General features: G+C 67.9%; 48 protein-coding genes and 2 pseudogenes. 23 read left to right on the plus strand and 27 right to left on the minus strand.

The annotated features are described in order from the left end of the window. Positions 1–20: 20 nt before the first annotated feature. The 3 genes from B073_RS0127740 to B073_RS41310 all read right to left on the minus strand — a co-directional run bounded on the left by B073_RS0127740 (position 21) and on the right by B073_RS41310 (position 2,184). Complete coding sequence (locus B073_RS0127740) at positions 21–1,226, minus strand: IS110 family transposase (protein ID WP_018541351.1); 1,206 nt, start codon at positions 1,224–1,226, stop codon at positions 21–23. A gap of 347 nt (positions 1,227–1,573) precedes the next feature. Beyond that, complete coding sequence (locus tag B073_RS41305; RefSeq protein ID WP_018541353.1) at positions 1,574–1,801, minus strand: hypothetical protein; 228 nt, start codon at positions 1,799–1,801, stop codon at positions 1,574–1,576. Further along, positions 1,798–2,184 carry a hypothetical protein gene (locus tag B073_RS41310; RefSeq protein ID WP_018541354.1) on the minus strand — a complete coding sequence of 129 codons (387 nt, stop codon included), beginning with the start codon at positions 2,182–2,184 and terminating at the stop codon, positions 1,798–1,800. The genes B073_RS41305 and B073_RS41310 overlap by 4 nt, the downstream gene beginning before the upstream one ends. A gap of 278 nt (positions 2,185–2,462) precedes the next feature. Between B073_RS41310 and B073_RS41315 the strand changes: the two genes are divergently transcribed. Together B073_RS41315 and B073_RS41320 are read left to right on the plus strand one after the other, a co-directional pair. Further along, entirely contained in the window at positions 2,463–3,329 is an 867-nt protein-coding gene (locus B073_RS41315; protein WP_051094228.1) for a terpene synthase family protein, read from the plus strand. Positions 3,330–3,533: 204 nt separating this feature from the next. Continuing rightward, positions 3,534–4,115, plus strand: a complete 582-nt coding sequence (locus tag B073_RS41320) for a helix-turn-helix domain-containing protein (protein ID WP_234025179.1) — start codon at positions 3,534–3,536, stop codon at positions 4,113–4,115. 262 nt (positions 4,116–4,377) lie between these two features. Here the strand turns inward: B073_RS41320 and B073_RS0127770 are convergent, their stop codons facing one another. The 5 genes from B073_RS0127770 to B073_RS0127790 form a co-directional block, all read right to left on the minus strand. After that, on the minus strand, positions 4,378–6,528 hold the full coding sequence (locus B073_RS0127770; RefSeq protein ID WP_018541355.1) for a hypothetical protein: 2,151 nt from the start codon (positions 6,526–6,528) through the stop codon (positions 4,378–4,380). 85 nt (positions 6,529–6,613) lie between these two features. Further along, complete coding sequence (locus B073_RS0127775; protein WP_018541356.1) at positions 6,614–6,988, minus strand: hypothetical protein; 375 nt, start codon at positions 6,986–6,988, stop codon at positions 6,614–6,616. After that, positions 6,985–8,511 carry a PrsW family glutamic-type intramembrane protease gene (locus B073_RS0127780; RefSeq protein WP_158690235.1) on the minus strand — a complete coding sequence of 509 codons (1,527 nt, stop codon included), beginning with the start codon at positions 8,509–8,511 and terminating at the stop codon, positions 6,985–6,987. The genes B073_RS0127775 and B073_RS0127780 overlap by 4 nt, the downstream gene beginning before the upstream one ends. Before the next feature lie 14 nt (positions 8,512–8,525). Continuing rightward, positions 8,526–8,933 carry a PT domain-containing protein gene (locus tag B073_RS48235; protein ID WP_086023844.1) on the minus strand — a complete coding sequence of 136 codons (408 nt, stop codon included), beginning with the start codon at positions 8,931–8,933 and terminating at the stop codon, positions 8,526–8,528. A 54-nt stretch (positions 8,934–8,987) separates the two neighbouring features. Continuing rightward, complete coding sequence (locus B073_RS0127790) at positions 8,988–9,974, minus strand: alpha/beta hydrolase (RefSeq protein ID WP_078508211.1); 987 nt, start codon at positions 9,972–9,974, stop codon at positions 8,988–8,990. 876 nt (positions 9,975–10,850) lie between these two features. Between B073_RS0127790 and B073_RS44510 the strand changes: the two genes are divergently transcribed. Then, positions 10,851–11,651 carry a DnaB-like helicase N-terminal domain-containing protein gene (locus tag B073_RS44510; RefSeq protein WP_234025180.1) on the plus strand — a complete coding sequence of 267 codons (801 nt, stop codon included), beginning with the start codon at positions 10,851–10,853 and terminating at the stop codon, positions 11,649–11,651. A gap of 63 nt (positions 11,652–11,714) precedes the next feature. On the opposite strand, the gene B073_RS41325 is transcribed toward B073_RS44510, so the two are convergent. Together B073_RS41325 and B073_RS0127810 are read right to left on the minus strand one after the other, a co-directional pair. Further along, on the minus strand, positions 11,715–11,897 hold the full coding sequence (locus tag B073_RS41325; protein WP_018541360.1) for a hypothetical protein: 183 nt from the start codon (positions 11,895–11,897) through the stop codon (positions 11,715–11,717). A gap of 357 nt (positions 11,898–12,254) precedes the next feature. Further along, a complete protein-coding gene (locus tag B073_RS0127810) occupies positions 12,255–12,839 on the minus strand; it encodes a CGNR zinc finger domain-containing protein (protein WP_026247789.1) in 585 nt (194 codons plus the stop codon). A 51-nt stretch (positions 12,840–12,890) separates the two neighbouring features. Here B073_RS0127810 and B073_RS0127815 point away from each other — a divergent pair, with 51 nt between their 5' ends. The 4 genes from B073_RS0127815 to B073_RS0127830 all read left to right on the plus strand — a co-directional run bounded on the left by B073_RS0127815 (position 12,891) and on the right by B073_RS0127830 (position 19,610). Further along, a complete protein-coding gene (locus B073_RS0127815; protein ID WP_026247790.1) occupies positions 12,891–14,336 on the plus strand; it encodes an MFS transporter in 1,446 nt (481 codons plus the stop codon). 52 nt (positions 14,337–14,388) lie between these two features. Then, positions 14,389–15,510: an epoxide hydrolase family protein gene (locus B073_RS0127820; RefSeq protein WP_018541363.1), complete on the plus strand. Its 1,122-nt coding sequence runs from the start codon at positions 14,389–14,391 to the stop codon at positions 15,508–15,510. A 1,290-nt stretch (positions 15,511–16,800) separates the two neighbouring features. After that, a complete protein-coding gene (gene ltrA, locus B073_RS0127825; protein ID WP_018541364.1) occupies positions 16,801–18,564 on the plus strand; it encodes a group II intron reverse transcriptase/maturase in 1,764 nt (587 codons plus the stop codon). A 551-nt stretch (positions 18,565–19,115) separates the two neighbouring features. Next, complete coding sequence (locus tag B073_RS0127830) at positions 19,116–19,610, plus strand: hypothetical protein (RefSeq protein ID WP_018541365.1); 495 nt, start codon at positions 19,116–19,118, stop codon at positions 19,608–19,610. Positions 19,611–19,963: 353 nt separating this feature from the next. Here B073_RS0127830 and B073_RS0127835 read toward each other — a convergent pair. Beyond that, positions 19,964–20,278: pseudogene (locus B073_RS0127835) on the minus strand (elongation factor Tu); the annotation flags it as partial. Between the two features lie 163 nt (positions 20,279–20,441). Further along, positions 20,442–21,101, minus strand: coding sequence for a WbqC family protein (locus tag B073_RS0127840; RefSeq protein WP_158690236.1), 660 nt, complete (start codon positions 21,099–21,101; stop codon positions 20,442–20,444). A gap of 530 nt (positions 21,102–21,631) precedes the next feature. Between B073_RS0127840 and B073_RS41330 the strand changes: the two genes are divergently transcribed. The 4 genes from B073_RS41330 (at position 21,632) to B073_RS0127860 (ending at position 26,411) form a co-directional block, all read left to right on the plus strand. Continuing rightward, a complete protein-coding gene (locus B073_RS41330; protein WP_018541368.1) occupies positions 21,632–22,780 on the plus strand; it encodes a glycosyltransferase family 4 protein in 1,149 nt (382 codons plus the stop codon). 682 nt (positions 22,781–23,462) lie between these two features. Next, a complete protein-coding gene (gene tgmA, locus B073_RS48240) occupies positions 23,463–23,714 on the plus strand; it encodes a putative ATP-grasp-modified RiPP (RefSeq protein ID WP_018541369.1) in 252 nt (83 codons plus the stop codon). A 1-nt stretch (position 23,715) separates the two neighbouring features. After that, positions 23,716–24,690, plus strand: a complete 975-nt coding sequence (tgmB, locus tag B073_RS0127855; protein ID WP_018541370.1) for an ATP-grasp ribosomal peptide maturase — start codon at positions 23,716–23,718, stop codon at positions 24,688–24,690. A gap of 518 nt (positions 24,691–25,208) precedes the next feature. Next, on the plus strand, positions 25,209–26,411 hold the full coding sequence (locus B073_RS0127860; RefSeq protein ID WP_018541371.1) for a hypothetical protein: 1,203 nt from the start codon (positions 25,209–25,211) through the stop codon (positions 26,409–26,411). A gap of 656 nt (positions 26,412–27,067) precedes the next feature. Here the strand turns inward: B073_RS0127860 and B073_RS0127870 are convergent. Next, entirely contained in the window at positions 27,068–28,165 is a 1,098-nt protein-coding gene (locus B073_RS0127870) for an RICIN domain-containing protein (RefSeq protein WP_018541373.1), read from the minus strand. Positions 28,166–28,533: 368 nt separating this feature from the next. On the opposite strand from B073_RS0127870, the gene B073_RS0127875 reads away from it, so the two are divergent. Then, positions 28,534–29,049 carry a secondary thiamine-phosphate synthase enzyme YjbQ gene (locus B073_RS0127875; protein ID WP_018541374.1) on the plus strand — a complete coding sequence of 172 codons (516 nt, stop codon included), beginning with the start codon at positions 28,534–28,536 and terminating at the stop codon, positions 29,047–29,049. Positions 29,050–29,295: 246 nt separating this feature from the next. Here the strand turns inward: B073_RS0127875 and B073_RS0127880 are convergent, their stop codons facing one another. After that, entirely contained in the window at positions 29,296–30,510 is a 1,215-nt protein-coding gene (locus B073_RS0127880; protein WP_234025181.1) for a phosphatidylserine decarboxylase, read from the minus strand. A gap of 432 nt (positions 30,511–30,942) precedes the next feature. Continuing rightward, entirely contained in the window at positions 30,943–31,482 is a 540-nt protein-coding gene (locus tag B073_RS0127885) for a GNAT family N-acetyltransferase (RefSeq protein ID WP_018541376.1), read from the minus strand. A gap of 199 nt (positions 31,483–31,681) precedes the next feature. On the opposite strand from B073_RS0127885, the gene B073_RS41340 reads away from it, so the two are divergent. Then, complete coding sequence (locus B073_RS41340; RefSeq protein WP_234025182.1) at positions 31,682–31,972, plus strand: DUF6247 family protein; 291 nt, start codon at positions 31,682–31,684, stop codon at positions 31,970–31,972. A 16-nt stretch (positions 31,973–31,988) separates the two neighbouring features. Then, positions 31,989–32,228, plus strand: coding sequence for a hypothetical protein (locus B073_RS0127895; RefSeq protein WP_018541377.1), 240 nt, complete (start codon positions 31,989–31,991; stop codon positions 32,226–32,228). A gap of 361 nt (positions 32,229–32,589) precedes the next feature. Here B073_RS0127895 and B073_RS0127900 read toward each other — a convergent pair whose 3' ends face one another. From B073_RS0127900 to B073_RS0127920, 5 genes are all read right to left on the minus strand, one after another. Continuing rightward, complete coding sequence (locus B073_RS0127900; RefSeq protein WP_018541378.1) at positions 32,590–33,297, minus strand: NADPH-dependent F420 reductase; 708 nt, start codon at positions 33,295–33,297, stop codon at positions 32,590–32,592. A 55-nt stretch (positions 33,298–33,352) separates the two neighbouring features. Beyond that, on the minus strand, positions 33,353–33,736 hold the full coding sequence (locus tag B073_RS0127905; RefSeq protein ID WP_018541379.1) for a VOC family protein: 384 nt from the start codon (positions 33,734–33,736) through the stop codon (positions 33,353–33,355). Positions 33,737–33,764: 28 nt separating this feature from the next. Beyond that, a complete protein-coding gene (locus tag B073_RS0127910; RefSeq protein WP_018541380.1) occupies positions 33,765–34,175 on the minus strand; it encodes a VOC family protein in 411 nt (136 codons plus the stop codon). A gap of 91 nt (positions 34,176–34,266) precedes the next feature. Next, a complete protein-coding gene (locus B073_RS0127915) occupies positions 34,267–34,674 on the minus strand; it encodes a VOC family protein (RefSeq protein ID WP_018541381.1) in 408 nt (135 codons plus the stop codon). Between the two features lie 47 nt (positions 34,675–34,721). Then, entirely contained in the window at positions 34,722–35,123 is a 402-nt protein-coding gene (locus B073_RS0127920) for a VOC family protein (RefSeq protein ID WP_037812963.1), read from the minus strand. A gap of 493 nt (positions 35,124–35,616) precedes the next feature. On the opposite strand from B073_RS0127920, the gene B073_RS0127925 reads away from it, so the two are divergent. The 3 genes from B073_RS0127925 (at position 35,617) to B073_RS0127935 (ending at position 38,787) form a co-directional block, all read left to right on the plus strand. Beyond that, positions 35,617–36,246 carry a TetR/AcrR family transcriptional regulator gene (locus B073_RS0127925; protein WP_018541383.1) on the plus strand — a complete coding sequence of 210 codons (630 nt, stop codon included), beginning with the start codon at positions 35,617–35,619 and terminating at the stop codon, positions 36,244–36,246. A 9-nt stretch (positions 36,247–36,255) separates the two neighbouring features. Further along, positions 36,256–37,437 (plus strand): winged helix DNA-binding domain-containing protein, encoded by a 1,182-nt coding sequence (locus B073_RS0127930; protein ID WP_018541384.1) that lies wholly within the window; start codon positions 36,256–36,258, stop codon positions 37,435–37,437. A gap of 120 nt (positions 37,438–37,557) precedes the next feature. Next, positions 37,558–38,787, plus strand: a complete 1,230-nt coding sequence (locus B073_RS0127935; protein WP_018541385.1) for a cytochrome P450 — start codon at positions 37,558–37,560, stop codon at positions 38,785–38,787. 37 nt (positions 38,788–38,824) lie between these two features. Here the strand turns inward: B073_RS0127935 and B073_RS46710 are convergent, their stop codons facing one another. Beyond that, positions 38,825–39,307 carry a VOC family protein gene (locus B073_RS46710; protein WP_018541386.1) on the minus strand — a complete coding sequence of 161 codons (483 nt, stop codon included), beginning with the start codon at positions 39,305–39,307 and terminating at the stop codon, positions 38,825–38,827. A 212-nt stretch (positions 39,308–39,519) separates the two neighbouring features. Here B073_RS46710 and B073_RS0127945 point away from each other — a divergent pair, with 212 nt between their 5' ends. After that, a complete protein-coding gene (locus B073_RS0127945) occupies positions 39,520–40,725 on the plus strand; it encodes an IS110 family transposase (protein WP_018541387.1) in 1,206 nt (401 codons plus the stop codon). A 139-nt stretch (positions 40,726–40,864) separates the two neighbouring features. Continuing rightward, the gene (locus B073_RS0127950; RefSeq protein WP_018541388.1) at positions 40,865–41,872 is read left to right on the plus strand and encodes a helix-turn-helix transcriptional regulator; all 1,008 of its coding nucleotides are present in this window, start codon (positions 40,865–40,867) and stop codon (positions 41,870–41,872) included. 14 nt (positions 41,873–41,886) lie between these two features. On the opposite strand, the gene B073_RS0127955 is transcribed toward B073_RS0127950, so the two are convergent. The 5 genes from B073_RS0127955 to B073_RS0127975 form a co-directional block, all read right to left on the minus strand. Further along, a complete protein-coding gene (locus B073_RS0127955; protein WP_018541389.1) occupies positions 41,887–42,837 on the minus strand; it encodes a Gfo/Idh/MocA family protein in 951 nt (316 codons plus the stop codon). A gap of 81 nt (positions 42,838–42,918) precedes the next feature. Beyond that, entirely contained in the window at positions 42,919–43,743 is an 825-nt protein-coding gene (locus B073_RS0127960) for a VOC family protein (protein WP_018541390.1), read from the minus strand. A 231-nt stretch (positions 43,744–43,974) separates the two neighbouring features. Next, entirely contained in the window at positions 43,975–46,236 is a 2,262-nt protein-coding gene (locus tag B073_RS0127965) for an excinuclease ABC subunit UvrA (protein ID WP_018541391.1), read from the minus strand. 8 nt (positions 46,237–46,244) lie between these two features. Continuing rightward, on the minus strand, positions 46,245–47,054 hold the full coding sequence (locus B073_RS41350) for an aldo/keto reductase (RefSeq protein ID WP_018541392.1): 810 nt from the start codon (positions 47,052–47,054) through the stop codon (positions 46,245–46,247). 419 nt (positions 47,055–47,473) lie between these two features. Beyond that, complete coding sequence (locus B073_RS0127975) at positions 47,474–49,048, minus strand: MFS transporter (protein WP_051094232.1); 1,575 nt, start codon at positions 49,046–49,048, stop codon at positions 47,474–47,476. 63 nt (positions 49,049–49,111) lie between these two features. Here B073_RS0127975 and B073_RS41355 point away from each other — a divergent pair, with 63 nt between their 5' ends. The 3 genes and pseudogenes from B073_RS41355 to B073_RS44515 all read left to right on the plus strand — a co-directional run. Beyond that, positions 49,112–50,116: a helix-turn-helix transcriptional regulator gene (locus B073_RS41355; protein ID WP_018541394.1), complete on the plus strand. Its 1,005-nt coding sequence runs from the start codon at positions 49,112–49,114 to the stop codon at positions 50,114–50,116. After that, complete coding sequence (locus B073_RS46715; RefSeq protein WP_018541395.1) at positions 50,113–51,114, plus strand: radical SAM protein; 1,002 nt, start codon at positions 50,113–50,115, stop codon at positions 51,112–51,114. The genes B073_RS41355 and B073_RS46715 overlap by 4 nt, the downstream gene beginning before the upstream one ends. A gap of 64 nt (positions 51,115–51,178) precedes the next feature. After that, positions 51,179–51,993, plus strand: a pseudogene (locus tag B073_RS44515) (IS256 family transposase); the annotation flags it as partial. A 279-nt stretch (positions 51,994–52,272) separates the two neighbouring features. Here the strand turns inward: B073_RS44515 and B073_RS0128005 are convergent. Continuing rightward, positions 52,273–54,594: an ATP-dependent RecD-like DNA helicase gene (locus B073_RS0128005; RefSeq protein ID WP_018541398.1), complete on the minus strand. Its 2,322-nt coding sequence runs from the start codon at positions 54,592–54,594 to the stop codon at positions 52,273–52,275. 969 nt (positions 54,595–55,563) lie between these two features. Between B073_RS0128005 and B073_RS0128010 the strand changes: the two genes are divergently transcribed. Further along, positions 55,564–57,018: a UvrD-helicase domain-containing protein gene (locus B073_RS0128010; RefSeq protein WP_026247795.1), complete on the plus strand. Its 1,455-nt coding sequence runs from the start codon at positions 55,564–55,566 to the stop codon at positions 57,016–57,018. The last annotated feature ends 653 nt before the right edge of the window (positions 57,019–57,671 follow it).

The raw sequence follows: 57,671 nt of genomic DNA on the forward strand, positions 1-57,671 counted from the left end.
GAGGAATCTCAATGATTGTGTCAAGCCGCCTGCGTGACCGGTGGGGCGGAGGTGAAGAGCCTCTTGTCGCGCAGCATCGCCCAGAGGACGTCGACCCTGCGGCGGGCGAGTGCGAGCAGGGCCTGGGTGTGCAGCAGTCCTTCGGATCGTTTCTTGAGGTAGTAGTCGCGGGAGGGGCCTGGTCGCATCATTGCCGTCTGGGCGGCCATGTAGAAGATGTGCCGCAGGCGCCGGTTGTATCGCTTGGGCCGGTGGTAGTTGCCGGTGCGGCGGCCGGAGTCCCGGGCGACCGGGGCCAGGCCGGCGTGCGAGGCGAGGCGGCCCACGTCGCGGTAGCCGGAGAGGTCGCCGACGATGGCGACGAACTCGGCACCGAGGATGGGGCCCATACCGGGCATGGATTCGATGATCTCGGCGCGGTCATCGGCGCGGAAGGTCTCGCGGATCTCCCGGTCGTTGTCCTTGATCCTCGCGTCCAGGTCCAGGAGCTGGTGGGCGAGATCGCAGACCAGCTTCGCCGCCCGCTTCTCGCCGGGCAGGGCGATCTGCTGGGACTGAGCCGCCTCCACCGCCTTCGCGGCGACCGTGTCGGCGCCACGAACCTTGCGTCGTTCCAGCCAGGTCGTCAGCCGTTTCACACCGATTCGGCGCAGGGCGGCGGGCGTCTGGTACTCGGTCAGCATGACGACGGGGCCCTTGGCCGCGGAGTAGTCGAAGGCCCGCTCCAACGCTGGGCAGATACCCACCAGCAGGTCACGGAGCCGGTTGACGAGTCGGACCCGGTCGGCGATCAGGTCGGCACGGTAGTTCGTCAGCACCCGGAGGGTGGAGACCAGCTCCGGGGGTGTGTCCAAGGCCGCGAAGGCCTTCGGGCGCATGCGGGCCTGATCGGCGATGACCCTCGCGTCCTTGGCATCGGTCTTCCCCTCGCCCTGGTAAGCGCCGGACATGCGGTTGACCGTGCGGCCGGGAACGTAGACGACGTTCTCGTCGTGGGCGACCAGCAGGGCCAGCAGCAGCGTGGAGGCCCGGCCGGAGATGTCCACCGCCCACCGCACGTCGTCGGCCCGTTCGCGGGCGGTGCCGATGAGAGTGAGGATCTGGGCCTCGTCGTTGATCACCTTCGTCGAGAACAGCGTCTCGCCGTCGGCGTCGAGGGCCACCGCCCAGTGGTGCCCCTTACCGGCGTCGATGCCGACCCATATCCGCTCCTGCCGCGTGCTCAACCGCGTTGCTCCGTTCCACCGTGACCAACACTCCCGTGGTCCGTAGAACACTCCGCCGACAGGTCCCTAACCAGCGATGACCGCAGTTCTCAATCAGTGGTCGGAGCGTCCCGGAGGACCGGGCGGCCATTCCTCTCGAGCCCTCAAGGGCAACCCACCATCAGCCACACCCGGTCCTCCCGGACCGCCAACATTCTTAGGGACACCACCATGATCGAGGTCGTCGTCCCCACTGGCCCCAGCACCGAGTGCGGCATCGGCGACGAGCCGCCACGTTCCCGATCATGGGTAGCGCGTGATGTGTCGGGGACGGCTACGGCACGGTCGGGCGCATTCCGGCTGCCCCCTCAGGTGGAATTCTGTGGCGCCTCGACGACTCGTCCGTGCTCCCAGGCGGTGAGCACACGCTCTCGGCCGTCCGTCTCCTCGATGACGCGGATGAACACCTGCTCATCGGAACCGTAGACGCCGACCCAGTCTCGCCAAGTCCGGAGGGCGGTGGTGTCCGAGGTCCACTCCCCGGTGGCCTTCGGGCCGTTCGCGGTGAACTGGAGGACGGCGAGGTACTTGGTCACCGGGCTGGTTCCGTCTGCTCCGCTGTGCGCGGGGCGGGGAGTTCGCCGGCCTGGAGGCCCGCGAAGTCGGCGTGGGCCTGGGCGACGGCTTCGGGGTATGCCTCGCGCTTGGCGTGCTCGGCGAGCGCCCGGTAGATGCTGGCCACCGAGGGGTTCTGTCCCTTGGGCTTGCCGGTGGGGGTGATCAGGTCGGGCTGGATCTGCTCGACGGACTCGCCGTTCGCCCTCCGCCGGAGCACGGTGTGGAGCATGTCGTCGGTGATGACCGGCGGCCGGCCGCCGTGCTTGCCCTTGCGGGCCGCGGTGTCGAGCCCCTCCAGTGTCGACTCGCGGATGTTCATGCCGCCGCACGAGCCGTCACCCGCGGCTGGCAGGGTGAGCAACGAACAGCACACCAGCCGACAAGCAACCCGGACATGGTGCTCGATCTGCCCGGCCTACTCGCCGACCACCTGCGCATTCCTGCGAGGTCGAGCCTGAGACGGCGTCAAGGGCGTGGACATGTGCCGACTCCCGGCGGATCACCTTGGGGACACCACTGGTAAACACCGCCACAGGCCGGAGCGGCAGCCCGGCGATCGACGCTCTGACCTGCGGCGACCCCTTAGCGTTCAATCCTGGAGCGATACCGGCGGGACCCCATATCGATTGGATGCGCGGTATGGGCCTGCTAGCCGGTCCGGACGCCGAGGCAAAGTACCGGCTGTGGAGTCCGGCGGAGGTCGGGGCACGCTGGTTCTACCTGGCCCAACGTGATGACCTGGCCCTGGGATGTGATGTCTTCGGCTGGTTCTTCGCCTTCGACGACCAATTCGATGGACCGCTCGGCCAGCAGCCTGAGTCAGTGGCCGCCGTCATCGAGCGCACCGCCGCGTTGCTGGACGGGGAATCCGACGCGGCGGCCGTCAGCGGCCATCCGGTGACCGCAGCCTTCGGTGACCTGTGGAGACGGGAGCGTGCCGGGATGTCTCCGGCATGGTGTGAACGCGCCGTCCGGCACTGGAAGCAGTACCTGTACGCCCACGTCACCGAAGCAGCCAACCGCGTTCAGGGAGTCTGGCCGAGCACGCCGGACTGCCTGGACCTGCACTACCGCACGGGGTTCATGCCCCCACTGCTGGACCTGATCGAACGGGTCTGGCACAGCGAACTCCCCACGCCGGTCTACGACAGCCCCGAAATGCGCCTGATGCGCTACGTCACCAATCAGAACATCAACATCGTCAACGATGTTCTGTCACTCGACAAAGAAGAGGCTCAAGGTGATCAGCACAATCTCGTGCTCATCATCGAACACGAACAGCGGTGCATACGCCGCGAAGCCATCGACAAGGCCCGTCGTATGGTCGACGAGTGGACCCGCACCTTCAACCACACCGAGCCCGCCATCGCCGACGTGTGCGACCGGCTCACTATCCCAGTCACCGACCGTACCAACGTCTACGGCTGCATAGAGGGGATGCGCGCCGCGATGCAACTACGACTGGTGTGCGCGGACCGGCCGCTACGCGGCTCACCGTCCCAGTAGCGCGCCGCGGCAGCCAGTAGCAAGCCCATGGGCACCGCCGTCCCCCTGACAGTCACCGAGGGGGATTGGTGGAGGACGGCGACGTCGGCAGACCCTGCAACCTGCCCGATCCGCGCCCGCAACGACGTCTGAGCTCCATCGCGCGACAAGCGGGGCAGGCTGGGACTTGCCAGTGATCCACTTCGGCCGATCGGTTTGCCCGCCATGCCCGTCCGCACTGCCTGTCCGATAGCCCCGAGTGCCGCCGAGCGCGCGCGGTTGAAGAAGATGGCCTACGGCCACAAGACCGAGCACCGGCTGCGGGTGCGTGCGCAGGTAGTGCTGCACGCGGCCAGGGGGCGCTCCAACGCGCGTATCGCCCGGGAGACGGGGCTGCACCTGGACACCGTGCGCCGCTGGCGTGGCCGGTTCGCCCAGGCGGGCTTGCCTGGGCTCAAAGACCGTCAACGCTGCGGTCGTCCTGCCTCGTTCACACCGCTGCAGGCCGCCGAGGTCAAGGCGCTGGCCTGCCAGCTGCCCGCCGAGAGCGGAGTGCCGATCTCCCGCTGGTCGTGCCCGGAACTGGCCCGAGAGGCCATCCAGCGGGGCATCGCCACATTGGTATCGGCGTCCACCGTACGCCGTTGGCTGGCTCGGGACTCGCTCAAGCCCTGGCAGCACCGCTCCTGGATCTTCCTCACCGGCCCCGGCTTCCGGCCCAAGGCCGCCCGGGTGCTGGACCTGTACAACCCGTACCTGGCAGGGCGAACAGCTGGGCGAGGACGAGTACGTGATCAGCTCCGATGAGAAGACCTCTATCCAGGCCCGCTGAGTCAGACCCCGGACCGGGGAAAGCGCCCACCCATCCTCCCGCCCCTCACGACACGTGGACCCCCGTTGTTCAAACCCGACCGTCGAGCCGGGACCATTCGACAGCTGGCGCCCACTGATGACAGCCAGTGGACGGAACAAGGAGATGGTGACGACGCGTGCTGCGACCGGCCTGCGGACGTCGCACCCTCACGGTTGGCTGAGGGCCGCTCCGGACTGCGGGCTGCCGCGGGTGAGTTCAGGTGGTGGGATGGTTGCCGCGCCGCGGGCGGTTGCGGAAGCCGAACAGGAGGGCCCCGAGGGCCAGCAGAATCACCACCAGGAGCGGGCCGTTGCCGCCGGTCAGTCTCGTCGCGTCGTCCTTGAGCTGGTCCCAGAAGCCCTGTTCCGGTGTCTGGACCGAACCGCCCAGCCAGATCGAGCCGTCGGCCGCAGTCACCCGGCGGCCGACGGAGCCCTGCGCGGACTGGGCGAGCTGCGGGTACCGCTCGCGCATCGCCGCCTCGGTGACGCCGGTCAACCGCACGTTCGTGAGGTCCGCGCCGCCGAGCATGTAGCGGGTGATGCGCCTGACACCTCCCTCGTCCGTCTCGCGGGTGATGTCGAACTCCTTGTTGCGGTATGAGCGTACGTAGTCGTCGAAGACCTTCTTGGGACGCCAGTTGCCGTCGAGCTTGGCCGGTCCCAGGTCCTTGGAATCAATGATCTTGTCGAACGAGGTCCGGTGCCCCTGCTGGTGTCGCTCGCGCACCCACTGCGCGATGATCCTGGCCATGAAGGCGCGGCGCAGCGGCGCGTACTCCGGATCGGTGTTGACCGCCTTCACGATCTTCGGCAGGACAAGGGTTCGTTCCAGGTTTTCGTTGTGGGCGTTCGTGGCCGGATCAGCGTTGCACGGCTTGGAATAAGGGTCGTTGATGTGCTCCGACTTCGTCTTCACATCGAGCAGCGCGGTGAGGACATAGAGCGATCCGCCGTCCTCACGCACCTCGACCTTTCCGGGCACGATCCACATCCGGGAGGAGAAACAGAGCGAGCCGTCCGCAGACGGTTGAAGCTCCCGCCAGTACTGCCTTCCCGTCGCCGAGTCGGGGTGCAGGATCTTCGCCTCCGTGCGCTTCATCTGGAGGTCGGCCTCCAGCATGGCCCGGCCGGCGTTGGTCTGCCCCAGGGCGGAATCGACGATGCGATTCGGCTCGGTGGGATTGAGGTTGACCCAGAACTTGTTCGGGTCGAGCACCAACCAGGTCCGCAGGTCGGCGCCCGCGTCGCGCACCACCCGCATTCCCAGTTCGGTGTTCTGCTGGTACTCCTTGGACAGGGGCTGCGACGAATATGCGTACTGCACCCCGTCCGAGCCGTCGGAGAGATAACGCATCTCCAGCGTCGAAAAGTCCACGCCGCCGTAAGCGTTGGCGCCGGACGGCGTGGCCAGTAGTTGGTTGAGAGCGCCCGACTGCGCGCCACCGTCTTCGTCGCCACAAGGGCCGGCGGCGAGGGGCATGGCCATCGCCATGACGGGACGACTGTGGCGGCTTCCCAGCGCGGTGCAGGGTTTATTCTCGTTTCCCGAGGCCGGAAAGGCCGCTTCGGCCTGCTGTTTCTTTTTCTCCTCTTCGCGTTTGAGGTCTGCTTTGGTGATGCTGTTGACGCCGTTCACCCGGTTCGCCGACGCCTTCTGCTCCTGCTTGGTCTTGTAGCCCGTCGCCGACATGAAATTTTCCTCGGGTATGTCGCTCGTGAGCTTTTCGCAAGGACCACAGCGACCGCGGTCCGAGAATCCGGCGACACCCCTCTTCTCCAGTCTTTCGATCGCCTTATGCCCCAGGCCGAGGCTTCGGAGGACGGGATACAGAAACTTGTTGTAGATGATGGGTTCGGAGTGGTTCTTACGCGGATCATTGACGGCGGTGAACTTCAACAGCGGACCATTCAGCGGACCGGTCTTCTTCAAGTCCAGATTCTTCTCTATCCGGTCGAAGAGCGCCTCGTTGCCCTCACGCGTCAATAGAGTGCCGTACCCGATGTAGTAGCCCCCGCGAAAAGGCTCATCACCGAACTGCCGTATTATAGAACTCACGTGCGATGTCTGAAAGTTCGTCAGGTTGAACCAGACGACGGCCAGATTGCGGGTCCCGTCCCACATATTGAGTTTCCTGTGGTCTTCGTACCCGGCTCGCCCGATGGGGTCGTTCAGGAGCTTGCGAGCGATCTCCGTGAACTCGCCACCGGCTTCGGGTTCCGCGGACGGGCCGGTGGCGGTGGCACCCGATGCCACCGCCGAGGGAGCCGGCAGGCCCGCGATCAGGAGGCCGACGGCCAGTAAGGCGGCGCCCGCCCGGCCCAAGCGCCCGGCGAGGTTGCGGCGAACTGTTCCCATGGTGTCCACCTGTTCATGCTGAGTCCGGCTGTTCCTGCTCGGTCCGGCGCAGGCAGCCGGAACCGGATCCTTCGAAGCGTCTTGCCGACGGCCCTCAAGGTTCATTGCGGCCCGGGCCGGGCGCCGACGAGGTCACCCCCGCGGCGTCCAAGTAGCCGCTCAGGGCCGGGCTCGGGCCCGATTTCCCGCCCTCCGGGGGCGTACCAAAACCCTGCTCGACCCTCCGGTACGCGACCCAGCCCGCCGCGGCGAGAGCGCCGAGGGCGAGGACGGCAACCGCGCCGGCACCACCGAGGGAGGTGCCTGTGGAGCATGTCTTCGGGTGGCGCAGGTCGCGGATGTCCAACGACGGCTTGTAACCGATCCCGACCGTACAGGCAGAGGCTGCCTGTGGCGTCAGGAGCAACACCGCACCGGCGAGCGCGAGGGCACTCACGGCCCGGCGCAAGGCACTTCTGAGATCGTTCACGGGGTCACCTCCGGCTGCTGCCCGCCCTTCAGCCGCGCTATCCGGGCACGCAGCTCGTCCATCTGCTGAACGGCCGTCTGTAGATCCGCCCGTTCACCTGCGTGTTCGCCTGCCTGTCCACTTGCCTGCCCCTCCGCCTGCGAACCGCTCGCCGGAGCCGTCCGCACGTGCTGACTGGCCAGATCCAACTGGACTGAATGCAGGCGGTGCAGCGCGAGGGCCGCACGCCGGCCGTGCCAGCGCCAGGTGCCTGCCACCGCCCAGAGCCGGAGCACGGGCGAGACCAGGACTGGCACCTCCGCCTGGGTGATGGCCGAGCCCGCCGCCACCTCCTTCGCCACGGCCGCCTTCAGCGCAGGGGCGCGAGCGCGCAGTCCGCGGGCCAGGAGTACGACGGCAAGGGCGATGAACGGCAGCTGTGGGAGCAGCCACAGCGCGGGAGAGACGACCAGGACGTCGAGCGTGCTGCCGACGTCGACCTGATCCCGGAGCTGTCCGGACAGCCACCCCGACAGTATGTCGGCACCCGTGGTCGCGCCGATCGCCGCCACGACCGCAGCCGCCGCGACGAGCCCGCGCTGCCGCGCTCGGGCCGCGACACCGAGCCCGGCCCCCAACAGCGCACCACATGCCACCTGTCCGCCGAGCAGGCCGACCGACTGCCGGATCCAGTACGCGAAGCCGCCGCTGCTCCCGAGCATGTCGCCCAACGAGCCGTAGATCTTGATGTAGAGGATGCTTTCCACGAAGTTGAAGCCGAGCCCGACGGCGGCACCGAGGATCAGACCGCTGACGGCATCGGTGACGCGGTGCCGGAACAGCAGGAACAGCAGCACCACGCCGCCCGCGATGGCGAGAGCGTCAACGACACTGAGATGCGCGAGCAGCAGGTCGATGCTGCGGAACTGGTTGTGGGCGAACCGGCTGATGTCGGTGAGGGAGGACTGGCCCAGGTAGCCGAAGATGGTGCCGAACGCGAGCCCGCTGTAGGCACGGCCAAGCCCGAACACGATCAATGCGCCCCAGCCGAACGCGGCCAGCAGCGCGGCCAGCGGCACCCGGGCGAACCGCACTCCGCCGCGGAGCAGTAGCAGGACACAGACCGTACTGGGCACACAGGCGAGCGTCACCGGTACGTACTCGATCACGACGACCAGCGAGAGCAATCCGAACGGCAACAGCAGGCACCCCAGCGTCAGCCAGGTCAACACGACCGGACGCCGGTCGGATCGACGCGTGGTGACGGCGGCGACGATCTGGAGGACCACCCCCGCCGCGATGCCCGCCAGGAGACACCAGAAGACGGCGCGTGGCATGGACAGCAGCCGGTCGAGCGAGTCCGCGAACCCGGGCATCTTGTCGAGGCCGGACGGCGCCTTGTAGAAGATCGACAAGGATGGTTCGCCGGGCATCACACGAGGGCGGGTCAGGTTCAACAACAACTCGACCAGATACAGAACGAGGGCGATCCGGGCGATCAACAGTGCCCTGGTGTGGGCCAGTTGGTCATTACGGATCGGCAAGGAAGCAAGGCTTCTCACGAGCCACCTCCCGTCAGACCGGTCGGCAGCGGCGGCAGACTCGGGAAGTTCGTGGGCAGGCCGGTCGGGAAGCCTGTGGGCAAATCAGTCGGCAGGTCCGTGGGCAGGCCGGTCGGCAACCCCGTGGGGAAGTTGGTCGGCATGTCCGTGGGTAGCGAGCCGGGGGCCGTCGGGAGGGAGGGGAGTTTCGGCATCTGCGGAAGCTTCAGCTCGTTGGAGCCACTGAGGTCAACCACCAGCGATGCGACCAGCAGTACCGCACCGCAGAGCCCGCCCGTCAGGACGAGCCGGGCTTGGGCCCGGCCGGAACCGTCACCCTCCCGGCCGGGGCCGTCATCCTCCCGACCGGTTCCGATACCCGCCGGCTCCGGCTGTGACGCGCCAGATGTATCCGCGCTGTCCACGCCTATGCGCCCCCTCTGAGGGAAGTTCTCACCAGAACAACTCCGGGATTCTGCCTACGCCTGACGGAGCCGGGCGACGATGCCGTCGAGGTCGCGGATCATCATCCCGGGCCGGATCTCATGGCCGCCGGGCTCCTCGTACCACTCGTACGGGATACCGGCGTTGTCGAGGAGACCGCGGAACTCCCGCTGCCCGCGGAGCACCTGGGTCTCGTTGCCCCAGCCGAACGGGTCGGTCGGGGCAGGGCTGGTACCGGCGACCAGGAAGATCCGTTTGCCGCGGTAGCTCTCGATGTGCTCGACCGGGTTGTCGGCGCTGACCTTGGTCTCGTCCCAGGGCTCGCCGTAGATCGTGCCGCCGCCGAGGTCCTTGACCGCCGCGGAGACGTTGGCCCAATGGGCCACTGCGCCCAGGTCGCGGCGCAGGCTGGGCGGGCCGGAGTGGGCGCTCACCGAGGCGAAGCGGTCGGGGTACTTGGCCGCGTACTTCAGTGCGCCGAAGCCGCCCATCGAGAACCCGGCGACGGCACGGCCGTCGAACTCGGCGTACGTCCGGAAGTTCGCCTCGACCCACGGAATCATCTGGTCGATGTGGAACGTCTCCCAGTTGCGGGGGCCGGTGTTGGAGTTGACGGGATTGGAGTACCAGCCCGCCTGTCCGCCATCGGGCATCACGACGATGATCGGCTTGCCGGCGGTCCAGCCGCGGATGTCCGCGGGCGCACTGTCGAAAGTCCGGAAGTCCTGCAGGCCGCCGTGGAGGAGGTAGAGGACGGGGTAGGTGCGGCCGCTGGTGTGGTAGTCGTCGGGCAGCAGGACGTTGACGGCCGGGTTCCAGCCGATCGCGTCGGTCTGGAACCGGTAGTACCACATGCGGGGATCGCTCTCATTGCGTTCCGTGACGCTCAGCCCGGGGACATCGCCGGCCGCAGTGGCCGTCGACGCCGTCGCAAGGACGCTCGCGCCGCCAAGAGCCACCCCCGCGGAGATTCCGCCGACGGCTTTCAGGAGACTCCTGCGGGTGGCGCGGTGCTCACTCAACTTGTCCTCCAGTTCGGGGCGTTCACCGTTTGCTCTGGCTTCCCTGCGACTGCGCTTCCCGGAGGATCACGGCAGATCCGGAGGTTTCCGGCGATCACCAGCGGTTCGTACGCGGGTCGCGGTGCTGTCTTGCCAACTCTTGCGGGAGGCGTTGAAATGCCGATGAAATCTCGATGATGCCGACAACGGCGCAGGCGGCAGAACGAGCGGCACGACGGGCAGTGAAATGGGCGGCGGGGACGGCCGGGAGCGGTGGCTTCGGGATGGGCGGGCAATCTCCTCGACGGCTGAGGCACTGGCCCTGTTCCGGGGCAAGCCCCTGGCCGGCATCCGGGGGTGCGACGGAGCACGCTCCCTGGCCTCGGGCACATCCGCGCCCGTGAAGGCTACGGCCCTCGTCTGCCGCATAACATCCCTGCCCTCGGCCACCGCACCCGCATCGTCACCGCTGCCCTTCCTATGCCGTCGAGGGCAGCGAGCCGGAGCAAAGCAAGACCGCGTCGAACACCACGCGCCAGGCTCACCCCGGAACGCAGAAACCCCCGCCGGAGCGAGCCGACAGGGGTTCCTCACCGCTCACTTGCTCTCACACGCGTCTCACCAACACCGTCGATGCAGCTGGACCACAAGGCCCCCACCTGCGCAAACGACCCCGATCTAGACCACGTGGACGCCAGAAGACGCTTCCGACAACCTGTGCCATGTTGTACCCAGGGCGGCACCCAGAACCAGGACTGGGGCGCCTTCTGGCCCGTCAGCGCGGTACTGGAGGGTGCGCGTCGGTGTCTCACTCACGCCCTGCACAGTCTCACATCTCACCTCCACGCCCTCATCCAGGTCTGCCCCTGGCCCCGGCACGCGCCGACGTACACGCGAATGATCCGAGCCGATCACGCTCGCCGCACACTGCTCACGCACGCCGAACGCCTCGCCCAGACCGCCACCGACACCACCCTGCCCAACCCGGCCACCAGCACCCTGGCCCAGGCCGACACGCTCGGACAGTTCCTGGACACGCTCACCGCACAGTTCACCCCGCACCCCGGCTCCCTGCCGCACACCTTGGTGCCGGACAACTCCGCGGGGCACAGCAGCGAGGAAGCCCTCGACGAGGAACGAGTCCTCCTCGCCACTGCCACCGCGCACCCGGCAGAGCTGAAGAACATGCGCTGGCTGCAGCCCGACGACTTCACGCTGACTCTGCACGCCACGCTGTGGCAGTGCATGACCGCCCTGGTCCACAGCGGGGAGCCCGTGGACCCGGTCACCGTGCTCTGGGAAGCACCGCGGACTCCTCACCGACGGCCTCGACCCCGGCGACCTCATCGCTCTGGTCTCCGCCCCCGCCGGCTCACCCGAATACTGGGGACAGCGAGTCCTTCAACGCGCGCTACCGGCCCGCGCATTCGGCGCCGGCACACGAATCGCCGCCTACGCCCAAGACCCGGCCAACACGCCGCACCAGCTGATCACCGGCAGCCGCCGCGCCCTGGCCGACCTCACCACCCTGCGAAACCGCTGGCAACGCAGCACCACCCCTGCGCCGCCGGCACCCCGCGCACCGCACGGCCCGGCCCTCTCCCGCGCCGGCCCGCCACCACAAGCCACCGCGGCCCGCGCACGAGCACTCCGATGAACCCGCCCCTCCGGCCGGCCCCACGTCGGCCGGAGCCATAAAAAGAGATTGCCGCACCCTGGGGCATCGCCGCTGCAAGGGACCGGGCACCGACGTCGCACTCCTCACAGCCGGTCAACGACCACATGCCCGTCTCTCCACTCGGCGAGAACCTGCTCACCCTCGCTGGTGTCCTCGACAACACGAATACTGACCTCTTCGAGGCTGCCGTAAAGGCCGATCCAGCCCCGCCAGGCAAATGCGTTCGGGAGAAGTTCGGGCCCGAGTTGGAGGAGAAGCTGCCGCACCGCACCACGTTGGCGAAGGTGTGGAAGGAGTGGTTCGGCCCAGACAGCACCCGGCAGCGTTACGTGCGCTCGGCCGCGGCGGTGGAGCCCGGCGGTTCGCCGGTGATCGTCTCCCGGCCGGGACAGGTGGTGGTGCTCGACACGCGCGGAGAGCACGTGCCTTGTCGGACTGATATCAGGCTCGCACTGCGTCCTGGACGATCGGAACGGAGATCTTGCGGTCTCGGGCCTGCATTGCGGCTTTCGCGGCGATGTAGATCGCATCACGAGGAACGCCCTCGGAGGCCCGAACGAGTTCGTCGAAGGCGGGCTCGGACGAAACCCCGGAGCCGGCCTGGCAGGGTCAGGTGCCGGCGCTCAACGCGGGCTGCGCCGGCTCCGGTAGGCCGCGACGCTGGCCCGGTGTGAGCAGGTTCGGGTGCAGTACTGCTTCGAGCCGTTGCGTGAGAGGTCCACGAAAGTGGCCCGGCAGGTCGGCCCGGCACATACGCCGAGACGGGCGGGACCGAGCGTGGCGATCACGGAGGCCAGTGCGCTGAGCGTAGTCGCGGCAAGGTGCGCCGAGCGGCGGTCGGTGTCGGAGGTCACCTCGGTCCACCAGCGGTCGTCCTCGTGGCGCAGTACCGGGGTGGCGCGGCTGCGACGCAGACCGTCGTTGATCAGAGCCGCTGCTTCGACCGGGTCCGTGTTCGCCCGTTCGAGCACCTCACGCACTGTCTCGCGCAACGCGCGGACTTCCGCCAGGTCGGCGCGGGTGAGATGCCGCGGACCGGCCCCTTGGTTCGCGGCCGAACTCGGAGGCTCAGCCGCGGGATGGTCGTCAAGGAAGTCCCGGAGCTGCTGCACGGTCTCAAGCGCGTCCTCTCCCTTGATCGGCCTCAAGGTGTTGGCCAGGTCGACGGCCGTCTGGACCACCAATGGGCTGTAATACGCATCCCGCATTTGACGTGTCTCCTCACTGCTCCGTAACGTTACACGCAAAGGAGCTTTTGCATGTCACAACATACCCGGCAGGGAGCGACGCCGCAGACGATCCCGTCTGGAGAGGCACCGGCACCGGAGCGAACCGACGCCCCGGACGGGCGTCGGCTGGGGCTGACTTTGGGGATGCTGGTGCTGCCGATGTACGTGGCACTGGGAGCGCCGTCGGTGGCCCTGCCGGCCATCGGCCGCGCACTCGCGGTGCCGTTCGGGACCACCGCATGGATTCTCGCCGCGTGGTCGCTGACCTCCGCGCTCGCGATGCCGGTCACGGGTCGGCTACTGGTCCGCTGGAGCCCCTTCCAGGTCCTCGTCGCCGGGGTCGTGGCGCTCGCCGCGGGCTCCGCGCTCGCCGGAGCCGGGCCGACACTGTCCGTCGTGATCGTCGGCCGACTGATCGGCGGCGCCGGGGCGGGCGCGACCGTGATCGCCGTCTTTGCCGCAGCCACCGCCCTTCCCGGGCGGCAACGGATCCGCGCCCTGGGAATCATCGCGGCCGCCAGCGCGACGGCGTCGGGGTGCGGGACGCTGTTGGGCGGGGCGGTGACCGCATGGCTCGGGTGGCGTGCCGTGCTCGCGATCCCGGTCCTCGCCTTGCCCCTCCTGCTGGCCGCATTGCCAAGTAGGCGCGCGCTGACGTGGAGCGGTAGCGGCGAGCGAAACGGCTCGACCGGGCGACTCGATATCTGCGGCGCGGCGGTACTGTCGGGACTCGCCGGCTCCTTGATCACGTTGCTGCAGGCACACTCGGTCGGCCTGCCCGCTCCGGTCACGCTCGTCGTGGCTGCCGCCGGGGCACTCGCCGCCGTGGGACTGTGGTGGCGCGTGCGAAGCACGCCCGACGGGTTCGTGCCTCGGCGGGTGATCGCATCCCGCGGCTTCCTGGCGGCCGGGCTCATCGGCGGGACCGTCTTCGCCGGCTACTACGGGGTGCTGTTCCGCGCCCCGTCCCTGATCGAGCAGGCCACGGGCGGTGGCCCCTTGGAAGCCGGCGTGCTCTTAGTCCCGGCCGCCGCCTGCTCGGTGCTGGCCGGGCGGCTGGTCGGCACCTTGACCGACCGGTTCACCGGCTGGCAGGTGTCGGCCGGGCTTGCGGCACTCACCGTCGTCGGCGTGCTCGTGGTCGCGATCTCCACCGGGCCGATCCCGATCGTCATCGGCACGGCGTTGACCGTGTGCGGGTTCGCCGGCGCCCAAGCCGTACTGGTGAGCCTCGCGCCGGACCTGGTCGCCGCGGACGACCGCCACACCGCACAGGGCCTGCTCAACTTCATGAACGCCCTGGGTGGCGGGATCGGTCCGGCCGTTGTCGCAGGTCTGTCCGGCATCGTGCCGGCGCCGATGGCCCTCGCCGTGCTCGCGGCACTCCCCCTGGCCGGACTCGTCCTCAGCCTGACCCGCTGCCCTACCGCCGACCACCGCCCCGAACCCGACGCCACGCATGGGAGCCCGCGCTGACGGTCCACCTGCCTCTGATCCGATAGCGCCTTGACCAGCAAGGAGCCTTGCCATGTCCGCCGAGCCATTCGAGGTCAGCATCACCGAAGCCGAGATCGCGGACCTGCGTGAACGATTGCGACGGACACGGTGGCCCGAGCGCGAGCCGGTGGACGACTGGTCTCAGGGGCTGCCGCTGGCGTATACGCAGGAGCTGTGCCGCAGCTGGGCCGAGGACTACGACTTCGGGTTCGCCGAGCGGCTGAACGTGTTCCCGCAGTACCGCGACACCATCGACGGGCTGGGCATCCACTTCCTGCACGTCCGCTCGCCGGAGCCGGACGCGTTCCCGCTCGTGCTCACACACGGGTGGCCGGGTTCGGTGCTCGAATTCCTAGACGTCCTCGGCCCGCTGACCGACCCGCGCACGCACGGCGGTGACCCGGCGGACGCGTTCCACGTGGTCGCGCCGTCATTGCCCGGGTACGGCTGGAGCGACAAGCCATCGACGACCGGGTGGGGCATCACTCGCACCGCGCGCGCCTGGGACACGTTGATGGTCTCGCTGGGTTACGAACGGTACGGCGCGCAGGGCGGTGACTGGGGTTCGGCGGTGTCCGGGGTGCTGGGCGAGGTGGCGCCCGAGCGGGTCGCCGGCGTGCACCTGAACCTGGGATCCGTGGCGGCGGGCACGTTCGACGACCCGACGCCCGCGGAGCTGGCGAATCTCAAGGCCGAGAAGGAGATGCAGCGCACCGGCCGGGGGTACTCGGCGATCCAGGCGACCCGGCCGCAGACGCTCGGCTACGGCCTCACCGACTCCCCGGCGGGGCAGGCCACCTGGATCGCCGAGAAGTTCTGGGCGTGGACGGACAACGACGGCCATCCCGAGGACGCGTTGTCGCGGCAGACGATCCTCGACGAGATCTCGGTCTATTGGTTCACCGCGTCGGCCACGTCGTCGGCGCGCCTGTACTGGGAGAGCTTCGCCAACTTCCGGGACAAGGTGACCGCGCCATCCGGGCTGTCGGTCTACCCGCGCGACATAACCCGCCCGTCGAGGCGGGAGGCCGAGCTGCGGTTCACCGACCTGCGCTGGTTCGAGGAGCTGCCGCATGGTGGCCACTTCGCCGCGCTGGAGCAGCCGGAGTCGCTGGTCAAGCAGGTGCGCGGGTTCTTCCGCCTGTTCCGCTGACTGTCCGTGTCACCCCCTGGGAAGCCCGCGCCCACGGACGCACCTCGCTGCTTCGGCCGTCGCCTGGGCGCTGACGACGAGCGGGGAGGTCATCTACGCCCCCACCACCACCTCCTGGCCCCCGAGGCAGATCGGGGAGATCAGCGTCGAAGCTCAACGACAAGCACGGGGACGGAGCCGCCGCGGGGCGGCGCCCTACCGGCTGTTGAGGATGGTGCTGAGCGAATACAGCGACGAACTCTCCACCCGCATCGACACGCTCGCAAGAGTCCCCGACTGGCGGGGCGCACGACATGGCCGTTGACACATGTATCGGTCGATCGATGAGCAAGATCAAAAATGGTCAGATATGAACGTGCCTCTGGCGGTCGGGCTTGGGTACGCGGGTGAGGGCCGTCTCCCTTGCTGGGTGCGAAGGAGACGGCCCTCACCAACCTCAGGCCGGGCCACTGCCGTCCGGCGTCCTCGCCGCGACCGGGTCGTCTCCCTACTCGAAGAGCGGCCTACCGTGCCGGAGCCTTCTCGGCGACGTCGACCTCGGTAGCGTGTTCGCCCCACATGAGCATGGCGAGGGAAGCAGGAACCAAGAGGCTCAACTGGCCAAGTACAACGCTCAGTGTGCGACACGAAAGTCGCTCCAGGTAAGTAAGGACAGCCACGTGAAGGAGGTATCGATCGGCTGAACTTCGGGCCAGTGTCCAGGGTCCGTCCCCGCGCTCCCATGCGTCGCTGGTAACGGCGGGGTGTGAAGCGGAGCGTTCAAGCCCAAGAGCGTCCCGGCCATCGGGGTGCAACAGGTGAGGGGAAGGCTGGACGGGCGAACGCAAGTGAACCCTCGATGATGCCTCGTGACTTTAAGACCGCGTCGATGGCGTGATGGCGGCGGTCACAGGACCCGGTGCTGAAAGGCGCCAAGCGACCTCCGGGTAACTGAGCCCGGAGGGAGGACACCGCTGGTCCCGGGGTAGAGGGGGCGCCCACCCCAGCCGCGTCTTACTGGTGCGGAACGTGGAAACCCCGACGGGGTCCAAGCCTCGGCTTGGTAGGCCGACCGCAAGGAAGGCTGAAGTCCCCGGCGGGAGAAGGAAGATCCAAGAAGCGAAGGCCAGCGGGCCGAAAGGCCAGAGGAAACCGGGAGATCGGGACCTTCACCCACTCTCGCATAACTCGCCGGATACGGGCCCGAGTTGGCCTGGCCCGAAAGGGCGCCCACGTGGATCAGGTGAGCCTTTGAAGTCACCACTGCAAGGAAGCCGGAACCGAGGGACAAGTTAGACACCGGAGGCGAACATGGAGATCACGGCACCTGTCGTGATGCCCAAGCCTGCGGTGAACGGACCCGAGGACGACTTACTCGACTGGCACGGCATCGACTGGGCCATCTGCGAGGAGAACGTACGGCGGCTGAGGCAGAGGATCTTCAAGGCAACGCAGGACGGGGACCTCAAGAAGGTCCGCAACTTGCAGAAGCTCATGCTACGAAGCCGCAGCAACACGCTCGTCAGCGTGAAGCGGGTGACGCAACAGAGCAGTGGTCGCATGACCGCTGGCATCGACGGGGAACGGGCCCTCACGCCGAAGGCGAGAGGTGCCTTGGCGGCCGAGATCCATCGGTCGTCGACGCCCTGGAAGGCCAGGCCGGTCAAGCGAGTGTTCATCCCCAAGAGCAACGGGAAACAGCGACCTCTTGGCATCCCGGTCATCCGTGACCGGGTTCTCCAGGCCCGCGTGAAGAACGCGCTGGAGCCCGAGTGGGAAGCGCGGTTCGAGCCGAGGTCGTATGGCTTCCGGCCCGGCCGCAGCTGCCAGGACGCGATCCAAGCGATCTTCTGGACGGTGAAGGGCAAGAACCCGAAGCGTCTGTGGGTCCTGGACGCGGACCTGTCGGCGGCATTCGACCGTATCGACCACAACCACCTCATGACCATGCTCGGCCAGTTCCCCGCCAGGGACCTGATCGCGGGATGGCTGAAGGCGGGCGTGATCGACCGCGGCCGGTTCGCACCGACCGAGGAGGGAACTCCTCAAGGCGGTGTGATCAGCCCTTTGTTGCTCAATGTTGCTCTGCACGGACTAGAACAGGCCGCAGGGTGTCAATACACGGTGCGGGCCGGGCGTGAGCCTGGCGCGATGCCGGGCACTCCGGTGCTGGTGAGGTATGCCGATGACTTCGTCGTGCTCTGTCACGACGAGGAACAGGTACACCAGGTCAGCGCCCGTCTGGAGGACTGGCTAGCGCCGAGGGGCCTTCGCTTCAACGAGGAGAAGACCAAGGTCGTCCACCTCGATGAGGGGTTCGACTTCCTCGGCTTTACCGTCCGCCGGAAGGGCCAGAAGAAACTGATCATCACTCCGAGCACAGCGGCCTGCAAGAGGCTCCGGGCGCGACTGCGGACCGAGGTGAGAGCCCTGCATGGGGCTAATGCCGAGGCCGTGTTGCGCAGACTGATCCCGATCGTTCGCGGTTGGGCGGCTTACTACCGGGCGGTGGCGTCCACGACGACGTTCTCGTCGCTGGATCACTACATGTGGCGGCTGACCTTCAAATGGGCCAGGCGTCGTCACCGCAACAAGTCGAGGTACTGGGTCGTGGACCGGTACTTCGGCAGGTTCCACCCGTCCCGGCGCGACCGGTGGGTGTTCGGCGACCGCGACAGCGGCGCCTTCCTCATCAAGTTCGCCTGGACCGGCATTGTCCGCCACCAGCTCGTCAAGGGGGGAGCGTCTCCGGACGATCCTGCGCTGGCCGAGTACTGGCGGAATCGCCGCCGCAGGAAAGCGCCGCCGCCGATGGACAAGACGAGTCTTCTCCTGGCGGTCAGGCAGCAAGGGCTCTGTCCTCTCTGCAAGCAGGCGCTGATCGTCGGAGCCGAGTACGAGCCGGACAGCCCACGTGAGTGGATCAACTGGTTCGCGGCCTCGAAGAAGATGCTCCACAAGCATCACTTCATCTACCGACGGGACGGCGGCACGGACGAGCGGAACAATCTTCGCCTCGTGCACTCCGAATGCCACCGCCAGCATCATGCTGGCGACGGCGAACGGGCCACATGACCCTGCTGACCTGCGAAGCCCCTCGGGGCTTGCTTGAGCCGGATGCGCTGAAAGGTGCACGTCCGGTTCTGAGGGGGCCGGGGATCAGCAATGGTCTCCGGCTACCCGACCACATGCGGTCATGTGACTGAAGCATTGCAGTTGACCGGTGAGCGTTGTACTTGGCCAGTTGAGCGCGACGAGTAGCGCAACCTGCTTTGAGCGGCCACGTCGGTTTGCAAATCGCTCACTCGCCAATTGATCAAGGTCGACTGAGCGCGCGAATGACCTGGCTGAGCGAAGAGGGTGCTTTCACCTTGTTTCCAGCTGAACGCGCCCCGCACGGTTCGTCGTTGGCTCCTGCCATCACCCACCTCGTCCGGGTGAACTGTTGCCCATGCCTTGCGAGGCTTGAGGCCGGACTAGGACGATCAGATTTTGACGGCACACCCACGTTCTCCCCACCGGAAACGACGGTGCGACGAAGTGCGTTGCCGTTCAGCCGCCCTCCGTCTTACTAGGAGAGTCCGATGTCCGTACGTTCTCGTCGTGCCACACGTGCCCTCGTATCGATGCTCGCCACTGCCCCGCTGTTCGCCGCACTGCCGAGCACGGCCCTGGCAAGCGCCCCGAGCATGCATACGGAGAACGCGGGGCAGTCCTGCGGAGGTAATCGGGACGCCTACCTTGGGACGTACCGCGGAACCGTCAAGGAATCGACCCGAACCGAGAGCCACACGCACAAAATCATCGTCCAGTTCTCCAAGGACCGTCGTACCAACTACTGGGCGACTGCCACCGTGAACGACAAATTCAGGGACCGCAGCGCCTATCGCCTCAATCTGGGTAAGAACCCCGCACAGGTCGAGTTCAACGCCATCGTCGCGCCCCCCAACGCGACGCCCCCGGACAAGTATCGCGAATCCTTCCGCTTGGCAGCCGTAGACTGCCCCGCCACCAGCGCTGTCCCAAGGCGCCTGGTGCGTAATGGCAGCATCGAACGCCCCACGTTCCCGGGTGTCACGGCCAAGAAGGTCCACCAGGTGGTGGAACTCCGCAGGCTCTGAACCGGTGTGCGCCGGGGCGGCGGACGTCCCACCGCCGCCGCCTCGGACGTTATCCGGGCACTCCGGGACCTGCTGCCGGCCCCGGGCGCCCGATCGCCCAGCTGTTGGCTTCTCCTGTCCCACTCTTCTCGCACGCTCAACTGACCAACGACGCTCAGTCACGGGTCATTGTGACTGAGCGCGCGAGTTGGCCTGTGAGTCTCTGAATTGGCCGGGCTGAGCGTAATGGCTGGCCCATAGATGAGCGTTGCATTTGGCCGATGAGTGCCTGAGCGGGCGGAGCGGCGTGTCCCGATCGCGGTAACCGATGCCCGCCCGCTCCGTGACCTGTGCGTCTCAGTCGATGACTTTGGCTACGACTCGACTCCGACGCCGACGGTCTTGCCGGCCTCGCGGATGGCGAAGCGCACACCCGCGTCCATGGCGATGGGGTGGATCAGGGTGACCGACATCTGGATGTTGTCGCCGGGCACGGCCTGCTCGATGTCTGCGGGCAGTTCGATGCTTCCGGTGACGTCGGTGGTACGGAAGTAGAACTGGGGGCAGTATCCCGTGACGAAGGGGGTGGGCCGGCCGCCTTCGTCCTTGCTCAGGAAGTAGACCTCCGCCTCGAACTTGGTGTGCGGGGTAATCGTGCCGGGCTTGGCGAGGACCTGCCCCCGTTCGATGACGCGCGTAGCGCGGTGTTGCTGTCTACATGACTCATGGCAGCGCATCCGTAGGGCGTACTGTACGCGAAACTCTCGACGACGGTTGAACCCTGGTTCGGGCTCAACTTCCGTGAGTCAGAACCAAATTCAAGAATCCTCATCAATGCGGGTGTGGACCGCGTCAATGGCTATTCAGCAGTATCCTTCGCGCCCGGACCGAGCCCAATTCCGCCAGGACATGGACAATCGAGGGGTTGGCCAGCCCACGTCGGGTGACAGGGGCACTCCAGGACTGGACCTCCACGGTCACGCCAGCGTCGGCGAACCGCGCGGGATCCAGATACGCGGCGCCGGGCGCGCCCGTCACGTAGGTGGTCCCGCCCACTTCCTGGACCAGCCGCAGCACCAACTCGCCCTTGGTGCCCTTGGCCGACAGCTGTGAGGCGCGCACGACGGGACGGTTCTCGCCGAGCAGGGACAGCGTAGCCTCGAACGTGCGCCGGCAAACGGCCTCGATCGTGCTGGCCGGCGGCCCGTAGACGTTCTCCAGATACGGCACCATAGCCCGCCAGTGCGGACGCTTGCCGTAGCAGCTCTGCAGCGTCTTACGGTGCTTGGTCCACCCGTCGCCAAGTTCCACCTCGCGCCAGGACACCTCGCGTGGCCCCCGGGCGGGCAACCGCAGCACGACAGGGCGCCCGTCCGGGGTCTCGACGAGCGTGCGGTCCTCCCATTTGGCCGAGGAACGTGCGAACTTGACGCTGTCCAGCCAGACGAAGAGATCGGCGGACAATACCCGATTCCACACATGGGCCCTTGCCCAGTAGGTGGGTTGGAGCATGGCCACCCTCATACCCGACACCCGCCCTCGACAAGGTGCAGCATCCGGAATGCCTCTGCATACGGCACCCCGACCGTGCTGCCTCCCAGCCTTGCCCATACCTCCACGACGTCGGGTGCGACGACAGTCCGCCCAGCCTGCGAGCGTCGACAACGCTTCACTGCCTTGACCTTCCTCGGGTGCTCATCGGAGATGTCAACGTAGTAGTTCAGCTGTGCTCATGGCCGTCGTGTCCCCAGGCAGATCCTGGGTACTCGTACGAGGCCACCAGGCGGGCGGTGTAACCGTTGCGGGACATCGGCCGGGTCGCGCTCACACCCGCCTCGAAGACGACGGTACGGTCGTGGTGATGAGAACGGGCTGGCAGGTCCTCCCAGTTAAGGAGACCCCTGATGCCTGCACCGACGGTGGCCATCGCCCTACACGACGGTTTCTACGGACACGGGAGCGGGGCAGGGCGTGCGAATCGTGCGTTCCTCGCCACGCTAGTGCCGATGCTAGCCCCCGGCGTCAGGCTCGTGGTGTTACCCGTGCGCCTCACCATGACCAGCCCCGAGTATGACGACGAATGGCTGCACGACACGCTGCTGGAGCTACAGCCCGCCAATCCACAGATCCTTCCCGTGGACAACGGCAGCGGCGGGCAATTCCGCTTCGGCGGACTGCCGCACTTCCGTCGTCTGACTCTGGACACCGCCCATGCCCTCAACCACCACGTCCTGCCCGCAGCCGAGCCCAGCCTGGTCATCGCGTTCGACGCACCGTTCTTCGGCCTCGCGCCGCTGCTGCGACAGGACCAGCGCCGCCACCTGCTGCTCGTGCCTCGCTCCACCGCCCGGCTTCACCGCCCCGAAGACCGTGAGCGCATCGCCTGGGAGCGCCACGGGCTGTACAGCGCCGCGGCCTCCGGCGCACGCATCGCCGCAATCTCCCAGCACATGCGGACCCACCTGATCGAGGACATCGGGCTCGCCCCTGAAGCCGTCATGGACCTCCCCGACGGGCTTGGCCCCCGTGACCAGATCTTCGACATCACCCGTCTCACGCTGTTGTCCCCCTCGGCCGCAAGGGACGGCTTCGTGCTCTGCTACGGCCGGGCCCGGCCCTACAAGGGGTTCGACGACCTGATCCACGCCCTCGCGCACCTCAGGGACCAGGGAATTCGTCTCCCGCACACCGTGATCGGGGCCGTGACCGAAGCCCCAGAGCCCAGCGCCTATCAGCGTCATCTCGCACACCAGATCGCCGAACTCCGCTTGAACGCCACCTTGGTCACCCGCTTCACGCCACGGCTGCGAGACCTGCTCGCCCACCCACGGCTTCGGGCCGTGGTGGTGCCGTCCAGAGCCGAGCCTCTGGGCTGGATACCACTGGAAGCCGCAGCGGCCGGCGCCGCTCCCGTCGTCGCGACCGACGCGGGCGGACTCGCCGAAAGCGTCATCGACGGCGTAACCGGCTACAGCGCCAAGGCCGGCGACCCGAACTCACTCGCGGCAGCGATCCACCGGGCACTCACCGCAGACGCCCAGTCCACCGCCCAACTACGGCAGTCCGCCCGCCAACTACTAGGCGGGCGTCACGACCTGGCGACCACAATCCGCCAGACCCTGGAGACGCTCGCGCCATGGGCTCTCCGAAGCGACGGCGACCGGGACCGTGCCCAAGATCAGGCCACGTAGGGATGGACTGGTGGCCCATAGCGCAAGGGCCTGCGGCGTCGAGGACGTCCGCTCCATCGCCCCAGCACACCCCGTTCGTGATCCGACAACACCGACTCGGCCAGCAGCAGGCTCCAACACGGTGACACCACACACAGACCCAGCAGTGGACACTACCAACGTCGCCCTTCACGCATCAGCACAGCCAACGAGTTCGAGAATCAGCGAACGACCCGAACCGCTGTACACGCAGCCCGAAAGGCTTTTTCGTTCATCCACTGCCCCGACGGATCGCGCCGCGCGGCCAACCCGCCCGCTGCCGACAGCGATACCCTGCCGCGGACGCCTGATCGGGCCATGCGACACAGGTGCAGACCGGTACCAGCGACACGGTGCGATACAGGGGCGAAGCCAGCGGTAGGGAGCGCAGACCTAACCGCATAAGGAGTGCAAGCACGACTCCCCCACCCACGCGACGACCGCTCAAGGCCCGCGTACGCCACAGCAGCGGCCAGCAGCCCCCTGCCGACCCGCCAGCGAACACGAACGTGACCCGCGCGGTGATGGCGAGAAGCTCCCTTGTTGGCGGTCCTCCAGGTCACTAGCTTCGCCGTGCGCCGTTCATGCGGCGGTGCGCACTCCGCGGCCGCCACCATGCCGATGCCGGCCGCGGAGCGAGCTGACAACCGAAGGGATCTGCCCAATGGACCAGAACCCGATCGCCCCCTGGGGCATGTCGCGACTCGTCCCCTCCTCACCACCGGATGAGGTTCCCGCAGTAACCGCCGAGCTGGACACCGCCTCACAGACTGCTCGGTATCTCGATGCGGCGGGCAAGCCCGTGGAATTCGACCTGGAGAGTGCCGGCCGATGCGCGCCGCCCGGCACCCGGTCGGAGAGCCAGGGTGACGTGTCCTCGGACGACGGCGAACCCGACGAGGGGAGCGCGTACTGACGTGGCATCGCCACCGGTCCTCGCCGTGACCTCGCTCGGCGACGTCACCTCGGATCTGGTGCTGGACGAGCTGTACGGCCGGGGCGTCCCGGTCGTACGGCTCGATCCGGGCACCGATTTCACCGCCGGAACCACCATGGCCGCCCACTTCGGCAACCACGGCCCCAGCGGAACCCTGCACACCCCCAGCCGCCGACTGGACCTCTCCGCCGTACGCTCCGTCTACTGGCGACGCCCCACGCCCTACGGCGGTGCAACACCGGCGACCGAATCCGCCGAGACCCGTTTCGCCCACTCCCAGGCCCGATCCGGATACGGCGGCACCCTCGCCGCACTCCCCGGCGCGCTCTACCTCAACCACCCCTGGCGCAACCGCGACGCCGAGTACAAACCCACACAGCTCGCCACCGCCGCACAGGTCGGACTCGACCTGCCACCCACGCTCCTCACCAACGACCCCGACGCGGCCAAACGCTTCGTCGCCCGGCACGCTCCCGCCGTCTACAAACCCGTACACGCGGTGCACCTCACCCCAGACAGCAGCGGTACCCCCGCCCACACCATCTGGGTCCGCACCGTCGAACCCGACGAGATCGACGACAGCGTGGCCGCCTGCCCGCACCTCTTCCAGGCGTGCGTGCCCAAGGTCGCCGACATCAGGCTCGCCGCCGTTGGCAATCGGTTCTTCGCCACGCGCATCGACATCGACGGCGACCACCTCGACTGGCGCCAGGACTACGACGTCCTGGCCTACACCCCCGTCGAAACACCCCCTGCCGTACGGACCGCCGCCCGCGCCTACCTCGACGCCTTCGGCCTCGTCTTCGGGGCGTTCGACTTCGCGGTGCGCGACGACGGACGCTGGATCTGGCTGGAGACCAACCCGAACGGCCAGTGGGCCTTCGTCGACGGTCCCACCCGTCGGAAGATCGCCACCGCACTCGCCGACCACCTGCAACGAGGCTCCGCCCGGTAGACGAAACCGTCCGTCGTCCGTGGACATCGGAGGCCGGCAGCGGGCCCGGTCACGTTTCGCTGTTCCGCGGTGCGTCTCCTGCCTGACGGAGGAGCCTTGCGTGTCGGCAACGCCGACGGCCAGATGCGGCGCGTCGCAGTCAGCGGCGGCCCGATAGCAGTAGTGGATTCCTGGTCGCCCAGTCCGGCGCCAGCCGCACCAGCGCCCACAGCCGAATGCGGCTCGGCCGCAATCATCACTCACCCACGGTCGCCAGGACCGAACCGACTTACTCCCCAGCTTCTCCGCCGGATTCTCCCCTCCGCCATCGGAGTACGAGGACGAGCGTGCAGTGCGGGCTGAGCAGGGAGATCCGCCTCCTGGCAGGGCAGGACCACGCCAGCGGCCGACTTGGCCGGAATCAGGCCGCACAGCGAGAGGCGGAGGATGAAGGTGGGCACGGACGGGGAGCGTTCCTCGGGACGCGGTACCCGGTCGGAGCCGGATTCCGGATGCCAGCCGATGCCTGAGGAGCGCCTGTGACGACCCGGACAGCCGATGATCTACTGGCCGAACACGGGGTGGATCCGCAGCGCGGCTTCCTCCCGCCGAAGGACCCGGTTCGGCGACTGCCGCCGGAGTTCACCGCCTGGGAGGAACTCACCGACGTACTGCCCAAGCTCCTCGCGGCCGGCCTCGTGCGCGAGGAGATCGACGCCCTGGGGCCGGCACCCAGCCTCTCGCTCCTGACCAGACAGGATCAGCGGGAGCGGGCGATGCTGCTGCTCTCCTATCTGGGGCACGCCTACGTGTTCGCCGATGCCCATGCCCCAACAGCACGGCTGCCCGCTCAACTCGCACAACCATGGTGCGCGGCAGCGGACTTGGCGGGACGCCCACCGGTGCTCTCCTACGCCTCGCACGCCCTGGTCAACTGGCGACGCTTCGATCCCCAGGGGCCGGTCGCGCTGGGAAACATCGCCCGCCTGCAGAACTTCCTCGGCGGCCTCGACGAGGAGTGGTTCGTCCTGGTCCACGTGGCCATCGAAGCCTGCGCGGGCCCGGGCCTGCTCGCCGCCGGCCGCGCGCAGGACACGGCCGAAGAGGGCGACCCGGAACGGACCGCGGAGCAGCTGGTCCTGGTAGGCGACGTGCTGGAGCGGATGCTCAGCGTGCTGCGCAGGATGCCGGAGGGCTGCGACCCGTACATCTACTACCACCGCGTACGTCCGTTCCTCTTCGGCTGGACGGGAAACCCGGCTCTGCCGGAGGGAGTCGTGTACGAAGGAGTCGCTGCGCACGAGGGGAGGCCGCAGAAGTTCCGCGGCGAGACCGGCGCGCAGAGCTCGGTCATTCCGGCCTTCGACGCCGTACTCGGCCTCGATTTCAGCAACGATCCCCTCGGAGCCCACCTCTTCGGGCTGCGGGAATACATGCCACCTCGTCACCGTGCCTTCCTCAACGCGCTCGCCCAGCGCACGCCGCTACGGCCCTTCGTGGCCGGCAACGCCTCCGTCAGCGTGCTTGTGGACGCCTACAACAGGTGCGTCACCCTCAGCGGAGCCTTCCGCCGACAGCACCACGCCTATGCGGCCTCCTACATCCGCGCCCAACAACCCGCCTCAGCCGCCAACCCGGTGGAGACCGGCACGGGCGGCACGCCCTTCATGACCTACCTCCACCAGCACGCAGAGAACACCGACCAGTACCTCCTCTCCCACCAACCACACCACTCACGCTGAAATCGCCTGACGTAGAGACCCGTACGACCGGCAACACACTCCGATGGGTGGTGGGCCCGTGGACCCGAGCCAAGCGCGGGCGAGGAACCGCTGCGTACCTGCCAACTCAGACGCTCACCCGCCGAGCGAAGCGTTGAGTCACAGAGTGGTGAAAGCGGCCGGGTGCGGTAGGGGAATGCGGGCAAGGCAGGGTCGGTCGGTCCACCTCCAACGTGTCAGGCTGACGCCGCGACTTGAGGGCCCATCAGGTCCGCCTGACCGGAGTTCCCGGGTCGCTCAGTGGCGACGGCGGTGGAAGATGCCCCGGCGCAGCTGCCCGTGGTGGGCCGCCGCCCCCGACAGGGGCAGGCGCCGAGGAGGGTGTCGAGGTAGCCGGGGCTGATGACGGCGCGCGGCTCGTGCTCGCATTGGCGGTTCGCTTCGGTGAGGCGCCCGCAATGGAGGGTGAGTTGGTCGCTGTGGTCGCCGAAGGCGACGTCAGACAAGCCGAGCGCCGCTCCGATGATGCCAGTCGGGGAGGTCGTTGACATCGCCGACAAGCCAGCACAGAAACCGATGATGTGCGCGTCGCGTTCGTGCTGGAGCCGACGTCGGAGACGGCCCGCCTTGGCCCGGTCAGATGTCGAGTGCCAGAGCTAGACACCCCATGCCCCCGGTCAGACCCGGTGGAGGTCGATCTCGATCTTCAGGCCCTTCTCGGTGCGGGTCTCGTGAAGGCGGCGCGGTTGATGGCTGCCGACAGAGCAGTCCGTCGCCTGGACGGAGAAGGAGATCACGGAATCCACGGCCCTGCCCTTGCGGTCCAGGTCCCGGACCTGACTCTCGCTCGTGACATCGAAGTTCGGGTCCATCGGATCCGGCTCGCCGACAACGTACGTCTCCGCGGTCTTCACATGGAACTCGGCTGCGGGCGCCGACTTGGAAAGATTCAGCCCGAAACCGCACACATCCGTGAATGGCTTGGCCCCCGGCTTGTGCTTGAGCGTGGTCACCTCGACCTTGCGGTCATTGCCGTCCAGGTAGAACCGGGCGGTGACGTCGTACGTCTCCGCCGCGAACTGCGCAACGCCCTCCCCGATGGCCCTGCCGAAGGAGCCCCCGGCATCCGCACCGCCGAACATGCTCCCGATCCCACGGCCGATCTCCGATGTGCCGTCCGGCAGCCGCACGGGCACGGCCTTGTACGTGCCCTTGTACGTGCCGATGTAGGACTCGAACGAGCCGCCGCACACCCGCGGTTCCTCCCTCGGCACCTCGGGCTGCTCGAAACGCCAGAACTGGAAGGGGCGGTCGTCGGAGGAGAGCGGGAGGCACTGCTCCAGCACGCCGCCCTCCTCGCGGCTGAGGTTCCGGATCCCCAGCCACATCCGGTAGCGAACGGTCTCTTCCGAGGCCCTCAAACTGGTGTCGTTACGAAGCCCGTAGCGGCCGTTCTCCTCGTCCGTGAGCTCCCAGTACGTCCGATCGACGCCCTGCCCCGCGCCGACCAGGTCCACGGCCTGAGCCTCGGCGCCTGATTTGCTCGGCACGTGAAGGTAGGTTCCGCGCTTCAGGTTTTGGAGGGTGTACAGGCCCGCGAAGCGCTCGCTCTCCTCGGGGGTGACCTGTTTCACCACCCACGACTGCTGGTCCTGGAACTTCGCGGCGAACTTCCGCTGCTGTGTGACGGTGTCCTGGGCGTGGTCCTGCACGGTCAAGTAGAGGCCGGTGGCCTCGTTCTTGATCAGGTATGTGCCTTCGGTGAAGCTCCCCACGAATTTCTCCTCGCTCGACGCGATCGCTACTTACCCACCGTATGTGAATCCGTGCTTTCTGTAAGGAATGGTCTCAGTCAAGCAGAACCGGGGATGGGGCTGGCGGCCCCGGGCGTCCGGGCGTCCGGGCGTCCGGGCGTCCGGGCGTCCGGGCGTCCGGGCGTCCGGAGTACGGTGACATGTGGACGTTCCGGCTTGGCGGACAACGGTCCGTGGGCCAATCCGGCTCCGTCGTCACCGGCCAAGGTGGCGGTAGACCGCGCCCCGCAACCAGGTCGGCCGGAATGACCGTTACCCGGCCGCCGTCGGCCTGCCACAGTCTCGGTGCGAACAATCCCCGTGGAAGCTCGTGTTCTTCCGGAGGCACCATGACGACCATTTCGAGCACACGGATCGACGTCACCACACACGACGACCAGCCCCCGGGCAGCTCGATCGCGGTCTCGGCCCGACTCCGCGTCACCACCGGCGGCCCCGAAGGCATCACCGATCTCACCGGCGAACTCAAGCAACTGGCCGCTGGATCAGCCGTCGCCGAGGGCACCCTGCACGTCTACTGCGGCCACACCACCTGCGGCCTGATCATCAACGAACGCGACACCGGCCTGGACACCGACATGCGGGAGGTCCTGGAACGCATCGCCCCGCACAGCGACAACCACCACTACTCCCACGACAAGGACCGCACCCCTGCGGAGAGGCTGCTGCACGGCGAACGCGACAACGGCCACTCCCACGCCCGCGCCATGCTCGCCACTCACCCCGAGCTGCACATCCCCATCACCGCCGGCAACCTCTACTTGGGCCAGTGGCAGGCGATCATGCTGGCCGAGTACGACGGCCCCCGCACGCGAGAACTCCTCGTCCGTCTCCACACCGCCTAGCAACGCCCGGGTAAGCCTCTGGCCGGACCTCTGGTATGCGTGCGCCACGACCGCTGCTGCCACCGCATCCCCATCCGGCTGCGGTGGCAGGCCACCGCAGCGGCACGATCCGACCCAGGCACCCCACTCCGCCTTGAACGTGACAACGTCTCGTCGACCTTATGGTCGAGCAGGCGGACGGAAGGCATGCCCACCCGCGCGGGTCCTCGCAGTGCCCTGGTGGCGCACCGTCCGGTAAAGCCAGGATCAGGGAGCCAGGGGACGGCGCCGCCGGGACTGTGTGTGATATGAGCCGGTGAATAGTCCGGCCGTCCGTTTCGGCTGTTCCAGGACCCCGATGCGCTGTCCTTGGAGCAGTTGCAGCGCGGGGAACCGGTCTTTTTCGAACAGCAGGATGTTCAGCGACCCGCCGTACTTGAAGTTCCCGATCTTCTCTCCCTTTTCGACCGGGATCGGCTGCTTGAGGGGGCCCTTGAACTTGGGTAGGAAATTCACGGAGGCGATCGAGTTGAGGCCGACGGGCACCACCCCGACGTACCCCACGCCTTGTGAATGTCGATCGGCGTCCGGGTACGTCGTCTTGATGATGGTGTATCCCCGGCGGAAGTGATCGAACATCGCGTAGTCGTAGCCGTAGCCGACGTTCCCTTTGTTGAGCAGTTCAGGGAAGTCCCGCATTCCGTAGTAGACACCGCCGATGTCGTCGCGGGCCTCCACCACCTCACCCGCCACCGGGGCGTGATACCAGTGGTAGCTGTCGGGCATGAGGATGCACGACACTGCCGTACCGCCGATGAAGCTGTCGGCGTACTGGGAGTTGTCGAGCAGCTGCCGGACGTTCATGGTCACGGTCTTGACGGGGATCGGCGTGGTTTCGGTCAATTCATCGACGATCATGTTGATGACGCAGTCGGCCGGCGCGACCACCACGCTGTTGTCATCCTTGGCGTCGATCGGCCGCTTACCCTCCTTGAGCTCCCGGACGAAGAACTCATTGAAGTTCGGCCAGTCCTCGATCTTGTAGTCGGCCATGCGCTTCGGCCCGAGCTCTTCGACCCACTTCTTGATGAGTTCTTTCGACTCCGGCGAGTCCATCTGGATGCCTTGCAGGTTCGTGAAGTCGGCGGTCATCTTGTACCCCGGGCCGGAGGTCACAAAGACCATGCCGTAGTCGTTCTCGTAGTTGAGCCAGCTGAACTTCTCGATGTAGTCCAGCCCGTTGTTGACCCCTGACTGCCAGTCGTACCATTGCTTGAAGAAGTCACACAGGAACTGAATGTCTTTGTTCTTCCAGTCGCACCGCACTTCCGGCGGCGTGTCCTCCGGGAATGGCACCACGTTCTTGACCGCCGCGTCATACATGGTCTTGAAACCCTCGTGGTCGGTTTCGTACCACCTTCTGATTTTTTTGAGAAACCCTTCGAGACTCTCCGAATACCATTCGTCGTCGCCCTGCATCATTTTCGCTTCCCCTGCCGCATGAAGGATGTAGTCCCGACATCCTTAACCAGGCACATTCGATCTGAAGCCAGCCGTCCCAGGACTTCACCAGCACGGCGCCCCACCCCACGGGCGTACCAGGAGCAGGAGATCCAGCCTTGGAGGGAACACGTCGACACGCCCGCACAGAATTTCCTACGGATTTAGACGGCGTCCTACCCGGCGAGGAGCACGAGGCGTTTTCAGCAGTACAGGGCGGCTGCGAGGCCGAGAACCCCGCCTTACCGAATCAGACTTTCCGGGCCCGGTAGGAACAGCGATACGACCGTTGAGGCTGAGCATGATCATGTAGCCAGTCAGGGCAGTCTGGGGCTGGCCGGCCACTGGCAGAGCCGATCGGCGCTGGGCCGACCGTTCCGCTACGGGCGCTGGGCATCTCGCCGAGTACGGCTCTCAGGAACGTTCCAGGCGGGGGCCACTGCCGATGGTTGTGCCGGCCCTCCGCTGATAGAGCGCACCTGAACTCCGGTGCGGCAGATCGACGGTCCGGACCTTCTCGAACCCTCGGCCTTCGTAATAGCGGCAAAGGTCGGCGTTGGTCTTCCACACATCGACGCGGAGCCAGCGCTTGCCTGCCTCTTTCGCTTCCTGTGAGGCCCAGTCGAGCATCGCGGCTCCCAGGGCCATGCCTCTGGCGGTAGGACGGGTGACCAGCCGGTGTGCATAGAGCGCGCCGGCAGGGGCATCACCCGGTAACCAGAATTCGGGATCGGCGAACCCGTCGACGGTGACCGTTCCGAGGTAGGAGGCGCCGTCGAGCGCGACGTATACGTTCCCGCGTGCAATGTCCCGGGAGATGTTCTTGGTGTCTGCCGGGTACTGCCACTGGTCGATTCCGCGAGAGCGGAGCCATGCCGCTGCCTCATCCCGCATAGTGGCGACGACGTCTGTCTCGTCGGCGCGGGCGGATCGAAGGATGAGGCGGTCACACATGTGACCCTGTCTCCTACTCGTGGCGTCGGACAAAGGAACCGGCGGCCTTGCGGCTTCGGTACACGATGCACCCGCGACGCCTGCTCCGTCTCGCAGGGGATCAGCCGGATGCGGCGGGCCTGGAAGGTGAGCAGGTCCAACAGCCACCGGCCGAACGCGACCACATAGTCCAGACACCGTCTGCCAGCCCGGCCGATGAGTGCGCAGCCCGAAGAAGCCCCGCCCCGCCGGCCCCGGCCGCCGCCGCCCAACTCCTCGCCCAGCTGCACGGCGACCGCCGCGCCGGCATCTGGGTGCCGGCTCTCGAGCGGGACTGGGCCGCGGCCTGGAAACCTCCCGGGACACCTACAGCCTCTTCCCGCTGCACGATGTCGTCCGCGCCTGGCAACTGCGCCGTGCCGCGGCCCCGGCCGTCGGCGCGTACCTGGACTCCGGCCGCGACGAGACCGACTTCGTGGACCTCGACGACATCCTCGGCGCCCGCCGGTGACCGGTGGACCGTGGCGGTGTGCCTGTCCCCACAGGCCGCGAGGACGCTCATCGAGCTCCCCGAGCCCGCGCAGGAGACGGTCCGCGACATCCTGAACATCGCGGGGCACTCTCCCTGGGGCTGGCCCCAGTGGCACGTCGGTGATCCGGAAGGCGAGGACGTCCGCGCTGCCTCCATCGGGCAGCTCTCCGTTGTCTACGTGATCAACCGCCTCACCCAGCACCTGTCGGTCCTGGACATCATCTGGATCGGGTAGCTCCGTACTCGCGCGTCGACCTCGGCATTGCAGCTGCCGGCGTCGATGCGTCCACTGTCGACGAGGACGCTGACGGCTACCGCGACGACGCCACCGTCCTCGTGCTCCTACGCCGCACCAGCTGACTGGCCGACACCGTCCTCGTCGCAGCCGCCGCCCCTCACAGGTGCCTGGCCCAGCGGATCGCCGCACGACACCGTGCCGCGTTCACTCCGGACAAGCCAAGCGCGGCGCGAGCTGGTCCCGCCGCGCTCCCCCCCGATTGGCGATGAGGAGGGCGGCGCGTCGGCTGCGGACGGGCTCGGGTGCACCGTCCGCAGCCGATGCCAGCCAGGGTGGTTGCTGGCGTGCCGGTGAGGGATCAGCGGACGATCTTGACGCCGAAGTGGTTGCCGATGCCGAGGGCGAGGCCGATGGCGCCGTGCATGTGGGCGTACATCTCCATGCCGCGGGCGGCGACGAGGTCGCCGAGGTCGAGGATGTCGGTCCAGCCGTAGGATTTCAGCAGCTCGGTGACGGTCTGCTTCGCCTCGGCGTCGTTGCCGGCGAGGAACATGGTGTGGTCGCCGCCGATGGCCTGGGGGTTGACGACGGTGTCCTGTTCCTGGGTGACGAAGGACTTGACGACCTTCACATCCGGCAGGGCGCGCTGGATCTGCTCGGCGAGGCTGTCGGTGTCGCAGGGGTCGAGCTTGGGCATGGTGCCGAAGGGGGTCGGCCAGGGATGTTGCATCTGGGCGCCGTAGAGGTAGGGGACGGCGTAGTCGATGAGGGTCTTGCCGGCGAGCTGGTCGGCGATGGCGGTCAGAGCCACTAGGGCGCTGGCGCCGTCGATGCCGTTGATCACGAGGTCGGCGGCGGCTGCGGCGTCGGCGAAGGTGTGCAGGTGGATGCCGGGGTGTTCGGCGAGGAATTGCTGATAGGGCGGGTTGCCCATCATGTCGGGTTCGGTGCGGGTGAGGGTGGCCTCGGGGTCGCGGGTGCCGACATGGACGTCGTGGCCGAGGTCGAGGAGCTTGGCTGCGTGGGCGCGGCCGCCGCCTCCGGTGCCGAGAACTGCGATCTTCATGGAGAAACTCCTGGTTGTGCGTGGGGTGTTGATGACTTCAGGCGTGTTTCGGCGGTCAGTGCTGTCGCTTTTGGGTGACGCCGATGATGTAGCCGTTGAGGTCGCGGAAGTAGAGCGCCACATTGCCGCTGCCGGCGTCGACCGGGCCCTTGATGACGTCGATGTGGTCGCGGTGCTCGTCGACCCAGGCGTCGAAGTCGTCGACTGCGAGGTAGTGCATGCCGCAGCAGCCGGGCGGGGTGTCCTTCAGGGGCGGCAGCCAGATGCCGAGCAGGTCGGTCTGCTGGAGCATGAAGGCGAACTCGCCGCCGTAGGTCAGGACGCGGATGTGGGCGCCGGGCGGGGCCGGGAGGGCCTGGAAGCCGAGCTTCTCGTAGTAGGCGATGGTCTCGTCGAGGTCGTTGACGCCGAGGCAGGCGGAGATGGCGGGAGTGTGCATGAGGGGACTGTCCTTCGTGCTGAGTGTTCTAGGCGGACTGGGTGCGGAACTGGTTGATGTCGTCGGGGCCGAAGATGCCGAGGATGTAGCCGTCGGGGTCGCGGAAGAAGAACTCGCGGCCGGTGCGGTCGTAGTTGGTGACGGTGTCCTTGACGACCTCGACGTGCGGGCGGATGCGTTCGACGGTGGCGTCGAAGTCGGCGACGGTGAAGTAGTGGATGCCGGAGCAGCCGTTGGTGGGCTGCATGGTGGGCAGCAGCTCGCGCAGGCTGGTGTCGGTCTGGATCATCAGGGCGGGTGTGCCGTCGTGGGTGATGATCAGCAGGGGGTGTTCGGGGTTGAGGGGGCCGGTGTCGAGGACGCCGAAGCCGAGCTTCTGGTAGAAGGCGGCGGTGGCGAGGGGGTCCTTCACGGCCAGGCAGGGGGCGACGTTCATCATGGGGATTCCCTTCCCGGGGGTTGACTGGGGCTGATCGGGGCTGGCTGTGCGGCTGACGGGAGTGGTCGGCCGGTGGGGGTGCTGGGGGTGGTTAGGCGTATTTGCCGAGGTCGCTAGCCCGGAGCGCGGCCTTTTCGTTGATGCCGATGACGTAGCCGTCGGGGTCGCGGAAGTAGAACATCCGCTGTCCGTTGTGGTCGGTGGTGACGGGCTTGATGATCTCGGCGTGCTGCGAGATGTGCGCGAAGGCGGCTTGGAGGTCGTCGACGCCGAGGTAGAACATGCCGGCGAAGCCGATGGGAGTGTCGGCCAGGACGGGGAGCCAGTTCTTCAGGTCGGCGTTGCTGTAGATCATCGCGACGAATTCGCCCTGGTGGAGAAGCATGTGGATGTCGTCGCCGGGGCGGGCGGTGCTGGAGTCGGCGTCGAAGCCGAGCCTCTTGTAGAACGCGAGGCTGGCGGCGGTGTCACGGACGCTGATGCACGGGGCGAAAGCCATGGTTGGTCTGCTCCCTGGTGTTCTTGGCGGTGGGCGAGGTGGGGCCGTCAGGCGCTGGGTGGGGTGGTGCTGAGGCAGAAGGGCTGGCCGGAGGGGTCCAGCAGGACGGTCCAGTGCGCGCCGGGTTGGTGGGCGGGCTTGGTGGCGCCCAGTTCCAGCAGGCGTTCTTCGGCCGCCTGAACGTCGTCGAAGGCCAGGTCGAGGTGGAAGGGCAGTTCGCCGGCGGGCCAGTCCGGAGCCTGGAAGTGGCGGGCGGTGTAGAAGACGTACGTCGTGCCGCTGGTACTGCCGTCGCTGATGAGCGTCGCCAGGCAGTTGCCGTCCTCGTCCTTGTGCTCCTCGGTGACCGCCCAGCCCAGAGCGGCGGCGTAGAAGTCTGCGAGCGCTCTGCCGTCGGGGGCCCAGAAGGCGGCCATGCGCACGATTCCGGTAGCGGTAGGGGTGGTCATGACGGACTCCTTGCGTCGAGATCGGGTGGCGGCGGGGGCGTCGGTACCGGGCGGGGTATCGGGTGGTTCGCCGCTACTGCCGCCGTGCGATGCAGTGGCACGTGGTGCGGTGTGGTGACGGCCATGCCATGCCGCCTGTGACGGCCGGCGGGGCACGCTCATAGCAGGCTCAAGGGGAGCCCTGCGAGCTCTGTGCTCCCAGGTCCGCGGAGACGCTCGGGGCGCCCCGCCCCTCAATTAGTACATACGTGCAGCACTCCTGTCGAGCGATACCAGCAAATCGGACACATGCCCCTGAATGATCAACCGTTCCACCTGCCCGAACAGCACTACGTATCGAGCAGAACACGGCCAAAGCGCCAGGCAGGCAGAGATCGTTTGACTAGCCGGCATTCCGCGAGGCGCTTTCGAAGAAAGATTGATACCTTCGTACATAAGTTGCTTCACCCAAGCATTCATCGCACGCACCTGAGCTCCTGGGAGGGATTCGGTCATGGCAGGGCAGGGCACCGCGAAGCGGCGGTACGACCCCAAGCGACGGATCGAGGAGATCGCCACCGCGACCGAGCAGGTCATCGCCGAGCGCGGCATCGAGGGGCTGACCCACCGGGCGGTCGCCGAGCAGGCCGGTGTCCCACTCGGCGCGACGACGTACCACTTCGCGACCAAGGACGACCTCATCCAGGCAGCCCTCCAACGATCCGTCGACCGCTACGCCGCCTACCTGGCCGACTGGGTCGCCCGGCGCCCCGAGCTCACCGAGGAGCAGCTCGTCGTGCTGCTCACCGACGCCCTCATGGGCTGCTTCGGACCTCAACGCGATGTCCAAGTCGTGGAGTTCGAGCTGTATCTGGCCGCCCTGCGCCGGCCCGCGCTGCGGCCGATCGCCGACCGGTTCATCGAGCTGAGCGTCAACGCGCTCCTGCCATACGTGGATCCGCTCACCGCCCGCACCGCGGCCGTGGCCACCAACGGCCTGACCCTGCGCGGGCTGGCCGGCAGCACACCGCCCACCCGGGCCGAGGTCGAAGGCATCCTGCGCCGCATCCTCACTCCGAACCCGAACCTGCCTACGCCCGCCGTAGCAGAGCAAGACGCCCCACAGACCTCCGAGTCCCCTTGAGGCTTCCTCATGAGTGCCGTCCCCCGCATCACCGACGCCCAGCGCCGTGCTCGCCTGGTCCGCCGCCAGCTGCCCGGTCCCGGCCGGCGGTCGGCGGCCACCTCGCAGGTGGCCGAGTCGGTGCTGGCCCTGCACGCCACCGACGCCGCCACGGTCTACCTCTCGGCCGCCGCCCGCCTGGAGAACCCGCGCTACGACACGATCGAGCGCGAACTGTACGAGCGGGAGTCGCTGTTGCGGATGACGGCGATGCGCTGCACGCTCTTCGTCGTTCCCACTGCGCTGGCGCCCGTGATGCTGGCTGCCGTCGGCCGGCCGAACGCAGCGGCCCGCACCAAGGGGCTGCTGCGCCAGCTGGAGGAGAACGGCTACGGTGACGCCTCCTGGCTGGAGGGCGTCACCCGCAGCACCCTGGAGGCCGTAGGGGAGCGTGGCGAGGCGACCACGGCCGAACTGGCGGCCGCCGTCCCGGGGCTGGACCGGCAGCTGGTCGTTTCCCCGGGCAAGCGGTACGAGTCGCGCCGCAGTATCGCCACCGATCTGCTCTTCGCGCTGGCCGCCGACGGTCACCTCGTGCGCGGCAGCCGCCGCGGCGGCTGGACCAGCAACCAGCATGCCTGGACCCTGGCTCCCGAACTGCCGGATATTCCTGCCCCGGTGGCCCGCGCGGAGCTGGTCCGACACTGGCTGGGCGCTTTCGGGCCCGGCACTGTCGCCGATCTGAAGTGGTGGACCGGCTGGACGGTCACCGAGACCCGTAAGGCCCTCACCGCCGCGGGTGCGGTGGAGGTCGCCCTCGACGCAGGGACGGGCTACGCGCTGCCGGAGGATGTCGAGGACCTCGAAGCGCCGGTGGCCGCCGGGCCCGAGCCGACCGCCGCGCTGCTGCCGGCGCTGGACCCCACCCCCATGGGCTGGCGGGAACGCGGCTTCTACCTCGACCCCGAGCACGTCCCCGCCCTCTTCGACCGGATGGGCAACATCGGCCCGACCGTGTGGTGGGACGGCCGCATCGTCGGCGGCTGGGCACAGCGCAAGGACGGCGCCCTGGTCTGGCGACTGCTCACCGACCCCGGACGCGAGGCCCGTACGGCCATCGAGGACGAGGTGGACCGGACGACCGCGTTCTTCGGGGAGCGACGCTTCACCCCGGCCTACCGCACCCCGCTGGAGCGCGAACTCGAATCCTGAGTACGGGAGATGCTCGGTCAACGGCAGGCCCGATAGGCCAGTCGATGTCCTATTGGGCGCATAGCGTCGGCGGCGATTGCCCATTCCGTACGCCCATCGCCTTGGCAGGGAGGCTTCGCCATGCCCGACGTCATCACCTTTCCCCAGGACCGTACGTGCCCCCACCAGCCACCGGAGGGCTACCGGCAGCTGCGGGAGCAACGCCCCCTGGCGCGCGTGGCTCTCTACGACGGACGGGTGGTGTGGGCGGTGACCGGCGAGGCCGAGGCTCGTCGGCTGCTGTGCGATGCGCGGCTGTCCTCCGACAACACCCATCCGAGCTTCCCGTCCTTGGCCGCCCGCTTCGCGGACCTGCAAGGGATGAGCCTGCCGCTGCTGACCGTCGACGACCCCGAACACCGGCGGCAGCGGCAGCGGCTGATCCCGTACTTCGGCGTCCGGCGCATCGCCGCGCTGCGCGAGACGGTCCAGCGCGTGGTGGACCGGCACTTGGACGCCATGGTTCGCCAGGGCTCGCCGGCCGACCTGGTCTCCGCGTTCGCGCTCCCGGTGTCGTCCACCGTCATCTGCTCTCTGCTGGGCGTGCCCTATGCCGACCACGACTTCTTCGAGGAACGGACGCGCTGGCTGATGCGTGGGGCGACGGCCCAGCAGACGCGGGACGGGTACGCCGAACTCTGCGCGTATCTGGAGGCGTTGGTCGACGGGAAGGAGTCCCGGAGCGCGTCCCGGACAGAGGCTGGGAAGGAGGTGGTTCATGGCGATCACGGTTTGCTGGACGAGTTGGTGGAAGGGTGTGGCCGGGGCGGTGGCCCGGATCGGGATGAGTTGGTGGCGCTGGCGCTGGTGCTGCTGATCGCCGGGCACGAGTCGACCGCCCACTCGATCGCGACCAGTGTGCTGATGCTGTTGGAGCATCCGCGGCAGCTCGCGGCGCTGCGCGCGGATGAGTCGCTGTTCCCGTCCGCGGTGGAGGAGTTGCTGCGGTACCTGTCCACCCTGGACGGCCTGGTACGGGTGGCCGTCGAAGACATGGAGACGGATGTAGCGGTGATCAGGGCCGGGGAGGGCGTGGTGTTTCCCCTGGCGGTGCTCAACCGTGACCCCGCGGTCCACCCTCGTCCCGACGAGGTGGACGTGCGCCGCGCCGATCGCCGTCATCTGGCGTTCGGGTTCGGCGTCCACCAGTGCCTGGGGCAGCATCTAGCCCGGCTGGAGCTGGAGGTCGCCCTGCGGACGTTGCTCGCCCGGCTCCCGGAGCTGCGGCTTGCGGCCCCGGCCGGGAGCCTGGTGTGCACGCCCGGTGACGCCTCGTTCCAGGGCGTCACCGCGCTGCCTGTCACCTGGTAGGCCGTGGCCGGCAAGGCCGCCGGGCGGCGGTGGCGCGTCAGGCGGCTATGTCGGCGCCATCGCTGCCGTTCTGGGGGAGGTAGCAGTTGGTCTCCCAGATGACGCCGTACTTGTCGCGCACGGCACCGTACGCGGCGCCCCAGAAACGGTTCTCCAGCTCCTCCAGGACCTTGCCGCCCTTGGCAAGCTTGTCGAAGGCCACACGTTGCTCGGCGGGGTCCTCGTAGACCAGGCCGATGTGGATGTTGTTGCCGATGATGTGCTCGCCGCCTTCGGCCTTGGTGTCGGCGGTCAGCTCGGCGACGCCCAGCGCACTGCCGTCGGTGAACTGGAGCTTGGAGTAGACGACCGTCCGCTCCGCGCCCGGCACGTTGTCCATCCCCGGCACCTGGGACAGCAACATGGTGCGCTCGGTGAGTTCCTCGACGCCGAAGGCGTCGGTGTAGAAGGCGATCGCCTCCAGGCTGTCCTGCACGTACAGCAGGGGGACGAAGCGCTGGAAGATTTCCTTGGTGGCCACGGTGGGCTCCCTAAGAATGTTGGCGGTCCGGGAGGACCGGGTGTGGCTGACGGTGGGTTGTCGTTGGTGACTCGAGAGGAATGGCCGCCCGGNCCTCCGGGACGCTCCGACCACTGATTGAGAACTGCGGTCATCGCTGGTTAGGGACCTGTCGGCGGGGTGTTCTTCGGGCCATGTGAAAGTGCTGGTCACGGTGGAATGGAGCGACGGGCTTGAGCACCTCTCACGCGCGGATATGGATCGGNATTGATGCCGGCAAAGGACATCACTGGGCGGTAGCGGTCGATGCCGACGGCGAGGCGCTGTTCTCGACGAAGGTGATCAATGACGAGGCCCAGATCCTGGCCCTCATCGAGACTGCCCGCGAGCGGGCTGACGAGGTGCGGTGGGCGGTGGACATCTCCGGCCGGGCCTCCACCCTGCTGTTGGCCCTGTTGATCGCGAACAGCCAGCAGGTCGTCTACGTGCCCGGACGGACGGTCAACCGCATGTCCGGCGCCTACCGAGGCGAGGGAAAGACCGATGCCAAGGACGCCCGCGTCATCGCCGATCAGGCCCGCATGCGCCCAAAGGACTTCGCCGCGCTGAGCACGCCGCCGGAGCTGGTCTCCACGCTCCAGGTGCTGACCAACTACCGGGCCGACCTGATTGCCGACCGTGTCCGGCTGATCAACCGGCTCCGCGACCTGCTGGTGGGCATCTGCCCTGCCCTGGAGCGGGCCTTCGACTACTCCGCGGCCAAAGGCCCGGTCGTCATGCTGACCGAGTACCAGACCCCGGCCGCCCTGCGCCGGATCGGCACCAAACGGCTGACGACGTGGCTGGAGCGCCGCAAGGTCCGCAATGCCGACACCGTCGCCACGAAGGCGGTGGAGGCGGCCCAGTCCCAGATGACCGCGCTGCCCGGCGAGAAACGGGCCGCGAAGCTGGTCTGCGACCTGGCCCACCAACTCCTGGCCCTGGACGAGCGGATCAGGGACAACGACCGGGAGATCCGCGAGACCTTCCGCACCGACGNCCGCGCCGAGATCATCGAATCCCTGCCCGGCATGGGCCCCATACTCGGGGCGGAATTCGTCGCCATCGTCGGCGACCTGTCCGGCTACCGCGACGCCGGCCGCCTCGCCTCGCACGCGGGTCTGGCCCCGGTCGCCCGAGACTCCGGACGCCGCACCGGCAACTACCACCGGCCCAAACGCTACAACCGGCGCCTGCGCTGGTTGTTCTACATGTCCGCACAGACGGCCATGATGCGGCCCGGTCCCTCCCGCGACTACTACCTCAAAAAGCGATCCGAAGGGCTGCTGCACACCCAGGCTCTGCTCGCGCTCGCTCGACGCCGGGTCGACGTGCTCTGGGCCATGTTGCGTGACAAGAGGTTGTTCACCTCCGCCCCACCGGTCACACAGGCGGCTTGACTTCGTCATTGAGATTCCTCTCTCACGGTCTGAAAGCCGGTCGCAAATAGGGAGGAAACGGGGTGTTTCGCTCCGTGTCTTCGACGGTAGAGGTCCAATAGGTCAGTGAACGTCCGAACAGTCGGCGAAGGTGACCGGCATGAGTTCCGAACCACGAGAGACCCGAGGTGCAAGGGATCCCGCCGCTCGTCTGCTGGAGCTGCTGTCGCTGCTGCAAGCCCCGCGGGACTGGACGGGTGCCGATCTGGCCGAGCGGCTGCGGGTAACGCCCCGGACCATCCGCCGGGACATCGAGCACCTGCGGGAGCTGGGCTATCCCGTTCAGGCGACTCAGGGGAACATCGGCGGTTACCGGCTGGTCGCCGGGACCGCCATGCCGCCGCTCTTGCTGGACGACGATGAGGCCGTGGCCATCGCCATCGGCCTGCGCGCGGCGGCCACGGCGGCGGTCAGCGGCATTGAGGACACCTCGCTGCGGGCGCTGGCCAAGCTGGAGCAGGTACTGCCCTCGCGGCTGCGGCGGCGGGTGTCCCACCTCGCCGAGGCAGCCACCTTCGTCTCCCAGCCGGTCCAGGGCCCGGACGCCGAGCTGCTGGCCGCGCTCGCCGCCGCCTGCGTCGCGCACGAGAAGATCCGCTTCGGTTACTCGTCAACGCGCGGGGCCCCGTCGCGGCGGCTGGCCGAGCCCAAGCGACTGGTGGCCGCCGGGCGCCGCTGGTACCTGCTCGCCTACGACCTCGACCGCGCCGACTGGCGCACCTTCCGCGTCGACCGGATCAACGCCCTGCACCGCACCGGCGCCCGCGTCCCCGAACGCGAGCTGCCCGACCGGCAGGACGCCGCCGCATACGTGGCGGACGCACTGGCCGCCGGCCCGGGCGACTGCCGCGCCGAACTGATCATCCACGCGCCCATCGACCGCGCCGCCGAGGGCGTGCCGTCTTCGCTCGGTGTCCTGGAGCAGCTGGACGAGGGCCGCTGTCGACTGCGCACGGCCGTGGATTCCCCCGAGTATCTGGCCTTCCGTATCGCCGCGCTGCGCCTGGACTACACCCTCCTAGGCCCGCCCGAAATCGTCCCGCACCTGCGGCGGATCGCCGAACGGGCCCTGGGCGCCATCGTGACAACCCAGAGCCCCGACGGGTGAGGTGCGGTGAGGGGTTATGCCTGCTGGTTGATCTTCCGGCGGATGTCGAGGGTGAGCTGGAGGCCGTCCAGTGCGCTCTCGGGGGCGATCCGGGAGGTGTCCTTTCCGGCCAGGCAGGCCAGTACGTGGTCGATGACGGCGGCGTAGGTGTTGCGCTCGGGCAGGTCGACGGGGCGCTGGCCGGCGGCGGTGTACTCGACCAGGCGGGTGCGCCCCTGCCCTTCGAAGCCGCCGGTGAACTCCGTCTCCAGCACGCCGTCGGCGAAAACGATCCGCGAACCGCCACGCAGGCCATAGGACTTGGGCATCAGGGCGGAGGAGGCGCAGCGCGCCAGTACACCGCCGGGGTAGGTCAGCAGCGCTTCGCCTGCCGAGCCGCGGTGCTCGCCCTCGATGCCCCGTGCGGTGAGGGACTCCGGGTGGCCCAGGGCGGTGGCGAAGAGGTCGAGTTCGCAATGCATGGCGTCCATGACGAGGGAGTCCAGGCGGATGTCGTAGCCCTCCCACAGCAGTGCGGTACGGACCTCGATCTCCCAGGTGCGCAGTGGCCCGTAGGTGCCCTCGGCGATGGCGTTGAGGATGTACTCGTTGACGGGGTTGAAGCGGGCGAAGAGATCCACGAACGCCTGCCGTCCGGTGGCGCGTTGGGCCTGGATGATGCGGTGTGCGTCCTCCATCGTGGTGGCCAGCGGCAGCTCGCACAGCACGTCCTTGCCCGCCTCCATGGCCCGTACGGCGTGGTCGGCGTGGAGCGGGGTGGGTAGACAGACGTCGACGAGGCCGATGTCCGGGTCCCCGTAGATGTCGTCGAGGTCGGTGGTGGTCTCGAAGCCGAACTGCTCGGCCAGCGGCTGGAGTTTAGCCGGGGTGCGGCCGAAGACGACGACCTTCTCGACGTCGGGGCGGGCGGCGTAGACGGCGGCGTGCGCGCGACCGAAGCCCGTACCCAGCAGGCCGATCTTCATCGTGCGTTCTCCTTGTTGCTGTCGTTGTTGCTCTCGTGGTGGTCGGAGCCCGTGGTCAGCTGACCGCGGGCCGGCGGGGCGTTAGTCGTCCTGGCTCTTGGCGGACGTGGAGAACAGGCCGAAGCGGTTGCCGCGCGGGTCCAGCAGGCGGGCGAAGTGGCAGCCGTCGGGTGAGGTCTCGGGCCCCTGCTCGGCGCGGGCGCCGGCCGCGACGGCCTTCTCGACCCGGGCCGTGACGTCGTCGGCAAGGAAGCACGGCATGGCGTAGTCGGCGCCGCCGCCTGCCCGCCCGCTGTGGTCGTACAGGCCGCCGACCGGGTACGGGCCTCCGGTGAGGATGGACTGGTACGGTCCCTCGCCCTCGAACCGCCAGCCGAAGGCGCGGGCGTAGAAGTCGCGGGTGGCCTCAGGGTCGGTGGTGCCGATCTCGAACCAGGCGAAGGCGCCGGGCCGGGGCTCGAAGGCGACCTGCTCCATCTGCTCGTGACTGGCCTCCATGCGGTCCTCGAAACGGGCCGCCGTGCTCTGGGAGAAGAGGGAGAAGACGTTGCCCTGCGGGTCGCGCAGCCGGGCGAAGACCGTGACGTCGCTGACCTGGGTGGCCGGCACCTCCACGCTCGCGCCCAATGCGCGCAGCCGCTCGACGTCGGCGGCCACGTCCGTGGACAGGATCGAGAGGTTGGACGCCTCGCCGACGCCGGCCCCGCCTTCCCGGCTGGTGATGGCACCCATCGGCCAGGGCATACCGGGGGCCATGATGCGGATGTAGATGTTGCCGTCGATGGAGGAGTCCGGGTCCTTCTCGAAGGACCAGCCCAGCAACGGGCCGTAGAAGCCCTGGATCGCCTGCGGATCGGCGGTGGCGAACTCGAACCAGACGACGTTTCCGGGGGACATGAAGTTCATGGTGTCTTCCTCATACGTGAGTTGGTGGTTCCGGGTCTTTGGTCGGGGTGCGGTGTGCGAGGGGAGTTGCCCGCGTGGATTCGACTACGGGAGGCACGCGCACTCCGAGAGGGGCGCGGCCGGGCTCCGGGCCGCCGCTCCGGCCCGCCGAGGGCGGTATCCCCTTTCCACCCTCAAAGCCCGTGACTGCGCCCAAAACCACAGTAGGAGTCCTTTAGGGCGCATTTCGTCCTAAAGTCTCCACAGCTGGCCCGAGGCCGGTGAAGTGTCCAGATCGGCGCGCAGGGCCTCGGCGGTGTGGGATGTGGGGTGCTCAAGGAGCTGGGTGGGGGTGCCGGTGAAGAGGACTTCGCCGCCGTGGCGGCCGCCGTCGGGGCCCAGGTCGATGATCCAGTCGGCATGTTCGATGACGTCGAGGTCGTGTTCGATGACCAGGATGGTGTTGCCTGCGTCGACCATCCGGTCCAGGAGCGACAGGAGGGTCTGGGTGTCGGACATGTGCAGGCCGGTGGTGGGTTCGTCCAGGACGTAGACGCCGCCTGTCTTGTGGAGCTCGCCGGCGAGTTTGAGGCGTTGGCGTTCGCCGCCGGAGAGCGTGGACAGAGGCTGGCCGAGGGTGAGGTAGCCGAGGCCGACCTCGTTGAGCAGACCGATCTTGCGGGTGAGGGTGCGGTCGGTGAAGAAGCCGGCGGCTTCCTCGGCGGTGAGGCCGAGGACGTCGACGATGTTCTTGCCGCCCAGGGTGTGGGCGAGCACCTCGGGGTCGTAGCGGGTCCCCGCGCAGTGCTCGCAGACGGTGGTGACCGGGTCCATGAAGGCCATGTCGGCGGTGATCTCGCCCTTGCCGTGGCAGACGGGGCAGGCGCCGCGCGAGTTGAAGCTGAAGTACCCGGCGTCGACTCCGCCCGCCTTGGCGAACGCCTTGCGGATCGGGTCCATGATGCCCAGGTGGCTGAGCGGGGTGGAGCGCGAGGAGCTGCCGATGCCGCTCTGACCGACCACGACGGCTTCCGGATGCTGGGCGGTGAACACCTTGCTGACCAGGGTGGACTTGCCGGACCCTGCGACCCCGGTGAACACGGTCAGCACGCCGGTGGGGATGTCGACGGTGACGTTCTTGAGGTTGTGCGCGTCGGCGTTGCTGATCGTCAGTTGGCCGGTGGGGGTGCGGACCCGTTCCTTCAGCTCGGGGGTGCGGCGCAGGCAGCGTCCGGTGGGGGTGCTGCCGTCCCGGAGGCCGTCGGGGGTGCCCTGGTACACGGCGCGGCCGCCATGGGTGCCGGCGCCGGGGCCCATGTCGATGACGTGGTCGGCGGCGGCGATGACGTCGCGGTCGTGCTCGACGACGAGCACGGTGTTGCCGCGGTCGCGCAGCTCGCGCAGCAGGGCGTTCATGCGGCCGACGTCGCGAGGGTGCAGGCCGGTGGACGGCTCGTCAAAGATGTACGTCATGCCGGTCAGCGACGAGCCGAGGAAGCGCACCATCTTCAGGCGCTGCGCCTCGCCGCCGGACAGGGTCGAGGTCTCGCGGCCCAGGTTGAGGTAGCCGAGCCCGATGTCGTCGAGGCGGCGGAGTCCGGCGGCGGCCTGTTCGGCGAGCGGGGTGCCCAGCGGGTGGTCGATCTTCCCCAGTGTGTCGGTGAGCTCGGCGACCTCCATCGCCATGTAGTCGGTGATGCCGTGCCCGTTGACTCGGGTCTGTCGCGCGGCCTCGTTCAGCCGTGCCCCGTCACAGGTCGGGCAGGTGCCCTGGATTGTGAACTCCTCGACTGCCTTACGGGTGCGGGTGGAGAGGGTGGAGATGTCCCGCCCCAGGTAGAGCCGTTGGAAGCGGGGGGCGAGGCCCTCGTCGGAGGCAGAGGTGGAGCCGGGTTCGCCGCGCAGGAGACGTTGCCACTCGGCTTGTGAGTAGTCCTGCAGAGGCTTGTCGAGGTCGAAGCGTCCGGTGCGGGTGAGCAGGTTCCACTGCACACCGCCGATGTTGAACAGCGGGAACAGCAGCGCCCCCTGGTTCAGCGACTTGGCGGTGTCGAAGAACTTCTCCAGGTCGGGCTGGATGGTCCGGCCGAGTCCGGCGCAGGTCGGGCAGGCGCCCTCGGGCGTGTTGAAGGAGTACGCCGTCGCCATCCCCGCCGACGGCTCCCCCGCGCGGGAGAACAGCAGCCGGATGACCGAGGCGATATCGGTGGCGGTGCCGACGGTGGAGCGGGCGTTGGCGCCGATCGGCTTCTGGTCCACGACCACCGCGGTGGACAGGTGGTCGATCCGGTCGGCGTCGGGCTTCTCGTAGCGCGGCAGCCGGTTGCGCACGAAGGTGGTGAAGGTCTCGTTCAGCTGCCGCTGCGCCTCCACCGCGAGGGTGGAGAACACCAGCGACGACTTGCCCGATCCCGACACACCGGTGAAGACCGTGATCGTGTTCTTGGGGATGCGCAGCGAGACGCCTTGGAGGTTGTGTTCGCGTGCGCCCTCGATGACGATGTGCTTGCTCATGAGCTCTCTCAGGGTGTGCGGCTGCGACGGGACCCGGTCGTCCCCAGGGCGTCGATGCGGGCGACGGCCTCGGCGTCGAGTTCGAGTTGGGCGCCGAGGAAGTTCTCAAAGATGCGTTCCGGATGGCCCGACTTGGGGATGACCGGGATCCGGTGCGCCACATGCCAGGCGATGACGATCTGTGCCGGGCTCGCCTCGTATGCGTCAGCGATCTCGACGAGCGTGGGGTGCTCCAGACCGGGCTTGCGCGGGCGCAGCGGGCTGTGCCCGGCAACGAGCACCCCGCGTTCGCGGTGTCCTTCCACCACGGCCGCGTCGTACAGCGGCGGGTTGAGCCGGATCTGGTTGACGGCCGGAGTGTGACCGGTCGCGGCGGTCAGCGCGTCGAGCTGGGCCAGGCTGTGGTTGCTCACCCCTACGTCGGTTGCCAGGCCCTCTTCGGCGGCGGCCAGGAACGCATCCCACACCGCGGCGCTCTCGCACGGGTCTTTGAGCGGGAAGTGCACCAGCCACAGGTCGACGTGGTCCAGGCCGAGCCGGTCCAGTGACCGCTCCAGCGCCTCCGGCTCGCCGCCTGCGCGGCGCTGGGCGAACTTGGTGGTCACGAACACCTCGTCGCGCGGCAGCCCACTGGCGGCCAGCACCTTGCCGACCGCCTCCTCGTTGCCGTACAGCATGGCGGTGTCGAGGTGCCGGTAGCCGGTCTCCAGGGCCAGCGAGACGGCCCGGTAGGCGTCGTCGCCCTTGAGCTGCCAGGTCCCGAAACCGAGTGGCGGCATCATCGGTTGGTCTGCCGCAAGGGCGCTGCCTTCGGTCATGCTTCGTCTCCTTTCTGCGGTCTCTTCCCGCGACTCAGCGGCCCCGGGAAGGGCGGTGAGTCCTCGGCGTGATGTTGCTGGACCGGCTACACGCCGCGGAGCGGTTGCCACTCGGGCTGATGTTCCGGAAGCGGATCGGCTGCGGTACGTGCCCCTCGCGCGGGAGACACATGGCGCGTGGTCCCTTCCAAGGGGGCGCGACCGGAGCCCTGGGCCGCAGCTCCGGCCCCTTTGGGGCGGTTTTCGTCCCCACTTCGTCCCGGAGCCCCGGCCGCGCACACTCCCACCGTAGGACCCATTTAGGACTTAACTCGTCCTAAAGGAGTCATTGCCCTAGCCCGGCTCCACGCACGGCGAGTCGGGGATTCGCGTGGTGAAGGGTGGGGCCGCGCCGCGGGGTGGCGGCACCGCCTGCCGGGTCACCGGGCGGATGCGAGGTCCGCGGCCTCATCCGGTGCCGCAGCGCTGTCGGCCCCCTCGCTGTCGCCGGCGTCCTTGTACTTGCGTCCGGCCTGCCGCGGGACCGCGAACAGCACCGCGAAGGCGACGAGGAAGGCCGCACCGACATACGGCAGGGTGTGCGCGAAGGCGTCCGGCATCTTCGCCGCCTGGGTGACGGGATTGTCGCCGCCGAGGTGGTTGAAGAAGATCAGCGAGGACAGGGCGGTGCCCACGGCCTGGCCGAGCTGGGTGGTGGTGTTGTTCAGGCCGGAGGCGGATCCGGCGTGCTCGTGCGGGACTTCGGAGAGGATGATGTCCGCCAGCGGCGCGACGATCAATCCCATGCCGATGCCCATCGGCACCAGCGGCAGCATCGTCTGCCACAGCGTGATCTCCGCCCCGTAGTGGCTGACCATCCAGGCGAACAGGCCCATGCCGGCCGCGGCGATCAGCGCACCGGTCTGGAGCACACGGCGGCCGAATCGCGGTACCAGGACCTGCATCGAGACACCGGCGCCCACCATCAGCAGCAGCGAGAGCGGCAGTCCGGACAGGCCCGCCTTCAGCGGCGAGAAACCCAGCCCCAGCTGCAGGTAGAGCGCCCAGGCCAGGAAGAACACCCCGGAGGCCAGCCCGAACAGCAGCTGCACGCCCAATCCACCCGAGAAGCTCTTGCGGCTGAAGAGGGACAGGACGACGAGCGGGGAGCCGCCGCGGGCGATCACCCGGCGCTCATACGCGACGAACAGCGCCAGCACCGGTACCGAGGCCGCCATCATCACGTACGTCCACACCGGCCAGCCCAGCTCGCGCCCCTGGATCAGCGGCAGGACCAGGAAAAGCAGGCCGACGGTGGACAGCAGCATCCCGCCCACGTCGAGCCCGGCCGCACGCTCGGCCTTCGACTCACGGATCAGGACCGCACCGACCACCAGACCGATCACACCGAGCGGCAGGTTGACAAGGAAGATCGGCCGCCAGCCCCAGCCGAACAGGTCACCTTCGACCAGCAGCGCACCCACCAGTGGCCCGGCCAGGACACCGAGCGAGGTGACCGCCCCGTAGACACCGAAGACCTTGCCCCGCTCCCCCTTGGGGAAGGAGACGTGGATGATCGACAGCACCTGCGGCACCATCATCGCGGCCGCCGCGCCCTGCGCGATCCGGCCGGCCAGCAGCACCTCGGGGGAACCGGCGATCCCGCACACCAGCGAGGTGAGGGTGAATCCGGCGACCCCGGCGAGGAAGACTCGCTTGCGGCCGAAGAGGTCGCCCAGGCGCCCGCCGGTGATCAGGCCCAGCGCGAAGGCGAGGGCATAGCCGCCCACCACCCACTGGATCTGGGCGGTCGACGCCCCGGTATCGGCCTGGAGGTGGGGGACGGCGATGTTGACAACGGTCACGTCCACCGCGTCCATGAAGGTCGCCACGAGGAGGACGATCAGCGCCGCCCACCGGCGGGGGTCCGCCGCCGGTGAGGGAGCGACCGGCGCATCGGCAACCGCCGCGTTCACGGCGGTACGAGAGTTTCTGTTGCTTTTGTTCTCGGACATGACGTCGACGCTAGATGCCCTTTAGGACACCTCACGTCCTTAAGCGCTGGCAGAGTGGACGGCATGACCACGGACATGCCCGCCCGGATGCTGCGCCTGCTGTCGCTGCTCCAGACGCGCCGCGAATGGTCCGGCTCCGAGCTCGCCGAACGCCTGGGTGTCACCGGCCGCACCGTCCGCCGCGACATCGACCGCCTGCGCGAACTCGGATACACCATCGACGGCACCACCGGCACCGCCGGCGGCTACCGCCTCGCCCCCGGCGCCGACCTGCCACCCCTCACCCTCGACGACGAGGAAGCCGTCGCCATCGCCGTCGCCCTGCGCACCGCCACCGGCGGCGTGAGCGGCATCGAGGAAACCGCCGTCCGTGCCCTGGCCAAACTCGAACGCGCCCTGCCCACCCGCCTGCGCCACCAGGTCGCCGCCCTCCAGCAGACCACCGTCCCCCTCACCTGGCCCACCGGCCCCCAGGCCGACCCCGCCACACTGACCGTCCTGGCCGCCGCCTGCCGTGACCACGAGATCACCACCTTCACCTACACCACCCGCCACCGCTCCCCCAGCACCCGCCGCGTCGAGCCGCACGCCCTGGTCTCCTCCCACGGCCGCTGGTACCTCGTCGCCTACGACACCGAACGCACCGACTGGCGCACCTTCCGCCTCGACCGCCTCACCGACCCCACCCCCACCGGCCACCGCGTACCACCCCGCGAACTCCCCGCCCCCGACCCCGCCACGTTCGTCGCCCGCACCATCGCCCGCGCCCCGGTCCGCCACCGCGCCCGCGCCACCGTCCCCGCCACTGACGCGGACACCCTCCGCCAACGCACCGGCGCCCTCCCCGACCGCATCACCCCCCAAGACAACGGCACCTGCACCGTCGACATCTCCGCCGACAACCCCCTCCACATCGCCCAACGCCTGCTGGCCCTCGGCCCCGACGCCACCCTTCAGGCCGACCCCGAACTCGCCCCGCACCTGGCCGCCCTGGGACAGCAACTCCTCGACGCCGCCCAGCACATCAGCACCACAGCCGACCCTCACCCCGACCGAGCAGCCCCATGACGCCCACCGAACCGCAGCCGGCCCTCTTCCCAACCTCCGCAGTCACTCCCGAGCCACCCCCATCCCCCGACTTCCACGGCGTCACCTTCCACGAGATCCAGGCCCGCACCCTCCTCAACCGCCTGCGCGGTGCCGCACCCGACGGCATGGGCTGGACCCTCAACCCGTACCGCGGCTGCACCCACGCCTGCACCTACTGCTTCGCCCGCGACGGCCACCACCACCTCGGCCACGACACCGGCGCAGACTTCCAGACCCACCTCTACGTCAAGACCAACGCCGCCACCGTCCTGCGCCGCGAACTGCGCACCGGCAAGACCGGCGACCAGTGGGTCATGGTCGGCACCTCCACCGACTGCTACCAACGCGCCGAAGGCCGCTACCAGTTGATGCCCGGCATCCTGCGCGCCCTCACCGACTACCGCGTCCCCTTCACCACAACCACCAAGTCCGCCCTCCTCCGCCGCGACATCCCCCTGTACGCCGAAGCCGCCCGCGTCACCGACATCCTGGTCATGACCTCCCTCGGCTCCCACGACGACCGCGTCTGGCGCGCCTTCGAGCCGGCCGCCTCCCCACCCCGCGCCCGCCTCGACACCCTCCGCGCCCTCCGCGACGCAGGCGTCCCCGCCGGCGTCCTCATCGCCCCCGTCATCCCCCACGCCGCCGACCACCCCGACGCCCTCAACGCCCTCGTCGACGCCTGCGCCGAAGCCGGAGCCGTCACCGTCTTCCCCGACGTCATGCGCCTCAGCCCAGGCGCCCGCACCTGGTTCCTCAACCGCTCCGCCGAAGCCCTCCCACCCCACCTCCACAGACGCCTGGCCGCCTCCTACGCCAACAGCCGCACCATGCCCCCGCCCTACGTCCAACAGGTCACCGACCACATCCACACCCGCGCCGCCCACCACGGCATCCCCCGCTGGCAGGACTACCTCAGCAGCCTGAACCGCGGCGACCACACACCGACCCAGGAGCGTGTCTCAAAGATCGTGTAAGTCCGTAATGTGACAGGCTGGCCGAGGCCCAGCCTCGGGCCCTGGCCAGCCGGGACGGCTGAGCATGACGGACAACGAGAAAACCCCGGCCATCGAGCCGGTCGAGGACAAGCTGGTGGACGAGGTCGTCGAGCGGCTTATGGACCGCGCCGAGGCCTCAGGAGCATCCCTGCTTGGCGAAGGTGGGCTGCTGACCGAGGTCACCCGGGCCGTGCTGGAGCGGGCCCTGGACGTCGAGATGACCGACACCTGGGCTATGAGAAACACGATCCGGCCGGCCGTGGCTCGGGCAACAGCCGCAACGGGACCTCAGCGAAGACCGTGCTGACCGACGCAGGCGCGGTCACGGTTGCCGTGCCTCGGGTTCGCAACGGTTTGTTCGAGCCGAGGCTGGTGCCCAAGCACGCGCGTCGTCTGGCGGGTTTCAACGAGCAGATCCTGTCGCTGTACGCCCGCGGTATGAGTGTGCGCGACATCCGCTCCCATCTGGCCGGCTGTTACGGCGTCGAGGTCTCACCGGGTCTGATCAGCAAGGTCACCGATGCGGTCGCCGATGAGCTCGCGGCCTGACAAAACAGGCCGCTGGATGCGATCTGGCCGATCATCTGCATCGATGCGCTGCGGGTGAAGATCCGGTCCGGGGCGGTGGCTTCCAAGGCGGTCTACCTCGCCGTCGGTGTCGACATGGACGGCTGCAAGGACGTGCTCGGTTTGTGAGTCGGTGACGAGGGTGAAGGCGCCACGACCTGGATGACCGTCCTGACCGAACTGCGCAATCGCGGGGTGGAGGACGTGTGCATCGTGGCCGGCGACGGGCTCAAGGGCCTGCCGGAGGCGGTCACCACGACCTGGCCCAAGGCCTCGGCGAGGGTGGCGGTGGCGATGCGGGGAGGGAGGCCACCGAGATCTTCAAGCCAGGACGGCGCGCGGGTCGACGGTGGGCAGGGGGAGGGAGTCGGGGAGTTCGGCGCGGGCGGCTTTCCAGTCGGCCGTGGAGAGGTCCTGACGGAGCCGGACGTGGGTGTCGGTGGGGCGGCTGCACAGGGTCGGCGAGGTTGCCCAGGGAAGCGGCGAGGGTGGCGTTGGCGCGATATCCGGCCCAGGTCCACCAGCGGACGGCGTCCGCGTCTCCTCGAAGGGCAAGAAGGTCGGTTCCACTCAGTCCCAGGCGAGCTGGCCGGTGGCCGTATTCCGTCGTGGTACCGGGACGGTCCGCTGAGCGACGGTGACGCGATGGGTCAAGGCGGTGTTGCGCCGGAGAGTGCGATTGTTGGCGATCGCTCGCTCGACTGCCTCGGCATGCCCGATGAGCAAGACTCCGTGGCGAGCGCGAGTGACAGCGGTGTACAGCAGATTTCGCTGGAGGAGCAGATCGCCGGTCTCTCTGATGACCGGGACGATCACGTACGGATACTCGCTTCCTTGCGAGCGGTGAACGGTCAGTGCGTAAGCGTGAATGAGCTCGTCAAGTTCCGCGAACGGGTAGATGGCCTGTTCTGAATCGTGGAACGTGACGGTAAGCCGATGCGCCTCCAGGTCGATGGCGGTGACAGTGCCACTGCTGCCGTTGAAGATGCCGTTCTCGCCGCGTTTGGGGTTGTTGCGGATCTGCTGGACCTGGTCGCCGAGACGAAAGACGATTCCGTCGTGGTAGTGCTGGGGCTTGTCGTCAGCGGGCGGGTTAAACCGGAGTTGTAGGCGCAAGTTGAGGTCAGTCATGCCAGCGATGTTCTTCTTACCTGGACACAAGAACTGGATGTCGGTGGGAGGCACACCAAAGTGACGAGGCATGATGTCGGCGACCAAGTCAACTACACGTTGGGCTACTTCCTCCGGGTTGGGTACGTGCCTGTTCCAGAAGGCATTCCGGTCGTCCTCAGGTAGATCGCCGCGGAGAATGCGGTGGGCGTTTCTTACGATCGCGGCGCTGTCATCGTGCTGGCGGAAGACTCGGGTCAACCGTGTGCGGGGGATGCCGGCCACGTCGAGTAGGTCGCGCAGGACTCGCCCGGGTCCGACGCTGGGCAACTGGTTTACGTCGCCAACCAGTAGCAGGTGACAGCCGTCGCGAATAACGGCGGTGAGCTTGCGGGCGAGGTTGACGTCCAGCATGGAGGCTTCATCGATCACGATGAGATCGGCTGAGTCGAGCGGGCTGGAGTGGTCGAAGAGCGTGTGGCCATCCGCGGGCCGGATGAGGCGGTGCACGGTCATGGCATCCCGGCCGGTGGTTTCTTCCAGCCGCTTTGCGGCCTTTCCAGGGGGCGCCGCGAGCACAACGCACGCCCGGGCTTCGTCGGCAATCTCGACAAGGGTGCGCAGGGCGTGGGTCTTTCCACAGCCAGGGCCACCAGTGAGGATGGAGATGGGGCTTGTCAGAGCAGTGAGGATCGCGTGGTGTTGTTCCTCCGTCAGCCCGGCCGTCTCGGTGGTGGTCAATCCAGCCAGCCGATCGGCCCAGGGAGCGGCTTCGGCGAGGAGGGACCTGGCGTTGACCAAGCGTCTTACACGTTGGGCGAGCTGGGTCTCGTCGCGGTGCAGGCGTGGGAGTACAGCGATCTCGGTGTCCACAAGAGTGCCGTTGCCGTCCCTGGCAGGCAGCGGCAGAATTTCGGTGATCACCTCGCCCTGGTCGCGTAGAACTTTCAGGGCGTGGCGCAACACCACGTCGTCCAGGAGCTCGGCGGTCGCCGGGTCGTCGTCCTTCAGCAGTGTTCGGGTCCGGGACAGCAGTACCCGTACGGGCAAGTGGCAGTGTCCTGCCTGGCCGGCAGCGAGGTCGAGTTCGTGCGTGAGCGCGGCCTGCAGACGCTCGTCGCTGTGCTTCGGGACACCCACGGCAAGGGCGATCTTGTCGGCTTTATCGAAGCCGATGCCGCGCACATCACGGCACAGCTGATAGGGGGTGTGCCGAACGATGTGCATGGGGTCGTCGTCGGTATCGGCGTAGACGGTGTAGATCTTCACCGCGAGTGCGGGAGTGATGTTCAGGCCCTGCAGGAACACCATAATCTCGGCGATGGACTTTTGCTCTTGCCACGCTTCGCTGATCCGGGCCAGTCGAATGTCGCCGATGTTGTGGACCTCCAGCAGGCGCTCCACTTCGGTGTTAATGATCTTTAGGGTCTGGTCACCGAACCGGTCCACGATCGCTCCAGCGAGTGCCGGCCCGATGCCGCGGATCATGCCCGACGCGAGATACATCCGGATAGACCGTTCGTCGGAGGGCATCGTGCGATTGCAGCGCTCGGCCATGAATTGACGGCCATAGCGGAGATGATGTGTCCATCTGCCGCTCACGCGCACGCTCTCCCCTGGCCGCACGCCGAAGAGCGCCTTTCCGATCACAGTGATGCTCGGGTCGTCGTTCGCCGTACTGGTCAACCGCAGCACCGTGCGTTCGTCGTAGCTGACGTGCAATAGGTGCTCGACTACTCCCTCGACCACATCAGGGAGGTTCAAGTCCGGCTTATCGGACACGGCCTCTACCTCCGGAGATACGTGCGACGAGCGTTACGGAAGGCTGTTCTTTCAAAATGGATCAGCGCTGGGAGCTTGATGCCAGATGTCACCTGACCTGGCGAATCTCCTGCGCTGAACGAGCGGTTACAGGGGCAGCTCCATGACGTTCAATGCCGACCCCCGGAACTTGGCTGCCTTCCCCTCCCGCCGACGGTGAATCCGTCCGGGCCTGCGGCCGGACGGGCTGCACACGACCGGGCCGAATACGAGACGACTCGGTGGTCGTTGGTTCAAAGGCTCATGGACGGTGGGGCTCGCACGGTATAGAGGAGGGGCTGCGTCAGACGTACAGGGAGGGGCCCAGGTGGGAAGCCAGGGGGCGAGCGGTCATCCGGGACGACAGGGCAAGGCGTGGACCACGAACGAAAACGAGCAGTTCATCGCGGAGGTGCGTGAGGGGCTCACCGCCGAGGTGATCGCCGCACGGCACGAGCGGACGGCATCGGCTATCCGTGCGCGGGCCATGGTGTTCACCCCTCGGGCCGAGGCTGTCGACCGGGATCACGCTTTCGAGTGGTTGGCTCGCCGGCTGACGACGGATAGCGCCTACGACTGGCGTACCGTGCTCGCCGACCGCAGACGCCGCGGAAGGGCAGTGGAAAATGGGGCTCCTACCAGTGGGCAGGTGCCGGTCCAGGCTGTTTGGAATGAACCACTGGCGCAGAGTGACAGCTCAGCCTCGATATTGCCGGCGCTGCGGAAGGAGCTGAGCCAGCTGGTGTCGGCACTGTCCCGCGCCTCGGGACTGGCCTTCGGGCAGGTCAATCAGCGCCTGAACATCAAGCTCTCGGCATTGCCTCGCGAGTCGGCGCGGATGCGGTCCTGCTACAGCGGGCGGTCGACGCCGCCGGCGAGTGGCTCTCCGAGCTTGAGCAGCCACGGGAACGAGCGGTGGTGCAGGCGACGGCCGCGCGGAGCGGGGCACGAGTGCCAAAGGGGCCCGCGCCCACCCAGGAACAGCAACAGGCAGTGGATGTCTTCGGAAGCGGGGAACATCTCGTGCTCCAGGCGGGAGCAGGGACCGGGAAGACCACTACGTTGACAATGCTGGCTCGCAGTGTGCGCAGGCGCGAGCAGTACATCGCGTTCAATAGGCCTGTGGCCCAGGACGCGGCAACCAAGTTCCCTGACAGCGTGGAATGCCGTACGGCGCACTCGCTGGCGTACCGGGCGGTTGGCCGGGACTTCCAGGAGAGGCTGGAGTCGCCCCGGCAACCCGGGTGGGTGATGGGCCAGGCACTGGGCATTGCTCGGAACATGCTGGTGCGGCTCGGGGAATGCAAGGTCACCAACAAGGCGCTCTCCTACGTGGTCTTCGAGGCCGTCCGCCGGTTCTGCTACAGCGCCGACCGTGAAATCGGCCGGCGCCACGTTCCGCCACTGCGCGGCCTGGAGGACGCCCGACTGCACGGCACGCTCGTCGATATGGCCTTGCCGTTCGCGCAAAAGGCCTGGGCGGACCTGCAGAATCCGGAGCGCGGCGTTGTCCGGTTCACCCACGACCATTACCTGAAGATTTGGGCGCTGCAGCGGCCCGTCATCCGCACTGACTACCTGCTCCTCGACGAGGCACAGGACACCAACCCAGTGGTCGAAGAGGTCTTCAACGCTCAGCGCGCCCATGCCCAGTTGGTGATGGTCGGCGACTCGGTGCAGGCCATCTACGGCTGGCGTGGGGCCCGGGATGTCATGACCGGGTTCGAGGGGCAGCAGCTGTCCCTGTCGCGTAGCTTCCGGTTCGGGCCCCGTCTCGCGCATGAGGCGAACCGGTGGCTGACGATCGTGGATGCCCCGATCAGACTGCAGGTATCGGAGGATCTGGACACCAACCTCGGTCCTGTCAAAACCCCGGACGCCGTGCTGTGCCGCACCAACGGCGGCGCAATCGAAGTCATCCTGAAGCTTCTCGAAGAGAACAGCCGGGTGGCCTTTGTCGGCGGCGGCGGTGCGCTGCTGAACCTGGCGAAGGCAGCCATCGACCTCAAGGAAGGACGCCGTTCCAGCCACCCCGAACTCATCCTCTTCACCAGCTGGGGCGAACTACAGGAGTACGTCACCTACGATCCGTCCGGCGCTGACCTGCTGCCGCTCGTCGACGTCATCGACGACCACGGCGCCGACGTCATCCTCGACGCCCTCAGCCGGCTCGACGATGAGCACCAGGCCGACGTCGCGGTCTCCACCGCCCACAAAGCCAAGGGCCGCGAATGGCCGAGAGTGATCGCCCGCGACTTCGAGCCCTCCGACGACGCCACCCACGACGAGTACGGCAATCCCGTCGCGGCAGAAATCAACCTGGCCGAGGCACGCCTGGCCTATGTCGCCGTCACTCGGGCCCGTCAGCGACTCGATCCAGGTGCGGTTGAAGCGATCAATAGATGAGCCCCCGCCTCCCTGGCCGTTCCCCGGGCGGAAGGCGTTCTTGCCGGCCTGGCCGGCGTCCTTTTTGGACCCCCGCCCGCCTTCGGTGCCCAAGCCGGCGGCCCCGGCCTGCCCACCGCGTCCGACGAACACCCGCAGCTTCCCGCCCGGGTGCACCTTGAACGTTCCATAGACGTAACCGCCGCTGCTGCCGCCCGTGCCACCAGCACCGCCGCCGCCACCTCCGCCTCCATGCCGGTAACCCGAGACGAGGGACCACTTGGTGCCGCCGCCACCGCCGCCACCGCCACCGGTGGCCCACACGTAGCCGGTGACCGTGTGCACGCCCTTCGGAACGGTGAACACGTAATGTCCAGGGCCCGTGTACTGCATCTGGCACTTGTGCGCTGTGCATGTCGGAGCGGCTGCGGCATGGGATTCGGTCGCCAAGCCGCCGGTCAGGGCCGTGGCAACCAACGGCGCTGCAAGCAGCGCGCGGAGCAGACGGGACATCGGCAACGCCCTTCTGATCGGATCAATCATGCGTGTCACCAGTGAAGAGCTGCTACCGATCGTCAGACCATCGCTTCGCCCCATTCCACCCCAATGAGGGGCTGGTCGAAATTAGGCGCGGCGATGCCAGGTTGGTGACGTCTGTCCGCCTCACGGTCGGC

It is taken from the genome of Streptomyces sp. MspMP-M5 (assembly GCF_000373585.1).
Lineage (GTDB): Bacteria > Actinomycetota > Actinomycetes > Streptomycetales > Streptomycetaceae > Streptomyces.

Bases quoted from the DNA above. Each gene is read 5' to 3' on its own strand.
- B073_RS0127880 (WP_234025181.1), bottom strand. From the start codon at position 30,510: ATGATGCAGGGCGACGACGAATGGTATTCGGAGAGTCTCGAAGGGTTT.
- B073_RS0127920 (WP_037812963.1), bottom strand. From the start codon at position 35,123: ATGACCACCCCTACCGCTACCGGAATCGTGCGCATGGCCGCCTTCTGG.
- B073_RS0127915 (WP_018541381.1), bottom strand. From the start codon at position 34,674: ATGGCTTTCGCCCCGTGCATCAGCGTCCGTGACACCGCCGCCAGCCTC.
- B073_RS0127930 (WP_018541384.1), top strand. From the start codon at position 36,256: ATGAGTGCCGTCCCCCGCATCACCGACGCCCAGCGCCGTGCTCGCCTG.
- B073_RS0127965 (WP_018541391.1), bottom strand. From the start codon at position 46,236: ATGAGCAAGCACATCGTCATCGAGGGCGCACGCGAACACAACCTCCAA.
- B073_RS0127885 (WP_018541376.1), bottom strand. From the start codon at position 31,482: ATGTGTGACCGCCTCATCCTTCGATCCGCCCGCGCCGACGAGACAGAC.
- B073_RS0127950 (WP_018541388.1), top strand. From the start codon at position 40,865: ATGAGTTCCGAACCACGAGAGACCCGAGGTGCAAGGGATCCCGCCGCT.
- B073_RS0127900 (WP_018541378.1), bottom strand. From the start codon at position 33,297: ATGAAGATCGCAGTTCTCGGCACCGGAGGCGGCGGCCGCGCCCACGCA.
- B073_RS46715 (WP_018541395.1), top strand. From the start codon at position 50,113: ATGACGCCCACCGAACCGCAGCCGGCCCTCTTCCCAACCTCCGCAGTC.
- B073_RS41320 (WP_234025179.1), top strand. From the start codon at position 3,534: ATGCCCGTCCGCACTGCCTGTCCGATAGCCCCGAGTGCCGCCGAGCGC.
- B073_RS0127925 (WP_018541383.1), top strand. From the start codon at position 35,617: ATGGCAGGGCAGGGCACCGCGAAGCGGCGGTACGACCCCAAGCGACGG.
- B073_RS0127910 (WP_018541380.1), bottom strand. From the start codon at position 34,175: ATGATGAACGTCGCCCCCTGCCTGGCCGTGAAGGACCCCCTCGCCACC.
- B073_RS41355 (WP_018541394.1), top strand. From the start codon at position 49,112: ATGACCACGGACATGCCCGCCCGGATGCTGCGCCTGCTGTCGCTGCTC.
- B073_RS0127815 (WP_026247790.1), top strand. From the start codon at position 12,891: ATGTCACAACATACCCGGCAGGGAGCGACGCCGCAGACGATCCCGTCT.
- B073_RS0127955 (WP_018541389.1), bottom strand. From the start codon at position 42,837: ATGAAGATCGGCCTGCTGGGTACGGGCTTCGGTCGCGCGCACGCCGCC.
- B073_RS0127935 (WP_018541385.1), top strand. From the start codon at position 37,558: ATGCCCGACGTCATCACCTTTCCCCAGGACCGTACGTGCCCCCACCAG.
- B073_RS0127840 (WP_158690236.1), bottom strand. From the start codon at position 21,101: ATGCTCCAACCCACCTACTGGGCAAGGGCCCATGTGTGGAATCGGGTA.
- B073_RS0127875 (WP_018541374.1), top strand. From the start codon at position 28,534: ATGACGACCATTTCGAGCACACGGATCGACGTCACCACACACGACGAC.
- B073_RS0127905 (WP_018541379.1), bottom strand. From the start codon at position 33,736: ATGCACACTCCCGCCATCTCCGCCTGCCTCGGCGTCAACGACCTCGAC.
- B073_RS41315 (WP_051094228.1), top strand. From the start codon at position 2,463: ATGGGCCTGCTAGCCGGTCCGGACGCCGAGGCAAAGTACCGGCTGTGG.
- B073_RS44510 (WP_234025180.1), top strand. From the start codon at position 10,851: ATGATCCGAGCCGATCACGCTCGCCGCACACTGCTCACGCACGCCGAA.
- B073_RS0127830 (WP_018541365.1), top strand. From the start codon at position 19,116: ATGCTCGCCACTGCCCCGCTGTTCGCCGCACTGCCGAGCACGGCCCTG.
- B073_RS0127960 (WP_018541390.1), bottom strand. From the start codon at position 43,743: ATGAACTTCATGTCCCCCGGAAACGTCGTCTGGTTCGAGTTCGCCACC.
- B073_RS41350 (WP_018541392.1), bottom strand. From the start codon at position 47,054: ATGACCGAAGGCAGCGCCCTTGCGGCAGACCAACCGATGATGCCGCCA.
- tgmA (WP_018541369.1), top strand. From the start codon at position 23,463: ATGGACCAGAACCCGATCGCCCCCTGGGGCATGTCGCGACTCGTCCCC.
- B073_RS0127810 (WP_026247789.1), bottom strand. From the start codon at position 12,839: ATGCGGGATGCGTATTACAGCCCATTGGTGGTCCAGACGGCCGTCGAC.
- ltrA (WP_018541364.1), top strand. From the start codon at position 16,801: ATGGAGATCACGGCACCTGTCGTGATGCCCAAGCCTGCGGTGAACGGA.
- B073_RS0127820 (WP_018541363.1), top strand. From the start codon at position 14,389: ATGTCCGCCGAGCCATTCGAGGTCAGCATCACCGAAGCCGAGATCGCG.
- B073_RS0127975 (WP_051094232.1), bottom strand. From the start codon at position 49,048: ATGTCCGAGAACAAAAGCAACAGAAACTCTCGTACCGCCGTGAACGCG.